Genomic DNA, 53828 nt, shown 5'->3' on the forward strand with positions numbered 1-53828 from the left:
GATTGCGCAGTTGATCATGCTCGGCGAACTGGCGGTGAATCGGGTGCTGGATAATCTGGAGTTGCCGCAGTAGCGGGCCTTTGATGATCGTTCCCACGCTCTGCGTGGGAATGCCTCAAGGGACGCTCCGCGTTCCAGCTCTGGGGGACGCAGAGCGTCCCGGGCTGCATTCCCACGCGGAGCGTGGGAACGATCAACGCGTAAGCATTGAAGATTCCTGTGGGAGCGAGCCTGCTCGCGAATGCGGTGGGTCAGTCACTGAAGTTTCGACTGGCGGATTGCTTTCGCGAGCAGGCTCACTCCTACACGGGCCGGGTTAAGGCTGGAACCATTCGTGGCGTTCGTTGAAGGTTTGCTGGATGAGGTCGGTGAGGGCCTGGATTTCGGGGGATTTTTGCGAGTCGGTGTTGACGGCGAGCCAAGCATGGAGCTGCATCGGTTCGGCGAATAATCCGGGCAGTGCGATGAGGCCACGGTCGAAGCGGCTCATGTATGCCGGCAGTAAGCCAATGCAAGCGCTGCACCGGATCATCTCCAGCATCAATTCATAAGATTGCATCTGCACTACGCCAGCCAAGCGCTGCTCGACCAATTCATTCCACGGGCGAAAACTCTGAATCTGTCGATCATGCTGCCACTGCACCAGCATGAAGTCCGCCAGATCATCCGGCGTTTCCGGTCGCGCTGTCACCCGCGAATAGCGCTTGGCGATGTGCGGCAGATATTCAATTCGCGCGAGGTGTTGCGGTTCGCTGGTAGCGAAGGTGGGAACAAGGTTTGGAGCATCGCCAGGAGCGAGCCAGAGGACAATGTCGGCGCTGACCGCACGCAAGGCCAGTTCGCTATCCAGAGCAATAATTTCCAGACGCAGGCTGGCGTTGCGCCGCAGCAATGCGATGAGGTCGCGGCCGAGGATGTCGTGGAGGATGGATTCGGCGATGTTCAGACGAATCAGCGGTTGTTCGATGACCGGGAGTTTGCGTTGGTGGGCCAGGGTGCTGAGTCGGGCCTGCAACTGTTGGCCTTCGCGGGTCAGGCTGAGGGCGCTGCCCTGGAAGCTGAACAGGCTGTGTTGCAGTTGTTGTTCGAGTTGCGCGAGTTGTTTGCGCAGCAGCGTCGAGCGCACATTCAGGCTGCGCGCGGCTTGCATGAAGCAGCCGCAGCGGGCGCTGACGAGGAAATATTGGACGACTTCGCTGTCGATGGTCGCGGCCTGGTTGAGCCAGGGTTCGGAGTTGTCTCGCGGCGAAAGGTAAACGCTGGCGGCGTCGCGTCCTGCGGGTTCGGTGAATGACATTGATGACTCCCTGTCGATCTAATGTGGTTGCTCTGAATACACCGGATCTCATTGTGGGGGCGAGCCTGCTCGCGAAAGCGTTAGCACATTCAACATCTTCGCTGACTGACCCGCCGCATTCGCGAGCAGGCTCGCTCCCACTGGGGTGAATGGTGTTCTGGCTGACGTCAGTGTTTTTCCTCGAGGATTTTGTTCAGTTCGGCGCCGTCGATGCTGAGGGTGGCGGTGTTGAGCATGCCGTCCAGATAAGCCTGGGCGATCTGTTCCTGGCGTTGTGCGCGCAGGGCCTGGGTCAGTTGGTCGCGCAGTTCCTCCAGCGTCGCGGTGCGAGCCGGTTGCTGTTCGGTGAGTTTGATCACGTGGAAACCGGCGGCGCTTTGCACCGGATCAGACACGGCGCCCACCTTGAGGCGCGCCACGGCGCCCCGTACTTCCGGCACCAGTTGTTGCAACGGTTGCAGGCCGGTATCACCGCCCCGCTCTGCCGTCACTCGATCCTGCGAATATTGCGTAGCCAACGCGGCAAAGTCGCCCGGCGCTGACTGGGCTTTCTTGCTCAACTCAACTGCTTGCTTGCGCACTGTTTCCGCATTAGAAGCATCACTGACAGAGAGAAAAATCTGACTGACCCGATACAGCGCCGGCGTCTGCCAATTGGCCTTCCCCGCGTCGTACGCCTGCTGCAACTCGGCCGCGCTCGGATAATCCGCCGGCACCTGGCTCACCGAGCGCAGGTAATCACGGAAGACAATTTGCTCAGTCGCTGCGCGAGTCTGCCGGGCGACGTCCGGCCGCTGCGCCCAACCCTGTGCGTCAGCCTGCTCCAGCACGGCTTTTTCGGCCAGTCGCGTACGAATCCAGCGTTCCAGCGCCTCACGGTTGCCGCGCAGCTGTTCGCGGGTTTGCGCCGGGACGGTGGCCAGCAGCGCCTGCAATTCCTCTGGCGAAACCTGCTGATTGCCCAACCGCGCGACCGCTGGCCCGGCTGCAACCGCCATCACCGGCGAGGGCTGCTGAGCGGCGACCGGATCACTGCCCGGCCGCAGCACCAGCGCCACGGCCACCACCAACAACGCCAGCGCTCCGGCGCCGATCACCATGGCAGGCTTTTTCACAACGCGACTTCCTCTTGTTCGGCGATAGCTGATTTGGCGGTTTGCACACCGGTGGCCTGACTGAAGTCGCGCAGGTAAACGATGAATTCCTGCAACAGGCGATCCCACAACTCCAGATTGCCGCGCAGGTGCTCGTTGCTCACGCCTGCGGCCACGACCACGTCCATCTCCATGACCAGAAACTCACCCTGCAACGACAACCGTGCAAAACGTCGAGTAGCATTCCACTGCTCTGCGACTCCCTCAGGCAACTCACCCTGCACGCGCAGCGCACAGCTGAAGGTGAAATCAACAAAGCTGCCCTGCTCCACCGCCGGGTTGCCGAACCGCACGGCGTAGCCGATGCCCTGACTGGCGCTGAGCAACTGGACGATGCCGTTCTGTTCACTCTGGTTGACGCGGTAACCGGCGGCTTGCAGGACGTCGGTCAGCGATTGCGGGGAAACGTGGGTGATCAATTGAGTCATGGCTTTCTTCCTTGTCATCAGTGAGCGATCGCGGCTTGCGGCGCGTCGAATTGGGTTTTGTACAGCTCGTCGCCAAAGCCTTGGGCCAGCTCATCGAACTTGACCCGGGCGCTGCCGGCGAAGGGCTGGCGGATCTTCATCACCTCGGCGACGTCGATGTTTTCGTAGGCCGTGAGGATCTGTTTGGCGACGCCGTACATTTGCTGATTCTTGGCTGAACATTGCTGCACTTGTGTGTCACGTTCCGCCAGCTGCGCTTGCAGCTTTGAGCGTTCGGCTTCTTTGCCACGGGCGAGAACCAGTAACTCGTCATAGGCCTTTTTGAACTTGCCGGTCTGCTCGGCACTGGCTGCGACTTGCGCCTGCGCCTGGCTGTGCAGGCTCTGTTGCTGCCCGGCCAGTTGCTCGGCGAGGCCTTTGGCTTTGGCCAGTTCGGCAGTCAGCTGCTTGATCTGCGCTTGCGCTGCCATGGCTTCGTTCTGCGCCGCCAGTTGCGCGGCGCTGGCCTGGGCCTGTTGGCTTTGCAGGGCCTGCAATTGTTGGGTGGTGCTGCGCAGTTGCGTGCGCAAGCGTTCTTCCATGCCTTCGCCGTTCGCCCCGGTGGCAATCAACAAACCCAGGCCCAGCGCGAGAAAACGCGTGTTCATAAAGCTCTCCCGGCGCCTTAGAAGCGCGTGTTGATCTCAAGCTGCAAGACGTCGATGTCGAACGGCGCGCCGTACACCGCTTCGGTGCTCATCCAGCGACCCGTGGCGGAAACGTTCTTCGCCAGGCCGTAATTGCCGCCCATGAAATAGCCCTTGGCGTTGGTGCCGCCGAGGTGGAACGACGAGTCGTTGAAGCCGTCCGGCAAGGCGTCCGGCTGGATGTACTTGTAGCCGGCGAACAGGTTCCAGTCGCCCTTGCGCTTGAGGTCCAGCGCGTTGCCGAGGGTGAACTGCACCATCCATGCATTGGCGCCGCTTTCGATCTCGCCGTTGCTGTCGAGGTTGTTGACGATCTGCCCGGCGGAGCGCTTGCGCATGTCGCCTTCGTCGTAGCTGAGGTTGTGGATGTAATTGCCCTGGCTGCGCAGTTTGAAGTCCTGCGGCAGGTCGGCGTCCCACACGACGTTGAGATCGAGCAGGTTGAACTCGGACGCAAGCCCGACGAATTGCGGCTGCGGCGTGGCGCTCGGGTTGAGCGGGTTCGGCGTGATGTCACGCAGCAGGAACACGCTGTTGCCCTTCTGCATGAACGCCGCACGAGTACCGTCGCTGTCGCAGCCCGGCGCGCCGGCCCACGGTTCGCAGGGGCTGGAGCGCTGACCCTGTATGTCGTCGAAGCGGTAATAGGCCAGCGCACCTTTGAGGCGGTTGTTGCTGTTGATCGCCCATTTCGCGCCGAGCTGCGCGCCGTACAGCCATTTGTTGTCGCTCTCTTCCTTGTCGAAACCGTTACTGCTGGAAGTGTCGTTGGTGTAGTCCACCGGGAACGCGCCGACGGTGCCGAACACGCCCCAATCGCGGTTGAGCTTGTGATCGAAAATCGCCGCCACACCATCGAAATTCAGGTCGTTGGAATAGAGCATGTCGGTGGACATGAACGGATTGGCGAAGCGCCCGCCGGTCAGGGTCAATTCGTCCATTGGCTTCCAGGTCAGGTAGCCCTGATCGAGCCAGATGTCCTTCTTGGCAAAGCCGCCGCCGAGGTTCTGCGTGGTCGATACCGGGTTGTTGTCCGAACCGGTGCCGATGCGAATGCCGGCGGTCCATTCCTCCGAAATCACTGCTTTCATGCCCAGACGTGCGCGCAGGCGAAAAAGGTTTTCGCGGTCTTCGCGGGTGTTGAGCAACGGCGGCAGGCTGGTGCTGCTGTTGGGATTCACGTCGTACGGGCCATTGTTGTTGAGCTTGGCGAAGTCGACGATTTCGTTGCTGTTGTTGCCCGAGTAGTACCGCGATTCGTCACGCAGACGAATGTCGCCGTCGAAGCTGATGCGCGAGGCCCAGTCCGGAAAGGTATTCGGCGCTGCCCAGTTTTCCTGTTTGGCGGTGGCCATGACCTCGGCTTTGACCTGATCGCGGATCTGGTCGCGCACCGCTGCCGGCACGTACTGCACACGCACATCGCCCGGCGCGGCGACCGGTCCGGCCGCGACTGCGGTGGACGCGGCAGCCTGTTTGGCCTGCGCCGCTTCGTTCTGCGCCTGGGCGATGAGCGCGTCGGCCTTGTCCTGTTTGAGAATGCCCTGCTCGACCAGCAAGCGGATCAGATTGATCGTGGCGTTCTCCGACGGCGCAGGCGCTGCCACGGCCTGGCCGACCAGGGTCGCAATGACCATGCCGACCGCCAGGGACAATCGATTCACGTTGGAAATCATCTGCACACAACTCCTTTTGCCGAAGCTTGAATAAGTGAATTAACCCGGACGCCGCCCTTGCAGGGACAGGCGCACGGGCAAAGTGATGGAGGCCGGAGGCCGTTCGCTGAGGGCTGGCGCACCGCGTAAAGCGGCCAGCACCTGGGTATCGATTTGCGGTTTGCCGCTGGACTTGATCAGCTCGACGCGGGTGATCTCGCCGACGCTGCTCAGCCAGACGTCGGCCTGCAGCGAGAATGCGAGGTTGCGCAGCTCGGGGTTCTCGCGCAGCAAACGCTGGAAAGTGAACGCGAGAAACTGGCTGTACGTGCCCGTGCCCAAACGCCCGCCGCCAGCACCGGCCATGCCGCCGCCCTTGCCCGCGCCGATGTTGAAAGCGTCGCTGCCGGCCTGCGCGTCGCCGTCCATTTGCATCGGGTTGGCCAGATCGTCCGCCGGCGATGGCGGCGCCTCTTCTTCAGGCTTGACCTCCTCCGGCTCCGGCGTTGGCTTGGGCTCGACGACTTTTTCTTCCACCGGCGTTTGCGGCTCTGGCGGTTTTTCCGGCGGCGGTGGTGGCGGTGGCGGCAACGGAATGATCGTCGGCACTTTCGGCGCTTCGCGGCGCACGCCGGCCATGTCGTTGGCCCACTGCCAGAAGAACCACGCGGCGAGCGCGGCGACCAGTAGTCCGGCGCCCCACTTCACATAGCGTAACGGCGACTTTTTCACGGGCGGCGGTTCGATCGGGAGTTGTGCGGTCATGACTCAGCCCTGACTCGGTTTGCCGGTGACGAGACCGACCTGGGACAATTCGAGCCGACGCAGCAGGTCCAGCACTTCGATGACTTTCTGGTACTGCACCGTCGCATCGCCGCGCACGATCACCGGGAAATCCGGGCTCTGCGCTTTCTCGATGCGCAGGCGTTCTTCCAGCTCGGCCAGGGTCACCGGATAGGCATCGAGGAACACCTGGCCGCCGTCGTTGACCGAGATCGCCTTGGTCTTGGCTTCCGACAGCGACACCGACGCGCTGGCCTTGGGCAGGTTGATCTGAATCCCGGAGACCTGCGCGGTGGCGGTGAGGATGAACATCACCAGCACCACCATCAGCACATCGACCAGCGGAGTGATGTTGATGCTGTCGACGGCGGCATCGTCATCATCGTCGTGGGAGGCATTTACGGACGCCATGGCAGTGCTCCTCAGGCCGGTACGGAGTGGTTGGCGTGATGGCCGCGCTGGTGCGACGCCTCACTGAACTGGCTCTCGCCATGCATCTCCGCCAGACGAGTGATGAACTCGTCGACGAACACACGCATGTCGGCGCTGACTTCCTTGTTGCGGGTGATCAGGCGGTTGTAGCCGAACAGCGCCGGGATCGCGACGAACAGGCCCATCGCCGTGGCCAACAGCGCGGCGGCCATACCCGGCGCGATGGCGTTGATGTTGACGTCGCCGGCCATTGCCGTGCCGAGGAACACCACCATGATCCCCAGCACCGTGCCGAGCAGGCCGATATACGGACCGCCGGCGATGGCGTTGGACAGGGTCGAAAGTTTCGAACTCAGCTGCTGGTTCTCGCGGGTGCGCACGCCATCCATCGAGCAGCGGATGGCTTCGATGGTCGCCGCTGAAACCGAGGAGGTATCGGCGCCCTGCTCACGACGGGTACGGATCTCTTTGACCGCCACCAGGTACAGGCGCCACAGCGACGAATGCTGCAGACGCTGAGCCAGTTGCGCGTCGTCGGCGAACATCTCCAGACGCGTGCCGACCTTGGCGAATTGCACGCGGAAGTCTTCGTTGGCCGCAGTCACGCGGCTGAGGCTGCGGTTCTTGCGCAACATGATGATCCACGACTGGAACATCATCAGCACCAGCACGGCGATAATCACCCAGGCGTCGATCGGCACCGCGTTGAGCAAGAAGCCAAGGCTGCCGAAACCGAAGCCGGACTGCTCTTCATCGACGCCGTAAGCGACCAGTTTCGACTCGGCGCCTTGCGAGGTGGCATCGGCCAGCAACAGCGCGGCCGGACGGGCGACTTTCGACAGGCGCAGCTCATCAATAGCGCCAGCGAATGGCTGGAACGCGCCTTCCTGCAGATCGGCACCGATGGCCATGACCGAGTTGAACGCCGGCATCGCCTGAGCCAACGCAGCGCTTTCGCGACCGTTGATGTACAGGGTGACTTTCGAACCCTCGGCGGTCAGCGCAACGTGTTGCCATTGCGCCGGAGCCAGAGCTTGCGTGGCGGCGGCGCGCTGGCCGTCGATTTCCACGAACGGCAGGCCTTGGCTGACGCCGATCAGCAGACTTTGCGTGCCTTCGCGACGCGCCAGTATCACTTGTTCGCCGCTGGCCTGATCCAGACGCAGCCAGGCACTGAAGGTGAACGCGCTGCCGGCATTGTGTTGCAGCGACGGACTGGCCGGCAGCAACAACGGCTGGCCGCTGAACTGCAAGGCGCGCCCGACGACGCCATCGATCGCTGTGCCGGTCGCGCTTTGCGCGGTGTTGCCGTACGCCGTGGTGTCTTTCGCCGGAGTGCCGGTGGCGCCTTCGAAGTGATACAGCGCGGTGTAATTCGGATCGAAAGTGAGTTGGCCGTTGCCAGTGGCCGGGGCTTTCTGGTTGCCGTAATACATCCAGATGTCCTGACGCTGGCCACCCTCTACATTCGGCACATCAACCCAGATCAGCGCCATGCCCATCAGCGCGTCGAAACTTTCGATCTGGTGGTTGAGCACGGTTTTGTCATCCGCCGCGACGAAGCGCAGATCGGAGCCGTCCTCTTTCACGCCGTCGAAGGTGAAGTTGCCGGTGTGCAGGCGCACCAGCAGCGCGGTGCGGCCGAGGGCCTGATTGATCGCCGCGCCTTGTGGCGTGGTGTCGACGGCGATCTGTTTGCGGTAATGCCAGTCGTCCTGCCACCAGGCCTGAGCCGTGGCCGGGAGCACGAAGCCCAGGCAGATCAACAACGAAAGGAAGAGGCGTTGCATGGACGTGCTCCGTTAGAAAGTGGCTTGAAGGTTGAAGTGCAGGCGCGATTCCTGCTTTGAGGTGTTCGGCCCTTCGAGTAGCGGGTAGCCCCAGTCGAGGCTGCCGGACAGCCATTTACTGAGGCTGGCGCGGGTGCCGAGGCCGACGCTGGCCAGGGCGTAATTGGCGTCCTGATCCGGCAGTTCATCGCGCAGGTAAAGTTGCGCACCCTCGGCGAAGGCGTAGAAGCGCCAGTCCTGCATCCACGTGCCGGCAAATTTAGCCAGCGACGGTGTGCGCAATTCCTGGCTGAGCAGGTAACCGTCATCGGCGGTACGTTCAGCCGCGAGATAGCCGCGCACGGAGGTGGCGCCACCGGCGGAGAATTGTTCGTTGGAAACCAGCGGCCCCGAGGCGAGTTGGAATGCGGCTTTGCTTGCGCTCTGCCAGTCGCTGTCGAAGGTCCAGGTGTAGTTGGTGTCGCCCTTGAGCACGGCGAAACTCGGTTTGGCGCGATAACGTTTGTAGTCGAAGTCTTCGTCGTCGCTGCCGTAGCCGAACACGCTGCGGGTGGCGGCAACCAGACTCAGGCCGAGGCCGAGCTGGCTCTTTTCGCTGAAGCGAAAGCCGTTGTAGGCGAAGGTGAACGGCGCGTATTTCAGCGGTACCTTGTCGCTTTCGCCGGACAGGCTCAGGCGCTCGTCGAAGTCCTTGAAGTCGATGCCGGCCGACAGCGAGTTCGACCAGTTACCGCTCGAGGGAAGCGTGTAAATCGCCGCGACGCCGTAAGAATGACCCTTGCCGAGCACGTTGCTGCCGCCGATGGTGGCGACGTTGCTGTCGGACTGGTAACCGGAGAACTGCACGCTCCAGCGCTCGCTCAGCGGCGCGGTGTAGGACCCGGACCAGACCTTGGCGTTGTCGGTTTCCTGCGGCGCGGTGAAGAACGTCAGGTTGACGCTGTGGCCGAGCTGCCAGAGGTTGTTGTAACCGAGACTGGTGACGCTGCGCAGCTTTTCGGTGTCGGCGCTGTAGTCGTTATTGAGGCCGACGCTGGCAGTCCACGGGTTCTGGTCTTCGACCTGCAAGTCGACATCCATGGTGCCGGGGCGTTGACCCTCGCGCACCAGCGGCATGACCTGGCGACCGGGGGTCTTGTTGAGCTGCGCGAGTTCGCCCTGGACCTTGGCAAAGTCCGGCACCTCGCCTTCTTTCAGCGCCGGTACGTTGTCGCGAATGTCCAGCGGCGAATAGTGTTTGGCGCCGACCACGCGCACCCGGCCGACCTTGGTTTCGCTGACTTGCAGATAGACGATGCCATCGGCCACGGCCTGCTCGGGCAGCTCGACAAACACCGATTGATAGCCGCGCTCCTGATAGGCCTTCTGCAACGCATCGCGGGCGCCTTCGATGTCGCTCAAGGCTTTCTGCGGGCCGAGAAACGGGTACACCGCTTCTTCGATCGCCCGCGCATCGAGCACGGTATTGCCGCGCACGAAGTATTCGTTGACGTCGACCAGCCGCTGCGCGGCGGGCGCTTCTGTGCCCTCCTCGGCCAGCGCCGGCTGCGCGCCAGCCGTCACCAGCAGCCAGCCCCACAGCGCCAGCCGCGACGTGAAAATCCGTTCCACATTACCCCCTGAAATTCGCGATGACCTGTGGGCGTTAGCGCCCGGTGTGCTGCGTCAATTGCTGATCGTTGTGGCGCAGGCGTGCTTGCCCAGCCAGGTGTGCAACAGCGCAAAGTTCAGCGAGAACTCGGGCATTTGCAGCAAGGCACCGCAGAACACTTCGCCGATGACTTTCTGAATCAGCAGCACCGCGCGCGGCTCGTTGAGCAGCGTGGCGATGTCACGGCTGAGGGCGGTGAAACTCCAGACTTTCTGGTTCAGGCCAAGGCCGACAAACCAGCGGAACAGCAGGTTGTAGTTCAGCTGTTCATAGAGCTGCTGTTCGCTGGGCACCGAATACAGCAATTGCAGGAGCAGGATGTGCATCACCGTCTGCGCGGGAATGAGCATGCCGGGTGCGGCGTTGAGGTCGTGCAGCAGGTCCTGGTGGGCGTCGAGCAGATCGTCGATCTGCGGGCGCAGCAACACCAGCGAATGGCCCGGCGGAATGTAGCTGGACACTTCTTTCAGAGCGCCCTGCCAGTCCTCCTGCGAGACGATCCAGACCCACGGCGCGCCGTAGCGATACACCGAAACCGGCTTCTTGCGCGCCGCTTCGACGATCTTCGACAGGCGTTGATCGAGCTCCTGCATGCCCACTTTCGAATAGCGTTCCATAGTCCCCATTGCCTCACTCCCGGCGTCCCGCCCCGACTCGCAAAGTGCGCCCCGAAAGGCTCCTCAAGCGCGTTACACAGGCATGACCGGACTGGCAAAGGGCTACCGAACTTTTGTCATAAAAGCTTCATTACCGAAGACAGACTGACTGATTTAAAAGATCGACCGTGGGAGCGAGCCTGCTCGCGAAAGCGCTGTGTCAGGACATGAGGATGTTGGATGTGCCGCCGCCTTCGCGAGCAGGCTCGCTCCCACAGGGTGGACTGTGGTTGCACCGTTGCGTGACATTCGCGTGACATTCACGGGGTTAAATCCCGGCCCGTTCAGGCGTATAACCTTCACAAGACTTTCAATCGGTACGCCGACTTCAACACAGGGTAGTGACATGACCACAGCAAACATCCTTGGCAACCTGTTCCCTTCGGTCAGCGACATCCCGGAAAAATATCGCCTCGACGCTCAGGTCGAGCAGCGCGAATACCTGGTCGATGGCCAATTGCGCCGCTGGGACGGCCCGCTCGCGCAGGTGCGCAGTCCGGTTTATCTGAAAAGCGAAAACGGCGAAGAACAGGTGATCCTCGGCAGCACGCCGCTGCTGGATGCCGACACCGCGCTCACCGCTCTCGACGCTGCCGTTCGCGCTTACGATCGCGGCCAAGGCCTGTGGCCGACCATGCGCGTGGCCGAGCGCATCCAGCACGTCGAAGCATTCCTCGGCCGAATGCGCGAGCAGCGCGAGGCCGTGGTCAAGCTGCTGATGTGGGAGATCGGCAAGAACCTCAAGGACTCGGAAAAAGAGTTCGATCGCACCTGCGATTACATCGTCGACACCATCAATGCCCTTAAAGAACTCGACCGCCGTTCCAGCCGCTTTGAGCTGGAGCAGGACACCCTCGGTCAGATTCGCCGCGTGCCGCTCGGCGTCGCCTTGTGCATGGGGCCTTACAACTACCCGCTGAACGAAACCTTCACCACGCTGATTCCGGCACTGATCATGGGCAACACCGTGGTGTTCAAACCGGCCAAGCTCGGCGTGCTGCTGATTCGGCCGTTGCTCGAAGCCTTCCGCGACAGCTTCCCGAGCGGCGTGATCAACGTCATCTACGGCAGCGGCCGCGAGACCGTCAGCGCTTTGATGGCCAGCGGCAAGATCGACATCTTTGCCTTCATCGGCACCAACAAGGCTGCCAGTGACCTGAAAAAGCTGCACCCGAAACCACACCGTTTGCGCGCGGCTCTGGGTCTGGACGCCAAGAACCCGGGTATCGTCCTGCCCGAAGTCGATCTCGACAACGCCGTCAGCGAAGCGGTCACCGGTTCGCTGTCGTTCAACGGTCAGCGCTGCACCGCACTGAAAATTCTTTTCGTGCATGAAGACGTGGTCGACAGCTTCATCGAGAAATTCAACGCCAGACTGGCCACGCTGAAACCGGGCATGCCGTGGGACAGCGGCGTGGCGCTGACGCCGCTGCCGGAGTCGGGCAAGGTCGATTATCTGCACGGTCTGGTCGCGGATGCGCAAAGCAAAGGCGCCCAGGTGGTCAACCCGAATGGTGGCGAGTCCCACGCCTCGTTCTTCTACCCGGCAGTGCTCTATCCGGTGAACCCGCAGATGCGCGTGTATCAGGAAGAACAGTTCGGCCCGGTCGTGCCCATCGTGCCGTACCGCCACCTCGATACCGTGATCGACTACGTACTGGAATCCGATTTCGGCCAGCAGTTGAGCATCTTCGGCACCAACCCGGTGGCGGTCGGCCGGCTGGTCGACACTTTCGCCAACCAGGTCGGGCGGATCAACCTCAACGCCCAGTGCCAGCGCGGCCCGGACACTTACCCGTTCAACGGTCGCAAAAACTCCGCCGAAGGCACGCTGTCGGTTCACGATGCATTGCGAGTGTTTTCGATCCGCACCCTGGTGGCGACCAAATTCCAGGAGAGCAACAAGGACCTGATCAGCGAGATCATTCGCGGGCGTGATTCGAGTTTCCTGACCACCGATTACATCTTTTGACGGGTGATCGGCAGGATTGAATGATCCTGCCGATCCGTCAGCCCCCCGGCGATTCAGTGACTACACTCAGCCCAGCATTGCTGGATGCCCGGGAGGCTGACCATGCTCGATTACTTCGCATTGGGTCTGTTGGTTTTTGTCGGTCTCGTGCTGTTTTACGGGATCATCGTGCTGCATGACATTCCGTACGAAATCGCCGTTCATCGCAACCACCCGCACCAGGACGCGATCCATGCCACGGGCTGGGTCAGTCTGTTCACCTTGCATGCACTCTGGCCGTTTCTGTGGATTTGGGCGATGGCTTATCGCGAGGATCGCGGTTGGGGTTTCGGCGATGGCAAACCCATCCAGAATCACGTCAATCAACTGGAGCAGCAGGTCGTCGAGCTGCAAGCTCGGATCGAGCGGCTCGAAGCGCAGTCGCCGGTTGCGCCTCACTCTGACAGCCGGGGGATCTGAGCATGGATCTGTTGCTCATCCTCACGTACGCCGCACTCTGCGTCGCCATCTTCAAGATCTTCCGCATTCCGCTGAACAAATGGACGGTGCCCACCGCTGTCCTGGGTGGCGTGCTGATCATCGGCGCGCTGATTTTCACCATGAACTACAACCATCCCTATTCCGAGGTGGCGCGCTCCTACTTTGTCTCGGTGCCGGTCATTCCGATCATCAGTGGCCAGGTGATCGACGTACCGGTAAAGGGCAACGAACCCCTGGAAAAAGGCGACGTGCTGTTCCGCATCGATCCCACGCCTTTCCAGAACCGCCTGAAATCGCTCAGGGCGCAACTGGTTGCAGCGAAGGGCGACCGCTATCGCATCACCGAACTGATCCGCCGCAACTTCGGCACCCAGCGTGAACTGGACGCGGCCATTGCCCGCACCGACGATCTGCAGGCGCAACTGGACAACGCTCAATTTGAACTGGACAACACTGTGGTTCGAGCGCCGAGCAAAGGCTTCGTCACCCACGTTTCCCTGCGACCGGGAATGATGGCGAGCAAGCTGCCGCTGCGCCCGTCAATGGTGTTTATTCCGCAGGAAGGTCAGTACTTCGCCGCCTGGATGCGTCAGAACAGCCTGCTGCGTCTGACCGTGGGCGACGAGGCCGAAGTCGCCTTCGATGGCATACCCGGCAAAGTCTTCGCGGGGCGAGTGAAAAGCGTGATCGGGGTGATCGCCGAGGGCCAGGTGCAACCTTCCGGCACGCTGATCAGTTACACCGGCTCGCCACCGGCCGGACGGGTGCCGGTGATCATTGAAATCACTGACCCGGCGTTCGCCGAATACAGCGCGCTCATGCCGGGCGGCGCCTACGGGCAAGCGGCGCTTTACAGTCAGCACTTTCATCACATCGGCGCGATGCGCAAAATCCTGCTGCGCATGTCCGCCTGGATGAATTACATTTTCCCCTTCCATTGATTTGATTGACGTACGAGGTTCGCACTGACTACTTACAGCACCCACCGCCTGCCACCGCTGTTGCGCCGTATCCTGCGTCCGTTACTGGACCCGTATCGGCGCTACCGTCACGCCCGCCTGATCCATTCCGTGCGGGTGGCGCTGGGGTTGCTGGCGACGATTCTGCTGACCACTGGCATCAATCTGCCCCACGGCGAATGGGCATCGGTGACCATGCTGGTGGTGATCGGCGGTTTGCAGCATCACGGCAACATTGGCAAAAAAGCCGCCGAGCGCGCCATCGGCACCCTGATCGGTGCAGGGGTCGGATTGGCCTTGGTGGCGCAGCACGCCTGGCTGGGCATGCCGTGGCTGACCTACTTTTCCATGGCTGTGGTGTGCGGTTTTTTCTCGTATCACGCGATTGGCAAGGGCGGCTACACCGCTCTGCTCTCGGCGATCACGGTGTTCATCGTCGCCGGGCATGGCGACAACCCGATCACCGATGGACTGTGGCGCGGCGTCGACATCCTGATCGGCATCGCCCTCGCCCTGGCGTTTTCCTTCGCCCTGCCGCTCTACGCGGTCTACTCGTGGCGTTACAACCTCGCCGATGCCTTGCGCGATTGCGCCACGGTGTACGGGCGCATCATCAACGGTGAAGCGGTCAGCGCCGACGAGCACGTGCGGCTGATGAGCAAGGTGGGTGCGGTGATGGTGCAGCTGCGCTCGCTGATGCCATCAGTGTCCAAGGAAGTGAAGATTTCCATGACCGAGCTCGACGCGATTCAGCGCAACCTGCGCATGTGCATCAGCACGCTGGAGATCCTCGGCAATATCCGTCCCAATGCCAGCGACCCGCAGGCCACAGCCCATTTGCAAGCGGCACTGAAGGCTGAGCACCGGCAGATTCGTGTGCAGCTGATCGGCATGGCTCGCGCGTTGAAAACCGGAGCCTCGCAACGGCTGGAGCGACCGATGGAGCTGCCAGCAGCGGACCTTGATGCGCCAGTCGCCAATACGCTCGACGGCTATCGGATGCTGACCCGCCAACTGGCGGCCAATATCAGCGAGATGCGCCAGCGCCTGGCAGCGACCGCACCGCGCTGGAACATCTGATCCTTACTGCGCCGCCAGCCGCCGGGCTTTCCAGCCCCAACCTTGTTGCATGCCGGCGGCGGCCAGCAGGATCGCTGCGACGCCTATCCACTGCAGCAATTCGAGGCGATGGCCGAAGGCGAACCAGTCAACAAAGATTGCCGCGATGGGATAGATAAAGGACAGCGCGCCGGTCAATGCCGTTGGCAATTTTTGAATCGCTCCGTACAGCAAAACGTACATCAGACCGGTGTGCACGATCCCGAGAGTCAGCAGACTCGCCCAGGCATCGACGCCTTGCGGCAACGCATCGAAATGCGCGAACGGCGCGAGCAACAACACGCCGGTGCAGACTTGAATCAGCGCGATCAGGTGCGGCGGCGTGCCGGTCAGGCGCTTGATGATCAGTGCCGCGATCGCATACAGAAACGCCGCGCCCAACGCCAGGGCAATTCCCATCAAGTAATCGTTACCCCCCTCGCCTTGCGTGCCATGGGCGCTGACGATCGCCAGCATGCCCATGAACGAAATCGCCAGCCAGAACAGCTTCTGCAGGGTAATTTTCTCGCCGAGAAAGAGTGCCGCCAGACCGACCAGCATGAATGGCTGCACGTTATAGACTGCGGTGCCGATCGCAATCGAGGCGCGGGAATAGGACGCGAACAGCAGCACCCAATTGCCGACAATCGCCATGCCACTGAGCACCGCCAGCAGAAACGTTGTGCGGGTCAGCATTCCCGGGCGCAGGAAGCCGAACGCGGCGCAGACCAACAGCAACGTACCGGCGCCGAACACGCAGCGCCAGAACACCACGTCGAGCACCGGTTGCCCGGACACCAGCACAAACCAGCCGATCGTCCCGGATATGAGCATGGCGGCGGTCATTTCCAGCGAGCCGCGGCGAATTGTGTTGTCCATTATTGTTCTCCTGAGGCTGTGAGCGAAGCATGGCGAAAGTATGCCAAGCGCACCTCGGGCTGCTCCAGCGCATAAAGCAGGCTAAACTTGGTTTTCGCCTTTTTTATCGAGGGTGATTTGCGCCCTTTGCCTAATTCGGAGTTTGCCTGTGACTGACGATATCGATCAGATCCTTATCAGCGCGCTGATGGAAGACTCGCGGCGCTCGCTCAAAGCGCTGGCGCAGATCAGTGGCTTGTCATCGCCCAGCGTGGCCGAGCGGTTGCGGCGGCTGGAAGAACGTGGCGTGCTCAAGGGCTACACGGTAGAGATCGATCCGAAATGCTTCGGCTATCAGTTGCAGGCGATCGTTCGCGTACGGCCGCTGCCAGGGCAACTGCAGGAGGTTGAGCGGCAGATCATGGCGATTCCGGAGTTCACCGAGTGCGACAAGGTCACCGGTGACGACTGCTTCATCGCCCGCCTGCACGTGCGCTCGATGGAACAGCTCGATACCCTGCTCGACCGACTGAATACGTTGGCTGAAACCAACACCGCGATCGTCAAGAAGACCCCGGTCAAGCGACGCCTGCCACCGATGGCGTAGGTGTCTTTTACCAATGATCAGGGTAGATTGGGATTTTTCGCGGCTAAGGAATGGCGCTATGAAAATTCAGGCAATACTGCTCGCGGCCCTGCTGCTCGGCGGTTGTGGCACGATTCAGACGGTGGCGCGCGACGGCCAGGCTGCCATTGACGGGCTCAAGCAGCAGAAAAGTTATTGCGGCGCGGTACCGAGAATCTACAGCGGCCTCGCTTATGACTTCTGCACGCTGAACGCTCCGCTGGCCTCAGGCATCGATCCCGATGATCACCGCAACGCGGCCATTCCGGTGGTGCTGGTGGACGCCGTGGTCTCCGGCGCGCTGGACACCTTGCTGCTGCCCTACACGATCTACCGTCAGCAAGTGGACGGCAGCATCGTGATCAACTGAGCAGACACTTTTCTCCAGACGATAAAAAACCCGCCGAAGCGGGTTTTTTATTGCAGCCATTACGATCAGTCGTCGCGGCTCATGATGCCGAACAGTTGCAGCAGGCTGACGAACAGGTTGTAGATCGATACATACAGGCTGATGGTCGCCATGATGTAGTTGCGCTCGCCGCCGTGGATGATCGCGCTGGTCTGGAACAGAATGCACACCGACGAGAACAGCACGAAGCCGGCGCTGATCGCCAGTTGCAGGCCGCTGATCTGGAAGAAGAAGCTCGCCAGCGTAGCGCCCAGCAGGACAAAGAAACCGGCGGTGATGAAACCACCGAGGAAGCTCATGTCCTTGCGGGTGATCAGCACGTAGGCCGACAGACCACCGAACACCAGTGCGGTCATGGCGAAAGCCGAGCTGACCACTTCAGCGCCGCCCTGCATGCCCAGGTAACGGTTGAGGATCGGGCCGAGCAGGAAACCCATGAAACCGGTCAACGCGAAGGCGGAAACCAGGCCCCACGCGGAATCACGGAGTTTGTTGGTGAGGAAGAACAGCCCGTAGAAGCCGATCAGCACCACGAAAATGTTCGGGTAGCCGACACGCATCTGCTGGGCTACGAAGGCCATCACACCGCTGAATGCGAGGGTCAGAGCCAAGAGACCATAAGTGTTGCGCAGGACGCGGCTAACCTCTAGCTGCTCAGCCTGCACGCTGTTATTAACTGCGTAATCCTGTTCGCGCATGGCGACACTCCTGTTGGTTTGAAACGTTCAGTCGCAAAGATCATAACAGACGCTCTGTAACAAGCCATGCAGAGAGTTTGACAGTGTGTTTCATTCAGGTATTATGGCGCCCGCAACGCAAACGGAGGTGTGGCCGAGTGGTTTAAGGCAACGGTCTTGAAAACCGTCGACTGTAACAGGTCCATGAGTTCGAATCCCATCGCCTCCGCCATCTTTATACGACAAAGCCCTGATTATTCAGGGCTTTGTCGTTTCTGGGGTTTAAGATTTCCGCCGCACTAGCTGAAGCGTTACAAAACTTTTTGGCCCGCGTTACAAAACTTTCTGCTTTTTCTCCCTTCTCCGGCGTCCTGCCAAACGCAAAAAATTCTTCATGTAACACGGTGCTACGCTTGGCTTTTTCACGGAGGAACGCCTAGCGCCAAATTCAGACCTGATCCCTTCTCTGCTTTACAAAATCAATGAAAACCAACTCGCCCTCGAAGCCGCCATCATGGAATTGTCAAACTGGGTCGAGCAGCGCGGATCTGCCGACGTCGCCGAGAACGTCCGCGGTGCCCTTTGGGCAATCGACAAGAACGAAGAATTCATCAAGATGACGCTCGCGGTATTTATGGCCCCCGAATGACTGAAGTCTGTTAAGACCGTCGCACTCGTCCCAAGCACCCCATGCTTGGGACTGTAGCGATACAAACAATTGTTTTATAGGGATAAATTATTTTCTAGGCTGGCAAAAAATCCGTTTTCTTGTGCTTATGCAGGCGATAAACCGTGGTCTGTAGCGGAGGTTTTGCGCACTCCATATCACATTGAAACTCTCAACCGGCGGCCACCAATTTTGTATTTGCTTCCTTGTAATTGAAAGTCCAATTACCATTCGGTCGCTGCTCATAACACATGGTCTTCCATGGCTTGTGACAGGCATTCTTCTAGAGCGATGCAGGCAATGAAAAGTAAAACTGTTCAAGTACCCACATGGATGTTCTGGCTCGCGACGTTTGCACTTTTGTCCCTAGTGGTCGGATTTGTTGCGAAAGCTACTGGCGGATGGCCGAGGTTGGAGAACTTTCTCCAAAACTATGCGCCAGCTTGGATCCAGGCGGTCGGAAGCATTGCTGCAATTCTAGCGGCCTCCGGTATCGCCACTAAGCAAGCCAGTCATGCTCGGGATATAGAAAATGAACAACGTATTCGCAACGAAGTGCAAAAGCTCGAGGTCGTCAAAGCATTGATGATTAGGTCCATGACCATGTCGCGCGAAGTAATTCAGGCATTAGAGAGTAGGAAATTGGAGGATTTTTCGGTGGTTACTCCATCAATGATGCGTGATGCTCATCAAACACTACTTCTGCTACCTATTTTTGAGATTCCGAATGCGATGCTATCGCTTGATGTATTGACTGTCGGTAGAGTCTTGGAGTGTCTGAGTGAGACATGGGAAGCCTATGTCGCCGAGGTGGAGAAAATGGAGGCACTGGACACTCCAATGGTAGGCCCTCTCCACACGTTAGCAGGTGAGCTTTCGCAGATCAGCGAGGCAGCTTTTGAAGACTGTTTAAAAGAATTGCGTCAAAGGAGAGTGTTGATAAATGTTTTATAACCACCACCATGTCAAGGTGACCCCAAAACCCACGCACCATACTGATATCAAATGAAACATAGCATTTATAATTAGGTACACAACCACTTTATTTTCATATAAGAATCAATAAGTTAGCGTTGTATACTCCCACAGTAGCACCTCTACTCCCGGCGTCACGCCAGCCTTGAATCCCTTTAAAATTTTCCTCATGCCCTGTCCTCCTCACGTAGAAAACGTGATGCCTAACCCAGACCTGCTCCCTCTCCGCTATCCAAGATCAACTAGAATGAGCTTGTCTTGGAAGAGTTGACCCATACTGATGTAATTTAAAGAATTTAATTTTCTATGGAAGAGAATTCGATGCTCTCACTGGTTCAGATAGACGATTACATAGACTCTCTATCAAACAATGCCGGATCCTTGATTAAGGAGGCCGAAATCCTGTACGACAATCAGCACTATGCGCGAGCCTTTACCTTGTCTCATATCGCGAGGGAGGAAATCGCGAAGTGCCTAATGCTGCAAGCCGCAGGGGTTAAGGTCTTGGCAGGGCATGGGGTAGATTTTAAGAAGCTTTTCAAAAGGCTCAGAAACCATGAGCAAAAGCTCATTTCAGAAGGACTGCAGAACTCTTTATTCGCGTTGGGTACTGGCGATTCAGAATTCGGTCGCCTGCTGCTGAAAACTGTCACAGCAGCAAGCGAGCATAGAAACAATCGAAAAAATGAGTCTTTATACGTAGGCTTCGCCGAAGGCCGCATTTCGAATCCGGCGGAGGGGTTTAGCGAAAAACAGGCAGATCGCAACATCAAGCTCGCCCAATACGCGCTGAGGGATCAGAAGCACAACGCTGTCTTGATGGGTAAATTTTCCCTTCGTGAGCCAATTGAAATGCCCGAAATCACTCCGGGTGATTTAAAAGATCAGGATTTGGACTCGTTAATGAAGGACTTAGCACAGGCGCTCCTTCGGATTCGAGAGGCCAAAAATTACGAAGAAGATTCAGACGACCGCCAATGATGCAGCAGTATGGGCTGGAACAGTACATAAGCCACGCGCTACGTGGCTTTCGGCATTTTTCTGTCTAAAACTCTACTGTCATTTGCTTGCGTTTCCCCCTAGTAAAACCGGGATGGGGTGAGCTAGTGTTAGACAGGTTTATGACATCGAAAGGATTCCAAAAAATGCAGATCGACCGCGAGCTGTACAAGCAGATAAAAGACGTCATCGAAAATTTTCCTCCTTACCCAGACCTGGATGCCTTGATCGCTAATGGTGACCTCAAAAAGGTGCGCGGAGGCTACAATGTGCTCTCCGAAGCAGGTATGGAGGCAATACAAAAATACCTCGTTTCTGTCACCGCCCCTCATAACGGAAAGCCTGCAATTTTTAAGCTGTCGCGCAAGCGTAAATCCAGCACTTTTTAATTTCTTCAATTATTCATTGCAGGAAAACTACATGCTCTCCGGAAAAATCAAAGCTACGTTTGAAATCCCAGACGAAGAAGCAGCCAAAGACGGCATGCGGCCATTTATCGTGCTCGACACAATCGATTTGGTAGATGCGGCTCTAGACTGCGGGCTGAGTAATAACTCGCCGCTTCTAAAAGCGATTCATGAGGCGGGAGATTATTTAGACATTCAAGTGCTGCTTGAAGAGCATGTCATGGAGTTTGTCCCAGAAAGCCGATCCGCAGCGGCATATGAAGTTGCAGAGTGGCTTGAAGACCTGGCGAGGCTATTTAGAAGAGGGGGGGAAAATCTCAAAATGGAGCTAAAACCACGCTATTCATACCCGAGAAACTGATTAGCATCTAGCAGTATCACTAATAGCTCATACAGCATAAGGCGTCATCAAAGTTTCCATCATCAAACAGGTGCAAGTATGATGCGTATTTTCCAGCAGTCTGAAAACGTCTATAACGCAGCTGATTGCGTCGTAGCTCACGGTTATGCTGCTGTCTCAGGAACCTTATCTTCTGCACTTCCTTATTGTGACCGGATCCTGAAAGTGCTCTCTGCTTACGACGAGATATCACCCGTGAAGTCTTACCTAAATGTCAAAAAACAGGGTTATCTGTACTTTGTTTATGACACCAACAGATTCACTCTCGACGAGGTTGCTCCCTTTATCAAAGCCGTTGACCAAAGTAGTTCTCTATAAAACATGTGACCACACCATCACTCGATGATTACTACTCCTAACAATTTTACTTAACTTAGGAATACTCTTTTGGTACCGATTCCGAGAAACATCGCGATGGGCAACGGCTTCAGAGATGTCGTGACTGCGCTTCGTGACGAATCTGATAGGGGAACAATAGTGCTGGCAGCATCTTGGCTAGACGAATCATTGACCAATATTATAAAAAAACTACTCAAGCCGTCTGAAAAAGAAGACCTGCTGAGCCCCGGAAAAGCTTTAGGCGACTTTGGAACAAAAATCATGCTTGCCGACAGACTAAAAGTAATAAATCTTCATTTAGTTAAGTCTTTAACAATCTGTAGAAAATTGAGAAATGATTTCGCTCACTTATCAAGCGAGCTTTCCTTCTCCACGCCTAGTGTTAAAGATAGAGTAGAAAACCTGTTTACTCTTAATGAATCGATTATATCAACCATGGGTGAAGTTTTACTCTCTTCCGGAGCGGCAATTCTAGAGAATAATGAAAAGCTTTCTACAAAGCTTATGCATGAAACATTTGGCACCAAGCTATTGTTTCACTACACCTGCGGTTTCATCAACGGGGGGCTCGCTGCAATCTTGGTGGACACTGAAGAAATTAACCCGTCGTTTTCCAATTAATTCATCGGCTCAGCGAATTAACATAGTCCTGGCATTCCTGCAGCGCGATCAGCGCCCGGTCGCCGGTGTCGGTGATGGCGATAATTCGTTGAGCATGCGCCGGGTCAAGTCGGGCGCGTACGGTTGCATGATCCACGCGGCCGGCGCCGGTGGCTTTTGGCACTTGACAGCCACCGGCTGAATCCGCGGCGATGAGAACTGACAGCCGGAGATCAGCAGTGGCAAGGCGATCAGACAAGCGTTGCTGAGCTTTTTGCGCATCGGAAAGTTTCCTGTAGTGTCTTTCATCGTTTTCTTTCAAACGCCCTTCCAGAGCTAGGCGCTTGTCCTGCTCAATCACTAGCGCGCCCACCATCGCCTCGGCGGCGACCTTGGCCACGTCGGCGGACTGGCGAGCCTGCTCAGCTAGCGCGTTACCGTAACGCCAGTCCTGAATCACCCAACTGCCGGCAGCTCCGGCCCCGGCGATCGACAGCAGTACCAGGGCGATCGCCCACGGCCGCACTGGCGCCGGAATCAAATCGAGGACTGACATAACACCGCCTTGGCCTTAGCCCACAGTGCGCGCCGATCGGCTTGGCCGGTGTCGCCCGCATTGATTTTTCGGCTGATGCCGTCGAACAGGCCCGCGTCGGCCAGATCGTTAAGCCCTCGATCCCACCAGTACCAAGCCGCCGATAGCGCGGCGTATTCCGGCTGTTCCAGCAGCTCGGGCCGATCGAGCAACGGCAAGTCGAGCGCCTTGCCGCACAGACGGTAATTGTCGCGGCCGGTGAACAGCATCAGTTCGCGCTGTTCATCATCACCGTTGGCAGCACGATCAGCCGCGCGCACCTCACGCACGGTCGGGTTACGCAGGTTCAACGTATCGACGTCGACGCTATTGGCTTGGCTTGGCCGGGTCAGCGTTACAACAGCGCCGAGCGCACTGAGCGACAGCCAGGCCGGCAGGTTTTTAGCGATTACTTGAGTCATCTGGATCTATTCCTTACATGCCGAGTGCTTGGCGCACTTCGAGCAGTTGGTCTTTGCCGTCGATCACCTGAATGCCGGCGACCATGTCGATTTCGTACATCAGGCGCCCGTCAATTTCGAGCTTGTAGTACGTGACCGAAACGGCGTGTTTGATCTCGGCAGCATCACCGGCTTGCCTCTACCGGCGAGCAGACAGGCCCGAAAGCCTGCCAACGACAGGAACAACCTGGACGGCTGCTCGATGGTGAAACGCCTTAACCGAGTGAATGACCCGGCAAGCAATGCGCTCCGCGAATCCCAGCGGGAGAAGTGAGAGACAAAGAATGAATTAGCGCTCCGAGCCTCGGCTATGAGGAGCGCCGGACCTCATACAGTGAGCCTACTCAAACAGGCTCCAACAGCTGTACGCCGCATGTTGTATTAGCCAACGACCATCCAATAATGCTGATCGAACTGGGTTAGCAGGAAGACTCGCTGTCAACTGCAAGACGAGCCGAGCTATCAATCGGTAGATAATCACTCGCTATGAAAGCCTGGCGTTTGGGGTCCTGCAGGAGGGACTGAATGTCAAGCTCGCTGACGGCACCTGGGATTTAGAAAGAAGTCCACGTGAGTGAACTTGAAAGGAGAAGGAGCGACGTTAAGTATTCAGATACGATTTGCGTCTTGAGGCTCCAATTAACGTGAAAGTCTAAAAATGCATCCAACGACGGGAACCCTCAAGGAGAAAATTTATATTCGTTAATAAGGGTTTTGCTGAAGTGATTGAGGCCTTTCGGTAAAGACCGAAACCGCCCTCTCAGCAACTGAGAGGGCTAAGCTATTTATGCATTACCGGTTACAGAATATGTTGTGTACTGTTCAATAAAATGGTGAAGCATTTCCTTTTCCGTCATTTGCCCTCCGTCCGATACGCCCATGCGAACTGTAACGTAAGAGATTTTACTTTTCTCTAATGTAATAAATCCTGGTGTACTGCTCATTATTTCGAGGACGCTGTTTTGAAAACCTGGCTGACCGGAAGTATCAATGGTTTTCAGAAGAAAACCGCCAACCACTTGTTTTTTTGCAAGGTTGGAATTGTCAACTACCGTAACGGAGTATAGGTTTGGTAGTAAGTTGTAATGATTCGGATCAATATCTTCATTTCTCGTGTGATGAATTTTTTCTCCGCCAGAACTGAAACTGCAGGTGAAAAGAGTGATCGGTTGTACATAGTGATGTGAAGCCACCACTACTTTTTCTAGTACACCTGCGTGCTGCAGAGTATTTCCTGAGTAGCCCATCAGGCATCGAGCCTCATCCAGGCCGAGAACGATGACCTTGGCGTCGCCACTGTTTGTGAATCGTAAGGTGACGTGAAGCTCGCGGCCGACGGATACCCCAAGGATCTCACCCACGACAGAGTCAAGGCCAGGCATTTCAACTTCGGCTTGTGTCAGCCGTCCTTCTTTCGACTGAAAGAGGTCTTCTGCGGCTGTGTTAATGGCTATAGAGTCAAGCGGATTAAGGTGTTGAGAAAGCACTGCGATAAGCCGGGCACATGCGTCTATGCTCCAGCTTGTAAGGACGGTATCGCCGTTGTCAAACCTTAGCTTATGAATTAGCGCGGCAAAATCCCCTTTGAATGTAGTGCACCCAACAGCCGTGCTTGTTAAACGCAAATCCATTTTTCATCCTCGATGCAGTCGTGATTGGTAATTATCCTTTGTCGGCAGTGAAGTGTGACTCTTTAGAAAATTTTCAATTGAGAGCGTGTCACGGGCTCATACCACCTCAATGTAGATCGCACAGAACTCACCGACCACCCTCAACTCTATAGCGGAAACTCCTAATTCTTCTTTGGACATATCAAAAACCACTTCGTATTCAACGCAATATTTTACATCTCCACGCTAGCCATACCGCCACCAAGGGATTCTATGCGGTGCTACGAAGCAGCGTTGAATAAGTCTGAATTGCCGAATTGCTTTTCCATGCTCATGCCCTTCAAAGGGAATAAACGCAACCCACCACCGAGGGATCAGCCATGCAAATGCACCCACTGATGCAACAGCGCCGGGAAGTTCTCAACGCCTTGTTTGTTCGCTCCCACGCAGCCCGTGGAGAGTTCGCCCGGCTTGCTGGACTGGTGGCGCCGGATAAGAAAGTGCGCTTCCAGGTGAAGACGGTCGGCAACGCCTATCACATCGTTGACTTGGTTATCGGCAAGACAAAGGCCTTCCGCTTCAACTATCAGGTTGCGCTGAACATGGCAATCGCATTCGAGAAGCAGGCCAATCGCCTGGCGGAAGGTGTGCATTGATCGGTGCACCAATACCAAACCCACGAGACCAGTTGCTCGACAACCTGAACCAGCAACTTGATCAGTTCTTCGGTTCCGGCGGTAAGGCTCAGCAAATCCCCAGTGGCGTCACTGGCGATCCAAAGCTGGCATCCACACCGCACCACGACCGTCTGCGCGTCGAGCGCAACAAGATCGCCCCGAAGGTGCGCGAACTGGCCGAAGCCGGCAAGACCATCAACGAGACGGCCAAGACACTGCACATGCACGTCAAGCGGGTTGCACTGATCGCCAGCGAGAACGGATTCAAGTTCAACTCATGAAACGCATCAGTAACCGAGCGACGACACGCCGCCGACAAACCTGGCTGGACTCGCCGGCCAGCGGAATTGAAGAGGTAGGCCATGGCCAAGAGCAATGCGCAATTGCAGAAGGACAAGCGAGCCAAGGAGAAGGCACTGCTCGATCGGATCGGCGCCGAGAAGCGATCGCTGATTGTTTCGAAAGCGCTCGATGGTGCCCTGCTGATCCTCGGCGAGCGCCACGGCTTCGAGGAATGGCAGGAGACGGTGTCGACCATGATCTTGAATTTAGCTGCAGCACCGCCCGAAGAGTCGGCACGCTTCGCCAGCATGTCGCGACCTGAATTAGTTGTTAAGGAAAAGTGGTCGCGTCAGCTTGATGAGTTCGCCGCGAGTGGCATTGAGCGGTGAAGCGCCCCTAGTCCGAAAAGGGATCATCGTTTTCAGGATATCCATTGATAGCCCAGCGCTTTTCCATTTCTCTCCGTTCCTTTTCGTAAGGTGCAAGGTGCTTGAGGTGAGAGTGAAGATCGACGTGCGAGACACCTTTTTTTGATTCGCTGACACGCAGCAAATTCTTAATCTCGTAATCCTCGGGGTTGAACCGGTTCGCATCTACCAGGGTTCTGACAGCAGACCTGACCTCATCGACATCAGGCGTATCCTTGGCGCTCGTGTCGAGGAAATCACGAACAAACCGCATTAGAACGTCGATCGCGTCATCCACTTCTTGATCCGTAACTTGCCGCATTTCCACCCCCTTCGACTCAATCAGTAAGTCGTAACACCCCATTCCAAACCAAATTGCCACCACCGGTCGATAATGATTTCTTGATCTATCCGTCACTCCCTTATTGCGGCTGTTGACGAATGAGCTTCTCCACAAAAACAAATGGGTTACTTGCGGGCACAGCGTATGTAAATTCCTCGGTAATGCGTCTTCCATCCCCGCGCAGGTAAGTTATAGCGCAACGCCCTGATCTATCTTCTTCGGTCATAGGGAAAACAAAGTCGATGCTTCTACTAAGAACACCTTTTTGTAGTTTTCCAAGATGGTTGAGATCAACCCCTCCAAGCGGGGGATCAAACTCGACAACAACCTCACGAGCCTCCTCACCTAAATTTTGAATTTGGATGGATGTTCGAACATCTGATCCAACTGGACCGCCCTGCCTCGACCCGGTGACTGAGTTCAGAATCGGTGAAATAGAGCGGGCTATCTCCTGCTCTTGCAATATAAGAGCTGCCTTCTGCGCATCGATTTGTTGAAGCGCGGCAGCAGCCATTATTGATTGTTGTTCTACCGAATTTTTAAGCTCTTGCGCTTGAAGCTGAAGGGCATCGGTACTCAACTTTAGCTCGCGACCTTGCTGTAGAAATCCAAGCACTAACCAGAGGAAAGCAATTGGGCCAAAGGCGCCAGCGAGAAAATCTCCAAGCGCGTTCAACTCTAGATTGATAAAGCTTTCAAATTTGAAGGCAACAGTAGTCGCTATAACTATCAAGTAGATGATCGTTCCCAGGGTTCCCCAGAACTCTAATTTTTTTGACACAGCTCACTCCTTGATCCGGCTCCATGCCGGGCCGAACACAAATACCGCAACGATCGGCAATACGCCAGCTCAGACAAAGCTCGGCGACTCAACGACTCGATGCGCCGACTCCTTGTAGCTGGCCAGGTCGATCACCCCGCGAAGGAACACGACCACCTCCAGCTTCACCGCGTCATCCGGCAGCCCTATCCGTTTCAGCATCGCTTTAGCATCCTCTTCGATCGCTGCTAGTGCATCGACATCGCTCTGTAACCTCATGTCGGCCTCCTGCCAGTGTGAGTTGAGTCATAGATACACCACCTGGTAACGAGCCGGCCAGCGGAATTAAAGAGGTAGGCCATGGCCGAGAGCAATGCGCAATTGCAGAAGGACAAGCGCCCCAAGGAGAAGGCCCTGCTCAAGCGGATAGGCGCCGAGAAGCGTTCGCTAATTGTGTCAAACTCACTCGATAACGCCATGCTGGTTCTCGGCGAGCGCCACTGCTCCGAGGAATGGTAGGAGACGGTCTCGACGCTCATCATCAACTTGGCAGCGGCGACAGCCGAAAAGACAGCTCGCTTCGCCAATATGCTGCTACTTGAATTCGGAATCACAGAAAAGCAGTTGCGACAGCTCAACCAGTGTCCCAAAACCGGAATCGACTTCAACCTTGATTAGCCCAGATATTGAAACCATCTTAAATTAAGCACCATTACTTTCCATAATAATCCTCAACGATTTTTGATGCGTAGCATCTAGAAACAATTCCAGAAACCCCCCAAGCCTTTATAAGACCACGCCATGTTTTCTTGTTAGAGAATGCGTAATTTACGAACATCACTCTTTCCGAAGGATACATCGAATCCTTCAATAGCGCAGCGTAGGATTTACGCCAAGTTATTGGTAAATTTGAATTATTGATAAACCTTATAACGCGCGCAGCCCGTGCATAAAACCCGTAACACATATCACCCTGAGCCACCAATTTAATATGAGCTTTCACTGCCTTCAATTGGGCTTTAGCTGGCAACTTATCAAAATTCGCCCTTTTCGAATAAATAGAAGACGACAGAACGCTCGCCACAGTCTTATTCGACCCTGGCTTATTAACCCTCAAATGCCGCTCACAGTAACTCTCCAACCGATCAAGCAGCTGAAAGAACGTGCCTTCGAATTTTTCTCTTTCGAGTATGTCGTGCTGCTTACCCATAAAAGATGTTGTTTTACGCGCCTCATCTGTTTGAATTAAAGTCGTCCTAAGCAATACCAGCAATGCCAAAAAACTTAATAGCGGATTTGTAAGGCCGCCTATAAAATCACCAACCTGCCCTAAATTATTTGAAATTGAAAATTCGTCACTTACAGAGTAGAAATAAGTCGCAACCACCGTCACAACAAACAACACAACTACAACGCCCAACACAAACGTATTTAACGGCTTTATTTCTTCAGGTTTATCTGGGCTTCTTAATAAAAGGTAAAGATATCCAGATATGGCAGTCACGCCTAAAAGCCCAGCCAACAGTATGATTATCAGAAAATTTTGCATCTATTTCGATCCCTGAATTTTGCGAGATAATATATAGCCTGAATGCCATTTTTCCAAAAAAAGATCCATCTTACTGTCGCATCCGATCACGGAAGGCGGCACCGAGAACATGAGCGCCGCCGACGCGCCAGCGCCAATCATCACCAAGGATCAGCTGGGCCTGATCACCTTCACGATCAAGGGAACACCCTACGTGATCGTCGACATCTGCCTGCGGATGATGCAACCGGCCGAGCTTTACAAGGCTCAGGGGTTTCCCGCCGACTAAATCATCGACAGGGGCGCCGATGGCCGAAAGTTTACCAAAACCCAACAGGTTTACATGTGCGGGAACAGCGTCAGTCCGCCGCAAATGGCGCGCGGGCAAGGGCGAACGCCCCATGGCGGTCGTCTGTTAAAATCTATTGTTGCTTAAGCCTATTCGGTGCGCAGGCGCTGCGTAATTTAGTTCAACAAATCTTTATCCCTTGCCTTGCTAACCTACCTCTAGGTACGACCTTTTCGCGTACTATATCACTTATCATTTCATGTCCAGCCAATTCAGCCGCCCGAGAAGTCATGATTATAACTTTTGACCGCATATATAAAAAAGTCTCGACGAAGCCGTCTAGCTTCGACCCACCAACATACAAATGGTACTTCATGCCAAGCAACTCAAAAAAGTAAGCATGACGACCAAACATCTTTCTTGAAACGGGCGTAGTGATCAGGCCATTTATAGAGCGATGTGTGTTCACTGTGACAATCAAGTAAACTCGTTTCACATCACTTTCGCCTAACAAAAATTTTCGAATTTTTTCTTCATAGCTCCCTAGTTCTACCCTCTTTTCTCCGCACTCATTACGCGACCAAATATGTGCTCGCCAAATCATACTCAAAGCAAAATAGTATATACCCCGCTGTAATTCATCTGAAAATGATTGACTATGAAAAATCTCAGCGCCATCTTCTGAGCTAACTAACTGCGACTTTTTAATTAAATCGCGAAACGGGAAGTCTTTATTGGTTGCCCAGAGTTTAGAAACAACATTTTCGCCGAGCTTTGAAAACAATTGTTCACAGGAAAAGCAAAGTAATTTTTTTGTAATCTGATTGTCCGTGTAGAACGCATCCCCCTTCCGAACATCCACATGGATAGGTGAGTCTTGAACCGCACCTCTTCCTCTGACGTGCTTGAAAGCCGACTTGGGGAAAAAGTGACTTTCCATCAGTGAACCGGCCATTTGGCACAATGCGCAGACCTCAACTCGATTTTTGCCGCCTGACTCTCGTTTTTGCATGGTGCGTTTCTCAAAGAGGCCGATTTCAAGGATAACTCATAAGTTTCAAAAACTGACCGGAGACAGGTGGATAGGCAGCACCACAAAGACGTAGCCAATAGACCAACTAACCTGACAGGAGTACATCTGCCCCCCCCGCAAAACTACTCCCTACCCCTTCAAAGTCAGCCGCTATAGCGGCGAGGACGAAGTCATGTCTGAAGAAATCAGATTGATCCAGCCAGCACCGGTCGTGCGCGACGAAATGGGTTCGTTCCAGCATCCAGATTTGCCCGACTTCGACGAGGGTGACGGCGACAAATGCAAAGCCTGGGTAGCGGAGCAGGGCTTGACCGTTACCCAAGCGCGCCTCGAATACGCCGAAGAGGCAATTGCTGATCGGTACTTCGAAGCCGGCGACCCGGATTTCAGTTATTGGGAGCCGGAGCCCCCGGGTGGCGAAGGCTGGTTCTGCCTAGCGATTAACGACACTGACGATGGACCGGTCTGCTGGTGGGCGCGACGCGAGGTGACGCCATGATCCTCGCCCCGCTCTACATGGCCTACCTCATCTACAAGGGGCCGTGGCGATGAACATCAGGAAGAAGCAGCGCGTCCTAACGCGCGCCGCCGTCGATTTCGCGGGTCACGGCAACGCTGTCGCCACGGCAGAACCGGCTCACTGCTGTTTGTCACGGTAAAGCACGAATATGTTCAGGAGGGGCGTGAAGTGCTGGTCGAGGAGCAGGATATCGTCTACCGCGAGCCATCCCCGCCCAAGCTCGCCGGCACCGAGGCAGCCCCTGAAGGCGCTTGGCAGGAAGCAGTCATTCCCGATGCGACGCTGCTGTTCCGCTATTCGGCAGTCACCTTCAATGGCCATCGGATCCACTACGATTGGCCATATGTCACTGAGGCTGAAGGCTATCCAGGGTTGGTGGTACATGGCCCACTGATCGCGACGCTCAGCCTGCGCGCGTTCCAGCGGGCCAACCCGGCTGCCATAGTTCATAGCTTCAATTTCCGCGGCTTGCGCCCGCTGATTTCACCCCAGGCATTCGAGGTGGGTGGCCGGCTGACGGACGCCGGCAAGGCGCAGATCTGGGCAACCGAAGAGGCCGGTATGGCGCAATCCGGCGAAGTTGAGTTCACTACAGGAGATGCATTATGAGCCAGTCAGTCGTCCGCAGTGCCCTGTTCGTGCCTGCCAGCCGGCCGGAACGCATCCCCAAAGCGCTGGCAAGTGGTGCAGATAGGGTGATAGTCGATCTTGAGGACGCAGTCGAGGAGAGCGCCAAGGAGCAGGCCCGGCACAACCTCGATACCTTCCTGGCGGAGCACCCGCAGGCCCAAGTGCTGGTCCGTGTCAACGCACCTGAGCACTGGGCACATGAGGCTGATCTAGAACTATGTAAGTGTCATCCGGGAGTGCGCGGCATTCTGTTGCCTAAGGCCGAGACAGTCGAGCAGGTTCGCTTGGCATACTCGACGGGCAAGCCTGTGTGGCCGATTATCGAAAGCGCGCGTGGGCTCGCGGCATTGCCCCAACTGGCGACGAGCGCCGGCGTTGAACGATTGTCTTTCGGCAGCCTTGACCTTGGGCTCGATCTGAATCTGCGCAGCGGCAGTGACGCCGCAGAGCAGGTGCTGGCGCACGCGCGCTACGCCATCTTGCTGCACACACGAGTAGCGAATCTTGCTGCACCATTGGACGGAGTGTACCCCTCCATCCACGACACCGACGGCTTGTGCCGGCACACCGAGTTCGTACGCGACATGGGATTTGGCGGCGCACTGTGCATCCATCCCAGCCAGGTCAGGTTAATTCACCAGGCGTTGCAGCCTTCGTCAGCCGAGGTGCACTGGGCACGCCGAGTCATAGCGGGCGCCGAAGGTGGTGCCGGGGTGTTCACCCTTGACGGGCAAATGGTCGATGCGCCCGTAATACTGCGTGCTCGTGCGACGCTTGCGCGCATCACGCAAGACGACTGAGCAGAGCGGTTTGTCGCAGGTAGGCTACTTCTGCGGATGCGAGAAACCCGGCAGCCTGAAAGGCTATTCCTAGTTTGGAGGTAAATAATGAAAAAGAGCCCTTCACGTAACCGCTGCCGCCGCGCTGTCTGCTGGTTACTGCGTGCCCTTTCCAGATTGCCAGCCTATGCCTGAAGGCGCGCGCACGCAGAATTGCCCGGACTTCCTGTTGGAGGCGGCTCGTGAACTAATGGCCGAGCAGGGCTACGGCGCTATGAGCATGCGCCAACTAGTAGCCGCTCGTGTTGGCCTGCAACCCGGCAGCCTCTACCACCATATCGCGAGCAAAGAGGACCTGCTGCTTGATGTTCTGCTGAACACCCTTGCTCATCGGCTGGAGGCTTGGAAAAGTGGCCCATATACACGTGACCTGCGGGGCTATCTGAGCTTTCTCCTGGCGCGTCAACGCTCTCATCCCTGCGAAGAGCTACTGCTGCGCCATGAGTCTCGACATGTCAAAGCAAGCCACCGCATCTGGTTAGCGCAGGCGCTTGATAGGTTGCAGGCGCCGTTGCATCAGGCGATAGAACAAGGGCTAAGGTCCGGGCATTTCAACGTGCAGGATATCCCCAGCGCAATCGCGGCGATTTACGCATTGATTGACACTACCGATGGCATGCGCAACCGACCGATGCCGGTCGATGAAGCATGGATAGAGGCTTGGATCGTACGGATGAGCATCGCACTGTTGTCGTGCCCCAACACTTCGGAACGCAACGCGCTGTGATGTCAACGATTCCAGGCAATACTCACTTGTTGATCAGAATGCGTGGTCCAGGTGCGTCGCCACATGCTGCGCGACTTGCGCCAGGCAACCTTTAAAAAAGTGATTGCCACCTGGAAACACCACCACGGCCCGACGCTCCGGCCTCGCCCAGTCAAATAGGTTTGCCAAGGGGGCCATTTCGTCCTGTTCTCCATGCAGCAGGAGACACTCGGCAGGCAATGCCAGCGGTTCGTACAGCCTTCCACCAGGTACAAGTCCAACCGGCAACCCCAAGAGAGCTACCGCGTGCAGTCTGTTATTGAGCGCACACGCCACCCGTGCATACACATGGGCGCCAAATGAAAATCCGACCAGGGCGATGGGCAGCTGTGGGTATAGGCGCTGAAGGTGATTGACGACGATGATGCTATCTTCGCTTTCACCGATGCCTTCGTCATGCGCACCGGTGGATTTACCTACACCACGAAAGCTCGGGCGGACCACTCGCCATCCCTCTGCATTGAGTTTGCGTGCCAGCGTTAATGGCACCAGATGATGCGGGCTACCGCCCAGCAGCGGTTGGGGATGACTCACGAGTACGATTCCCTTCGGGGGGCAGCTCGGCTCATCGATTATGAGTTCGATCAGACCCGCTGGACCTTCAATCAGATGCTCGCTTCGTTTTTCATCGGCCATCGTGACTTTCCTCTGCTTCTGATTTATCCGCCGCGCGAGAACGTTGCAAAAACCTTAATATCAGCCCCACCAGAACCACGTTTATCACGGCCAGACTACACAGCGTGACGAGGACACCCGTCGCTCCGAAATGCTGCATCAAGTAGCCTCCGGCCAAGGGGGTCAACGCCTGGCCGATCAACGAAGGGCGCGACATCTTGCCCATCAGCGCCACGTACTGCGATGCTGGCATCAATACCAGCGGCAGCATTCCTCGGACGATCGCACGCAATCCGTTGCCAAGACCGTACAACACTAAACCGACGGCCGTTGCGCCCGGCGCGAAGGCAACCAGTACTACCCCGAGTGCAACCAGCATCGCCGACACCAGCGCCGTCCAGATTGGATGACGCTTGCCTGCAATCATTTGTAGAACACGTGAAGCCACCTGGCTCGGGCCGAGCAGAGACGACAGTGCGATCGCGGCTGTCAATGAGTAGCCAAGCCCCTGGAGCACGGTTACTAATTGCACCGAGATCGCGGTCATAATTATCGCGCCCAACGCGAAGATCCAAATCAACAGCAGGTATAAGCGCTTGTCTACCGGTGGGTTGTTTTGCTCGCTGGTGCCCCTGATCCGGCGCAACTTGCCACCGCCTGGCAATACGATCAAATACAAGGGGGTCGAGAGCAAAAGTAGCACTGCGTATCCAACGCATGTCCCTCGCCAGCCCACGTGCTCGATGGCCGATGCAACTAGCGGCCAAGTCAGGGTAGTGGCGAACCCGGAGATCAGCGTGATACCGGTGATCGCCCTGCCAGCTCGCTCGGCATACAGCGCCCCGAGTGTGGAAAACAGCGCTTCGTAAAGCCCCGCGGCCATGCCGATACCAATAACGGCCCAGGCCAGCAGGAACACCGGCAAGGTATGACAGGCAGCGGCGATCAACAGTCCTAGCGCGACTAACAGGCCACTGCAGGCTAACTGCAAACGGCCACCGAAACGCGCCACCAGGCGACTGGAGAGAGGCGCTAACAGCGCTGAGATCATAAGGCTCAATGACAATGCGCCATACACCCACTGGCTGCCCCAGCCAGTGTCGCGAATAATCGGCTCCCCCATAACAGCGAGCAGAAAGAACGACCCCCCCCAAACCAGAATCTGCAGCATGCCCAGGCAAAAAACGCCGCGGCTCCCGGGAAGACGAACTTCAGCGTCCACGATAAACCTTCATTAAATCATTCGGATCGAATCGCAAGCAGGGCCGACGACGGGATGCAGCACGGATGGGTGTTCATGACGGGAGGCTATCTTAAAGTGCTTGCTCGGCAGGTGCTAAACAATATGGGCATATCAGGTATCCGTTGCTCGATCGCTGCCTATCCAACTTCGGACAGTGCTCCAAGCCGGTTTCGGTCGCAATGTCCCTGGCTGCCTCGACCATTTCCTTAAGAAGTGTTGTAGCTCGGTGATCGACCGATGTGCGCGGCGAAGGCGCTTTTGGACATGTATGTGATTCCGGTCAAGAGCCCTCCTTTTCAGCGGCTTTTGAATGAATCCTTTCAAGATTTCAGTGATTGAAATTTAAGTAAGCTGGCGGGCCTCCCACTAACGCGATCCCGCGGCTTTCCGACCCCGTACTATTTCGAAAGTCTCAGGGTCCCCCGCCGGTTTTCTATCAATACTCAGACAAGCTCCAATGATGCAGCTCTCATCTACCATGTGACTCGAGCCGAATGAATTCTTTTCAGTGGAAACCAACCATGAGCAAAACCAGAGACATCATTCAAGAAATCGGGAATTCCGTCAGAGAAGGCCATCTAGCTCCGCGATGATGGAGCTTCCGGACTCTTGAGCAAGCCTTTCAAAATCACAAGGATCTAGATGGAGAGCTTGTCAGATACTTCCCCGTCGCTTTGATAGCTTGCGTGGAAGGCTATTTTCGGATGGTTATCAAAGATCTGATTGATTCAGGCGAACCATATCTAACCAATGCCGAAAAGCCGGCCTCATCGATCAGGCTAGACTTCTCAGAAAATCCAAACGATGTTTTTGCAGACGTTGCCAGGACGTTCGAGCTGAGACATATCATTTGCCATGAAATCGCCTCAGCCTATGAAATCAAGCTCGAAGAAGTGGCGCGTTGCTTTGAAAGCTGCGTGGCCTTCTTAAGAGCTTCTGATGAGTTCATCTCAGAAACGCTTTATCCGGGAGCCCCACTAACTCAAACAGATATGAATATTGCCGCTGGTGAAACTGAGGCGCTGCTGTCCAGATAGCCAATGCGTACTCGCTCAGCCAAGCGACTCAAAGACAGCCTCCGCACGCTGTTGCACCGGCGCCTGAGGTCTGAGCATTTGCTGCCAGGCGAGCTGCGCCTGGACGTTGGCCACCGAATCGAGCACTTTCTGCGCCCAGCGATCATCCTCGGGATGCACCACGACCACCCGGAAGCCATGATCCTTGCCTTCAATCTGCACGCCCTCCGAATCATCGACATGCAAGTCGATATCGAACGCTGGCGGATACTTGGAAGGCGCATTCGACATTCCGTGCGCCGTCAGGGCACGGTTGTGCAGCACACTGTTGACCACGCCGTCGACGCGGATACCGTACAGCGCCAACCAGCGCCTGATATAGGACGGCGTGCGCCCGGATGAGGTGTAAACCCAGACACTGCAATCCTGGCGACGCAGCTCTCGGATCAGCGATCGTGTGCCCATTCGCAACGGTTCACCCAGCCAACGATGAATACAGGCCGGTAGTCGACTGTTCTCGACTGCGCAGTGATGAAGCTGGCAGGCGAGCGTGTCATCGATATCGAACGAAATCCGTATGCGCTGACGTTCGAACAACTGCGGCAAAGCGCAGCGGATAGCCTGCCCTGCCCGGCCGCCGAAGGTTCTCAATCTGGCAAATGCTGGTGCCCACTTCATCAATGGCCACCTTGAGAGAGAGGCAAAGGCTTGCCTTTGAGAAAGAACTTCATTGGATCGGGCGCCTGTTCTTCCAGGAATGCTGCATATTTTTTCTTGATCTTGGGCAATTCGTACAACGCCTTGACGCCATGCTTGGCGGAGTTGCGGATGACCGAGGACGGGTTGAAATAGCCCTCGGCATTTTCCAGGGTCAACACGAATGGAGGCAGCCCCGCGCGCATGAGCAGGTAGCTGACAATCAGCGAGCCACTGCGGTTATTGCCTTCGATAAACAGCTGCGGCTTGCTCAGAATGCGCACATAGACACCCGCTGCACGCTTCCAGACCGATTCACTGCGGTACGCGCAATACCAGTTGTACAAGTCCTTGATGCCGCCCTCGACGTTGTTGAAGAAATGCGCCTCGGTGGCGGCCAGATGCTGGGCGTATTCCAGCCGGCGCGCCGGATCCCGGCCACAAAGCACTGTGGCATTGATCTCCAGCATCAGGTTCAGTTGCTGCAGATCGAACAGGTCGACGCCGCGGGCAACATATTCGTCAACCAACGCATAGCCTTCAAGCACATTGTGCAGAACTTCGTCAGTGAACGGGTCCCGGGGCTCGGTGAAGTGCCGGCTGAGTTCGGCGAAACGGCTCTGCACTTTCCGCAGTGCGCGTTCAATCGCTGGCAAATCAAGGCGATGCGTGGCAGGCATTGGAGCTCCTTGGAAACGCTTGGTAAATGTCCGCCGGTGCCCGCCAAATCCATTTGGCTTGTGCAGGTAGGCGGCCGTGACCGGTGCTGTGACTTAGCTGAACTTGCCGCTGATGTAATCGCCGGTCATCTGTTCACGCGGGTTGTCGAAGATCTGCGCGGTCGGGCCCATCTCGACCAGATAACCGGTGCGTGTGCCCTGGGAAATATCCACCGAGAAAAACGCCGTGGTGTCAGCAACACGGATGGCTTGCTGCATGTTGTGGGTCACCAGTGCGATGGTGTAGTCCTTCTTCAACTCGACCATCAATTCTTCGACGCGTCGGGTGGCGATCGGGTCCAGTGCTGAACAAGGCTCATCCAGCAGCAGGACTTCCGGCTCAGTGGCGATCGCCCGGGCGATACACAGGCGTTGTTGCTGGCCACCGGAGAGCGACAGGCCGCTGACCTTGAGCTTGTCCTTGACTTCGTCCCACAGCGCGGCGCCTTGCAGCGCATGCTTGACCCGGTCGCCGATATCGCCCTTGTAGCGATTGAGGCGAAGACCAAACGCCACGTTGTCGAAGATGCTCATCGAGAACGGGTTGGGCTGTTGAAACACCATGCCGATGTAGCGGCGCACGACGACCGGGTCGACGCCCTTGCCATAGACATCCTGCCCGAGGAAATGCACATGGCCCTCGAAACGAAAGCCCTTCACCAGATCGTTCATCCGGTTGAGGCTGCGCAGCACGGTACTTTTGCCGCAGCCTGAGGGACCGATGAATCCGGTGATCTTGTTTTTCTCGATGGGCACGTGGCTGTCACGTACTGCCATGAAGTTGCCGTAGAAAATCTTGTCCAGTTTGCAGTCCATGACTACAGGCGCCTGGGTGACAAACGGAGCGGCAATTTGCGCAGTGGATACGTTCAAAATCAGATGCTCCCGTTCTTAATACTTGGGCTTGCCGAAAATCCGGCTGATGATGTTCACGAACAGCACGATCATCACCAGCACCAACGAGGCCGCCCATGCGAGCTCGAGCTGGTTATCGAAAGGCATGCCGGAGAAGTTGTAGATCAGCACCGCCAGCGAGGCAGTCGGGTTCATGACATCGAGATTGCCCTGGTGGTAGATCCAGTAGTTGCTGAACAGCGCGGTGAACAACAGCGGTGCCGTCTCGCCTGCGGCACGCGCCACGGCGAGCATCACACCAGTCAGGATCGCCGGCATGCCGGTCGGCAAGATGATTTTCCAGATGACCTGCGAGCGGGTGCAGCCCATGCCATAAGCAGCATCTTTCATGATCTTGGGCACCATCCGCATCGATTCTTCTGCGGTCAGCACCACGATAGGCAGCATCAGGACGGCGAGTGCCACGCCACCTGCCGGTGCCGAATACGTGCCGGTGGTCATCACTACCAAGGCGTAGGCAAATACACCTGCCAGGATTGATGGCAGGCCCGTAAGCATCTTGGCGGCAAAACGCGCGGCGTTCCCCAGCTTGCTATCCGGCCCCAGTTCAGCCAGAAAAATGGCCGCCATGATTCCGACCGGCACCGCGATTGCTGCCGCGATACCGACCATCACAAAGGTACCCGCCATCGCGTTGCCGAAACCGCCGCCCATCTCGAAGCCGGTCGGCGGCAGTTCGGTGAAGACTTCCAGGTTCAGACGCGCGCCACCACGAGTGATCAGCATGTACAGCACGGAAATCAGCGGTACGCTGGCGAGCAAAGCACCTGCCCAGACCAGGGTGGTCAGGATCAGGCTACGCAGCGCGCGGCCTTCGAACCTGCGTTGCAAACTGGGCATCGCACCGGTTGGCGCCGTCAGGTCTGTTGCTGCGGTCAGATCAGTCATCACTTGTTACCCCGTTGGGCGTACATCATGATCATCGAGCCGAAAATGTTCACGATCAGCGTAATCAACATCAGTACGAGCGCGGCATACATCAACACCTCGATCTCGTTCGGCCCGGCTTCGGGGAAGTTCAGCGCCAGCAGAGCGGCAAGCGTGTTGGCCGGTGCAAACAACGAGAGGGAAATGTTGTTGGCATTGCCGACCAGCATGGCCAGCGCCATCGTTTCACCCAGCGCGCGGCCCAGGCCCAGCACCAGAGAGCCGAAAATGCCGGTGGCGGCCGAAGGCACCATCACTTTGAGAATCGCTTCCCAATGGGTTGTGCCCATGCCGTACGCGGCTTGTTTGGTTTTCATTGGCACAGCCGTCAGCGCGTCCTGCGACACGGCGGCAATGGTCGGCAGAATCATGATGGCGAGCACCAGCGCTGCGGGCAGCAGGCCCGGACCGCTCAGGGACGTGCCGAAAAAAGGTATCCAGCCCAGTTCGCTGTTCAACCAAGTGGTCAGCGGCCGAATCGCCGGAATCACCACATAGATCCCCCACAGGCCATAGACCACGCTGGGAATGGCCGCGAGCAGTTCGACGATGGTGCGAAACAGCGCAGCGAGCTTGGTTGGCAGGAAATCCTGGGTCAGGAAAATCGCCATGCTCACGCCAAAAACACCGGCGATCAGCAACGCGATGAAGGCGCTGTAAAGCGTGCCCCAGATGGCTGGCAGGATGCCGTATTTGCCTTGGTTGACGTCCCACACGCTGCCCAGAAGCACATCGAAGCCGTGCTTTTCCATACCGGGAAGTGCCTTGCGTCCGACTTCGAACACCAGTGCAAATACCAGCGCCAGAATCAGTACCACACCGATGCGTGCGAGCGCGCGGAAGGTGCGATCAACCAGAAAATCCTTCGTCGAGGGTGGCTGGCAGGCAGAGTCGGGATTAACCGGTACGACAAAAGGTTTGTTCATGGGCTAAGTCCGGAACAGGGGGAAAACTCTCCCGGCGTGGCGCAGACGCACACGCCGAGAGAGACCTCACGGCGTTACTGAATATTGGCGGACGCTTTGCGAACCTGTTCGACGACCGATTGCGGCAACGGGATGTAACCCATCGAATCGGCAATCTTCTGCCCCTCGGTCAGGCTGTATTCGACCATTTCACGCATGGCCTTGGCCTTGGCCGGGTTGCCATTGTCCTTGCGGAAAATCATCCAGGTATAAGAGGTGATCGGATAGGACTTGGCACCGTCCGGATCAGGCAGCCAGGCCACCAGGTTTTCCGGCATCTTCACCGCCGCCAGGGCCTCGGCGCCGCTTTCGGCGTTTGGCACGACGTAATTGCCGGCCTTGTTCTGCAACTGGGCAAAGTCGACCTTGGCCAGTTTGGCGAAGCCATATTCGATGTAACCAATCGCACCAGGGGTCTGGCGTACGGTAGCGGTTACGCCATCGTTTTTCGGCGATTTGATGAACTTGTCACTGGCCGGCCAGTTGACGGTGTTGCCCTCACCCAACGCCTGCTTGAACTCGGCGTTGACGGTTGCCAGGTGCTTGGTGAATACCGCGGTCGTACCGCTGGAATCTGCACGCACGACAACGGTGATTGGCGTATCGGAGAGTTTCAGGTCCGGGTTGGCTGCGACGATCTGCGGATCGTTCCAGCGCGTGATCTTGCCCAGGAAAATATTGGAATAGACGTCGCGTGGCAGCTTCAGACCCTTGGGATTGCCCGGCAGGTTATAGGCCAGCACGATTTCCCCGGCGGTCATTGGCAGCAACTGCACGCCTTCGGCGACCTTGGCGATATCTTCGTCTTTCATTGCCGAGTCACTGGCAGCGAAATCCACGGTTTTGTTCAAGAAGTCCTGTACGCCCGCGCCACTGCCCTTGGATTGGTAATCGACAGTGACGCCATCGGATTTCTTGCTGAAATCCTTGAACCAGGTCAGATAGATCGGCGCCGGGAAACTTGCTCCGGACCCCGTCAGGCGAACATTTTCTGCTGCAAAGGAGGCCGAGGTGGCACAAACAGATACCGCAATGGCGAGCGCAGCAGACTTCATCAAACTTTTCATTAAATGACACCTAGTGATTACGGGCTCCCGAACTCTGCAGCAGTTTTGTGACGATTTCATGAAAGCAAGGTGGCAAGCGCTACCCTAATGGTCCGCAGCAGCGCCTATGGATGTAATCGGCTTCCGGGTTTCGAAAAATCGAATCTTCCTGTGCCGGACTTGTCACTACCCCCTGATCCCGAGCAGTCACGTGCCAGGTTCACATTGCAAAAACGCTACTTTTCCCCAGCCTTTATGGCCCTCAACCGGAAATGGCGTTAGCATTTCACTCATTCGGCTGAACAAGCCTGTTTATTCAGATCAGGGTCGCATTGTGGAAAAGCTAAAACGCCTTCAAAGCGGGATCGAAGGGCTCGACGCGCTGCTTCAGGGGGGCTTTGTCGCCGGCGCCTCATACATCATTCAAGGGCGCCCGGGCTCCGGCAAGACCATCCTTGCCAACCAGCTAGGGTTTCACCATGCCCGTAATGGCGGTCGTGTGCTGGTCGCCACGTTGCTGGCCGAGTCCCACGACCGCCTGTTCCAGTTCCTGTCGACCATGAGTTTTTTCGACGCCTCGCGAGTCGGCGCCGAAATTCAGTTTGTCAGCGCATTCGATACGCTGGAAAACGAAGGCCTCGATGAAGTCGTGAAGCTGCTGCGACGCGAAATCACCCGCCAGAAGGCGACCGTCATGGTCGTCGACGGCCTGCTCAATGCACGCTCCAAAGCCGACTCGCCGATCGACACGAAAAAATTCATCTCTGAACTGCAAGGCCATGCCGCATTTGCCGGTTGCACCGTGCTGTTCCTGACCAGCTCGCGCCTGGACGACGGCAGCCCCGAGCACACTATGGTCGACGGCGTCATCGAAATGGGTGAAGAGCTGTTCGGTACCCGTTCGGTGCGCCGCATTCATTTGCGCAAGACTCGCGGCAGCGGCGCGTTGACCGGTCTTCACGAATGTGAAATCACCGATAACGGCCTGGTCGTCTACCCGCGCCTCGAAAGTCTCTACAAGCGCCCTTCCGCCCCTGACAGCGCGGACATGACGCGCATTCCAAGCGGCATTGCGTCGCTCGATGAGATCTTCGGTGGCGGCTTGCACAGCTCCAGCGTGACGCTGGTCATGGGTCCTTCCGGCATCGGCAAAACCACGCTGGGCCTGAAGTTTCTCGCGCAATCTACGGCCGAAGCGCCTGGACTGCATTTCGGTTTTTATGAAAGCCCGCAGCGCCTGCGCCTGAAAGGCCGTTCGCTGGGCATCGATATTGAACACATGGAACACAGCGGCGCATTGAGCATTGCCTGGCAGCCAACAACGGAGGGTTTGCTTGATGGCCTCGGCGCACGCCTGCTGAGCCTGGTCGATGAGAAAGGCATCAAACGCCTGTTCATCGATAGCCTCAGCGGCATGACTCGGGTTTCAACCACACCGGAACGCATCACCGACTTTTTCAGTGCATTGATGAACGAGCTGCGGTCCAGAGGCGTGACGGTCTTTGCCTCTTGGGAAATGCGCGATTTGTTCGGATCCGAGGTCAGCGCACCGAACTCTGACCTGTCCAGTATTGTCGACAACCTGATCCTCATGCGTTTCTTTGAGAATCACGCTGAACTTCGCAGGACGCTTTCCATTCTTAAGGTACGCGATAGCTCCTACAACCCGTCGCGGTTCGAGGTGGTTGTACGCGATCAAGATGTGTTCCTGGAAAAGGCTTTGAAAAATGAACCTTCAGTCGCAGCTGAGTCATTGCCTGGTTCAATTTCGTAAGTCTTCAAGCGGGTTGAAATAACATGACCACCATTCTGGTAGTCGACGACGAGTATCTGATTGCTGACATTCTTGGCTTTGCGCTTGAGGATGAGGGCTTCATGACCGTGACCGCGAGCAACGGCAAGAAAGCGCTCGAGGTGCTGGAAAGAGAACGCCCGGCGCTGGTTATTACCGACTTCATGATGCCAGTCATGGACGGCCTCGAATTCGCCGAAGCCGTGCGTGCCCAGCCGTCCGTCAAACACTTGCCAATCATTCTCATGAGTGGCGCGCAAGCGCACATCGGCATGCAGCGTTCGGATCTGTTTGATGTGGTGGTGCCCAAGCCGTTTGATATTGCGGTGATTGTGGCTGAGGTAAAGAGGCTGTTGGCGACGGAGTAGTCCGTCGCTGACGCCAGTCTTTTACAGCCAGCTTTCAGTTTTCCACGGATGCTCACGCCACTTGTTCTGAAAAAACTCGATGAACACTCGTATCCGTGGACTCAAATGCTTGCGATCCGAATAAAGCAGGTAGATCGGCTCGACCACACCCGTTTTGAAATCCTCAAGCAACGGCACCAGCGTTCCCGCTTTTACATCAAGCCCGATATGAAAGTCCGCAAGCTTCACCACGCCAGCGCCTGACAGCGCCATGTCGCGCAACAGATCGCCTTGAGTAAAAGACGCGCTGGCGGTCACCGGTACCGAGACGCCGTCTCCATCCTGCAAAAATGACCATTTGTTCCACGGGCTGACGAAGCTGAAATTGAAGCAACGATGATTCAGCAAATCTGCGGGTGTGGTTGGTGTGCCGTGTTCAGCCAGGTACTGCGGCGAGGCACAGATCAGCCATTCACATTCGCCGATGCGTCTGGCAATGCGTGATGAGCTGGGCAATACGCCGCTGTGGATGGCGATATCCAGCCCTTGCTCGAAGTGATCGACGAATTGCGCACCGAGTTGAATCTCAACGTCCAGTGAGGGATACAAATCCAGAAATTCGGGCAGCCACGGCACGATCTGGTGTTTGGCGAAAGAGGTCATGGTGTGAATGCGCAGGGTGCCACTGACTCTGGAGGGCAACGCCTCGGCCAGCGAGTCCGCCTCGTTCATGGCTTCGACGACGGCTTTGGCGCTGCGCAGGTAAGCGGCGCCCTCCTCGGTCAGCGTCAGCACGCGCGAGCCGCGCTGGAACAGCCGGACCTGCAAGCGATCTTCCAGGCGGGTGATCAGTTTGCTGACCGCTGATGGCGTCAGGTGATGGGCGCGCGCGGCAGCAGAAAAACTTCCACATTCGGTAGACCAGATAAAAGCGAGTAGCTGCGAATAATTGTCCATGGCCGGTCCTGGCGAAAAGCTTGAAGGCATGATGTCTCAACGCTCATGAAAAAGCGCGCCGAAGCGCGCTTTTTCATGGGGGCCGGGTCAGCGAATGAACTGTTCGATGTAGTCGTCCGGCAAACCCAGCGTCTTGTAATGCGCTCGGGCGGCTTCAAGCTTGGTAAACACATCTTCGTAACCCACGGCAACGCCCTGCGGATCGACGTAAGTGTAGCCACCCTGCACGTGGAACCAGGTGATCATTTCACTCACATCCTCGGGGACGAACAGGGTATGCGTTTCACCGGGCGGCTCATAGGCAAAAGACCTCTCCTCCGCGACCCAGTCATGCTCCAGGTAGTACCAGCGACCCTTGAGCACGATCGCATGCACGCCGCCGGTATGGCGGTGACGCGACAGCACGCCGGCCTGACGCACCCGCAACAGGTTGATGTAATAGCCGCCGCTGGTGTTGAGCAGCAATGGCTTGAAGGAGACAGATTTCGTTACCGGCACCCACAGCGCATCGTCTTCAAGCCACTGCGTCATGACGCCCGGATGCACCATGTCGGGCGTCATGAATGGAACTTGCGGCAACTGGTACGCAATGGCGAGCTCATCAGGTTTAACAGGAGTATTCATAGTCAGGCCTCTAGGTTTTCTTGACGAACTCACAGCACTTGATTGCGCCAGGATTTCGCTTGAGGGAAAGGTTATGGCGTCGCTGTACGGGAGAAAACAGCTACTTGGTCATACCTGTTGTGACGCAGGATCACAGCATCGCGGGCGGCTTCGCGCAGCCTCTGATCAACCGCGCACCCAGGCTGTCAGCCGCCGCCAATCCTTCCACCAGGCGCTGGTAGGTCAAGGGCGGTTGCATGTTTCTGGCGTATGCCGCCGATAAGGTCGCGTCCACGAGGATAGTGATCTGCGCCGTCGTCAATGGCGTGCGCTGACCCAGCTCAGCGAACGTCACAGGCAGCTTCACCGCGTGCAACAGACGCGCGACCTGTTCAATCTCTTCGACCGGTCGCGCCTCCACCGCCATCTGCACCAGCGTGCCGAACGCTACCAGTTCGCCGTGCAGCATCGACGCCATCGCCGGTATCGCGGTCAGCCCCCGAACCAGGGCATGGGACAGTGACAAACCACCGCTCTCGAAACCGACACCGCTAATCAGCACGGTGCCTTCGATGATCCGCTCGACATCATCGGTGAGTTCATGGCGACACACCGCCTGATAAGCCGGGACGCCGTACTGCATCAGCGTGTCGAAAACCAGGTTGGTGAGCATCAATGCCGTGTGCAGCGGCGGTGTGCCGAAAGAGTTGTGGCCGCCGGCGGCGTAGCACTGTCGGGCTTCGAATTTCTTGCTGATGGCATCGCCGATCCCGGCCGCGAAGAACCGTGCCGGCGCCTGAACGATGACCTCTGTATCGACAATCACCGCAGCGGGATTCATCTTCAGGAACTCCACGCCCACCACTTTGTGCTCTTCGTCATAAAGCACGATCAGCCGACTCGTTGGCGCGTCACTTGAAGCGATCGTGGGGCAGACAATGATCGGTACGTCGAGATTGGCCGCCAGCCCCTTCGCCGTATCGATGGTCTTGCCACCGCCCAGCGCAATGATCGTGTCGGGGGCGTGCAGCAATGCCTGCTCGGATAACTGCGCAATCGCAGCGCGCGTGCACTCGCCGGGAAACTCGATGTGCAATGGCTCCCATCCCTGGTCCTGCAACGCGGCGCCAACCTGCGGCCATAGATGCCGGGCGACAAACTCATCGCAAAGCACCAGCGGCCGTGATCGGCCCATGTCGTTCAGCACTCTGCCCAATTGTTGCAATGCATTCGGACCCTGCTCGTAGCGCCCGGGAAATCCCATCGTTTTAACCATGACAAACGTCCTCGCAAGAAGTCATCAGCGCATCAACCAGCCGCCCGCGACATCAACCACCTGGCCGGTAATGAAGTCGCTTTCGCTTGACGTGAGAAAACACGCCGCCCTTGCCACCTCAAGCGGTGTGCCCAGCCTGCGCAGCGGTGTCTCGTCGACCACGGCTTGATTGGCCTGGGCTGATACGGTCTTGAGCAATAGCGTTTCGATTCGTCCCGGTGCCAGCGCATTGGCGGTGATACCGAACGGCCCGAGTTCGCCGGCCAGGTGGCGGGTAAAGCCGATGATTGCGGCTTTAGTCGCACTGTAGTGCGCTGCGACAATCGGCAAGAACGCGCTGCCCGCCACCGAAGACATATTGACGATGCGCCCGAACCGGCGCTCGACCATGCCGGGCGCGAGCACTCGCACCAGGTTGAAGGAGCCATTGAGGTTGATATCGACCACCCGCAGCCACTCATCCGGCGCCATGGTCCAGATCGGCGCGGGTGCGCCGTGGTGTTTGGGCGAAATGCCGGCGTTGTTGATCAGGGTATCGATGGGGCCAAGCTCACCTTGCACGCGCTCGCAGGCAGCAGCGCAGTCTTGAAAACTCGCGACATCAGCCTGCGCCCACGCGACCGCAAAACCGGCATCACGCAACGCCACGCCCTGCTGTTGCACCTTGTCGGCATCAGCATCGAGCAGCGCCACGGCTGCACCTTCTTCGCAATACAACCGCGCGATCGCCGCACCGATGCCGCCCCCGGCGCCGGTGACCAATACGGTGCGCCCGGCGTGTCTGGAATGAGTCATGACCTTCTCTCGCTTGCAGATGAATGGACTGGGTCAGAGCCCCAGATAAGCACGCTTGACGTGCGGGTTCTCCAGCAGTTCCTGGCCGGTGCCGCTGAGCACCACCTCGCCGTTCTCCAGCACGTAACCGCGATGAGCAATGCGCAGCGTATGAACGATGTTCTGCTCGACGATCAACACGGTGGTGCCCAACTGGAGAATCCTGTCGATGATCTCGAAGACCTGCGATACCAGCAGCGGCGACAGGCCCAGCGACGGCTCATCAAACATCAACAATTTCGGCTCGGCCATCAGGCCCCGGGCGATGGCAACCATTTGTTGTTCGCCGCCCGACAGTGTCCCGGCGTTCTGATCAAGGCGTTCGCGCACCCTCGGAAACAGATCGAGAATATTGTCCAGACGCTGCCTGTAGCCTGCTCGTGCACTGCGTTTGTAGGCGCCCATCAAGAGGTTGTCGCGCACGCTGATGAAGGGAAACAACTGGCGCCCCTCCGGTATCAGTGTCAGGCCCGCGTCGACAATCTGATCGGGGCGATTGCCATCGATGCGCTGGCCTTCGAATTCGATCGTGCCTTGGGACGGTGTGACGATGCCGCACAAGCTGCGCAGGGTCGTGGTTTTGCCGGCGCCGTTGGCGCCGACGATGGTCACCACCTCACCGGCATTGACCTCGAACGACACGCCACGAAGAATCTCCGTACCGCCATAGCCGCTGTGGACGTTGTCGAGTTTAAGCATGGCTGTACTCCTTGCCGAGGTAGGCTTCGATCACCTGAGGATCGTTGATCACATCATGAGGCGCGCCCTGCATCAGCAGCGTGCCGGAACTGATCACGACGATGCGGTCAGAAAGGCTCATGGTGGCTTGCATCAAGTGCTCGATCATCAACACGCTGACACCCGAATCACGCACCCGGCGAATGACTGCGACGGCCTTGGCAACATCCGTCGGGTTGAGGCCGGCCATGACCTCGTCGAGCAGCAGGATGCGCGGGCGCGTCGCCAGGGCGCGGGCCATTTCCAGGCGCTTCATGCCGCCGACCGTCAAGTTGCGCGCCCGGGTGTCGAGCAGCGCGGTGAGTTCGGTCAGCTCGGCGACTTGCTCGGCGATCGCCCTCGCCTCCTTCGCGTCGGCGGTGTGCATGAATGCACCGAGCATGATGTTTTCGCAGACACTCAAATCAGCGAATGGCTGGACGATCTGAAAGGTCCGGCCAATGCCTGCCCTGGCGAACTCGGCCGGGCTGCTCGGGGTGACCCAGTCGCCATTGAGCAGGCGCACTTTCACTTGGCCTTTGGACGGCAGGAGAAATCCGGAGAGCTGGTTGAACACCGTAGTTTTGCCGGCGCCATTCGGGCCGATCACACCCACGATTTCGCCTTCGGCCAAGCTCAGCGAAACATCGTTGGTGGCGTGCAGTCCGCCAAAGAACTTGTGCAGGTTTTCTGCGACCAGAACCGGCTCACCGTGCGTGGCCGAGTGGGCTTGCGCCAAGGTCGGCCCGATCGGTGCTTCTGTATTTGCCATCGGACGACGGCCGCCGGGCAATGAGTCGATCCAGGCAAATATCCGGGCCCCAAAACGCCCCACCACGCCTTGCGGAATAGTCAACACCACCGCGACCAGCACGATGCCATAGACCAGACCGTGCACCCCGCTGCCCAGATCGCCCAACCAGCCGCGTGCCAGTTCAGCCAGCGGCAGCACCAGCAAAGTGCCGATCAGCGGTCCCGATACCGTGCCCAGTCCACCAATCAACGCGAACATGGCGATCTGAATCGACATCTCCAGAGAAAACATCGAGCCGGGTTCGATGAAGGTCAGGTACATCGCGTGAAAGCTGCCGACCAGGCTGGTGATAAATGCGGACAACACCACGGCGATCAGCTTGACCTTGACCGAGTTCACGCCCACCGCATGGGCGGCGTCTTCACGTTCACGCACGGCGATCAGGTAATAACCCAGTCGGGAATTCTTGATCTTCCACGACACTGCCAATGTGATGACCAGAAACGCGAAGGCGATCAGCAGGTACGGCCAGCGCGGGCGGAACAACATCCACTCGAAACCGAGCTTCAGCGGTACGCCCAGCCCTGCCGCACCACCGGTCACGTCATGCTGATTGATCGCCACCAGACGCACGACCTCCAGCACCGCAATGGTCGCCAAGGCAAAAAACGGCCCGCGCAATCTGAAGCATGGCCAACTGATCAGCACCGCGACAATCGACGACAAGATTGCGCCAGCGAACATGCCGATCCATGGACTGATGCCCAGTTTCATCATCAACAGCGTCGTCGTGTAAGCGCCCACTCCATAGAACACGGCATGCCCCAACGACAGCTGGCCGGCAAACCCGCCGACGATGTTCCAGGCACTGGCCAGTGCCGCATAACTGCATATGAGGATGAACAGGTGATAAACGAACGGCGAGCCTACGCTCAATGGAATGATCAGTAACAGCGCCAGGGCCAGTGCACTGACATAGACACGCGGGTGCAAAATATTCATGACCATTTTCCTCACTCAGACCCGCGACCGGCGCCGAAAAGACCTGTCGGACGAAACACCAGGATGCCCAGGAAAATCGTGAAATAGACGACCTCCTTGAGGTCTGGCGCGATGTAGTAACCGGCGAGACTGTCGACGATGCCGATCAGCATTGAACCGATCAGTGCGCCGGACAGGCTGCCCAGACCGCCCAGCACCACAATCACAAACGCCGTCAGCACGAAGAAAGTGCCAACGGTTGGAAAGACCGGATATTGCGGAGCGATCAGTCCCGAGGCGACGCCCAGGCAGGCGCAACCCAGGCCGAAGGCAAACACATAGATGTTCTTGACGTTGACACCCATCAGTTGCGCCGCGTTGCGATGCTGTGCAGTAGCGCGGACGGCCCGGCCGAGAAAGGTGTTCTGCAAAAACCAGTGCAGCCCCGCGACCAGTGCGAGCGACGCGACAAAAGTGATCAACTGACCGCTGCTGACGCGAAAGGCGCCAAAGCTGACGGTTGTGGTACCGACGTTGATGTTCTTCACCGTCATGACGTCGGCACCGAAGATCAGCAACGCGCCGTTCATCAGGGCAATCGAGACGCCCACGGTGGCGAAAATCTGGATATGTCCCTCAGCGCCAAGCAACGGCTGAATGATGAAACGCTGCATTGCCGCACCAGCGGCAAACAACAGGATCGTCGCAGGAATGATCGCCATATACGGGTGGATGCCGAAGTGCGAATTCAGCAAGTACACGGCATACAGGCCGATCATCAGAAACTCGCCATGGGCGAAGTTGACCACTCGCACGATGCCGAAAATCAGAGTCAGGCCGATGCTGATGATGGCCAACGTGCCACCGAGCAATAAGCCGTTCAACAGGAGCTGGATGAAAATTTCCACGGTTGGCGCCCTCTTTGCGAGCGAACGAACCCGTGAAGCTCAATGATCAAGCTTCAGCAGATTGCGGGGTTCAGGTATCAGGGTTGGTCGGAAAAACGCGCTTGGGCAACGGCGGCTGCCTGGGGGTAAACGGTTTTCAGCAGTCCGTTCTGCCACTGCATGATTGCCGTATTGGCGCGCTGGTTCTGGCCGTTCTTGCCAAACCTGGCACCGATGCCGGCAGCCGTACCGCCGAGAGGAATATCGATGGTTGCCACCGAGGCACGGATCGCATCGGCGTCCAGCGAAGTACTGTTTTCCATGGCATCGAGGAATATCTTCGCCCCGACATAGTTGATCAGGCTGTGGCCCGAGCGCGGTTCGCTGCCGTAGCGATCCTTGTATGCCTTGGCGAACGCCCCGATACCGGGAGCGCCGTTTTCATTGGTCTGGAACTGTGGGAAATCGACATCAAGCACGCCTTCCATATTGGCTGCGCCGACGACCTTGACCGTGTCCTGCATGGAATAGCCGCCGCCGGCGCCGATAACGGCTTTGGGCCTGAAACCGGCTTCGCGGATCTGGCGGAAAAACAGCGTCGTGTCGTTCTGATAACTGGTCTGCAATACCACATCCGCCTGGGCGCCTTTCAAACGCAGGATCAGCGATGAGAGATCGACCGCTTTGGCCGAATACGGTAGTACCTCGACCACATTCAGACCTTGCTCCTGAGCGATTTTTTTCTGAAACCCGGCGATGGTTGTACCGTACAGCGCATCCTCGTGGATGATCGCGACCTTCAATTGTTTCGGATCGACCTTGAGCGACGGGCTGACAATGTCCGTGATGGCGGTGATGGTGCCTTCGGCGAAATTCCTGGCGGTCGGGTTGCTGCGCATCACGTAGCTCAGATCACGCTCAGTGATGTGGTCGGACACCGCACCCAATTCGAAAAACGGCACCCCCGCCATCTCCGTCACCTGCGTGGCCGCAAATGACAGCGCCGAGGAATAGCTGCCAAATACAGCAGTGACGTTCTCAACAGAGGTGAGCCGGCGCGCGGCACCGACCGCTTGTCCCGCATCGACTGCGTCGGCCTTGAGCAACTTGATCGGCTCGCCCTTCAAACCGCCCGAGGCATTTCGTTCGGCGACGGCCAGTTCGAGGCCACGGAAGCTCTCGTCGCCCAGTAACGCCAGGGATCCACTCAGGGGATAAAGCGCGCCGATCCTGATGTCCGCGAGCGCGGCGACCGGGGTGGACAGGCAAAGCAGGATGCCGGCAGCTTTCAGCCAGCTTTTCGCGGTAGCCGCCACGGCCACGGCTTCCTCTTGAGCGAGTCTCATTGGATTCATCTCCCGCAGATATTGTTTTTATTGTTCCTTCAAATGATCCGTGCCGAGCACAGACATCGTCGGATTACAGTGGCGATGACACGCAAGTTTCTGCGCCACTGTTTGCAAGAGTACGGCTCGCCAAGATTGGCTGGATATAGCTGAAAAAGCACACCTGCTGTGAATTTGCGGCACAGCTCCTATGGGGGCTGATCAGTCCCAAGGCGCCGGTGACCACGCTTCCACCAGCCTGTCGATGAACAGGCGAATCTTCGGCGACAGGTGTCGCTTGCTCGGGTAAATCACCCGGATCGGCTCGGCAGCCTCGGCGTGCTCTGCGAGCAACTGCACGAGCTTGCCACTGCGCAAGTCATCGTTGACCACATAGGATGGCAACGTCGCGATACCGAGGCCTGCGGCAGTCGCCTGATGCAAGGCTTCAGCGCTGTCCATCTGCAGCCGTCCAGCATGAATGACCGGCACAGGCTGACCATTGACGCGAAAATTCCACGCCAGCAATCGGCCGCCGCTGACGAAGTGCAGGCACGCATGCCCGGCCAGATCTTCGGGTGTCTGCGGTGCCGGATGTTCATTCAGATAATCGGGCGCGGCACAGGTGATCATTTGCTGGTAAGCCACCGTGCGCGTGAGTAGCCCGGAGTCTTCCTTGGGCGGACCGATGCGAATCGCCAGATCGAAACCCTCGTCGATCAGGTCGACCAGCCGATCGGAAAACGTCGCGTCGATGGCGAGCGACGGCCAGTCTCTCAGACAGCGCTCGATGTGCTGCACAACGTGCAGCCGGCCCAGTGCTACCGGCAGGCTCATGCGCAAGCGGCCGCTGGGCGTCGAACGGCGGAACGCCAAAGCCTCTTCGACCTCGTCCAGATCCTGCAAGATGCCCACACATCGCTCATACAGCACCCGACCATCGTCGGTCAGGCTCAGGCTGCGGGTGGTGCGGTTGAGCAGGCGGACCTGCAAACGCGATTCAAGCCGCACGATCGATTTACCAACGGCCGAGCGGGTCAGCCCGAGTTGCCTGGCAGCCGCCGTAAAACTTCCGGTATCCACCGAGGCGACGAAGGCGGCGATGTCGTTCAGGTTATGCAGTTCCATGAGGCCTCCGGGTTTGGCATTCAAGCGGCTTGGCACCGGTTATGGGGAACCCTATTCCCCAATCATGAGCATACCATCTCGATTAGTTAAGCCATCACTAACGTCTGATCGAGGTCATATGAACACTGAAGTAAAAGCAGCTGTACAAACCTGGGCCAACAGCCTCAGCGATCTGGTGCCCGTGCTGAAGGGTATCGATACCACCACTAAGATGAGCGACATCCGCGATGCCTACGCAAAAATGCTCGGGCAGAATCAACCACCGGCTGGCGTGAGATTTGAAGCAGTCGACATGGGCGGCGTGCCCGCTACGCTGGTGACTCCGGATGAACTCAAGACCGACGCGGTGCTGATGTACATCCACGGCGGCGCCTACATCGTCGGTCGACCTGACGGCTACCACGGCATCGGCGGCAACTACGCAAAAATGCTTGGCGCGCGGGTGTACATGCCGGATTACCGCCTCGCACCCGAGCATCAGTTCCCCGCCCCCATCGATGACACTTTGCGCGCCTATGAGTGGTTGCTTGAGCAGAACATCGCCGCCAGCAAGATTGCCTTCGCAGGCGAGTCGGCGGGTGGCGCGATGGTGGTCAGCGTGATGGTCGCGGCAAAATCCAAAGGCTTGCCCTTGCCCGCAGTGGGTTCGTCCATCTCGCCATGGGCCAACCTCGAACACACCGGCGCCTCCATGAGCAATCGTGAAGGCCTTGACCCGCTAAACTCCAAGCCCGTGCTGGATATCCTCGCGCGAGCCTTTCTCGGCGACACCTTGGCCAACCATCCGCTGGCGTCGCCGGTGTTCGCCGACGTCACCGGACTGCCACCGATTCTGGTACAGATCGGCGAAAACGAACTGATGCTCAGTGACGCCATGCGTCTGGCCAATCACCTGGCGGACAACCGCGTCCGGGTCAATCTCGAAGTGTGGCCCGGCATGTTTCACGCCTGGCATTTCTACGCAGGCATGCTGGCCGAGGGGCAGCAGGCGCTGGAGAGTTCGGTGCGGTTTATCGAGGCGGGGTTGATTGGGGCGGCTTGCTGATCAGACAGCATTCGCTGCTGATCGGCGACACTTCTGGCTGTATAGCTCGGCGCCTTGGCGGTATGGTGGTTTGCCGACCGCCGAGGAACCCTGAATGCCGAAAAAACCACCACCCCCTGACAGCAACCCCAGCGCAGCCGACATCGAACGCGCCATTCTGGCCTTGAACAAAATGGCCGAACGCCTGTGGGGCGACGGGCGTGAGGCCGAGGCCAAGGCGCTGCTCGATGCACTGGATGCGTTGAACCGCGCCCTCGACCGGATCCGCATCGGGGAAAGTCGCAGGGCCGTCACCCTGCACTGAATCAGACCTGGTAAAACTCG

General features: G+C 57.3%; 63 protein-coding genes, 1 tRNA gene and 4 pseudogenes (1 of these 68 running past the window's edge). 29 read left to right on the top strand and 39 right to left on the bottom strand.

Translation table 11 applies throughout. The features are described 5' to 3' along the window. Positions 1-73, top strand: a pseudogene (locus V8J63_RS27705) (DUF6124 family protein); the annotation flags it as partial. A 243-nt stretch (positions 74-316) separates the two neighbouring features. On the opposite strand, the gene V8J63_RS03125 reads toward V8J63_RS27705, so the two are convergent. From V8J63_RS03125 to V8J63_RS03170, 10 genes are all read right to left on the bottom strand, one after another. Then, on the bottom strand, positions 317-1297 hold the full coding sequence (locus tag V8J63_RS03125) for a LysR family transcriptional regulator (protein ID WP_336463546.1): 981 nt from the start codon (positions 1295-1297) through the stop codon (positions 317-319). Between the two features lie 167 nt (positions 1298-1464). Beyond that, the gene (locus tag V8J63_RS03130; RefSeq protein WP_336463547.1) at positions 1465-2412 is read right to left on the bottom strand and encodes a peptidylprolyl isomerase; all 948 of its coding nucleotides are present in this window, start codon (positions 2410-2412) and stop codon (positions 1465-1467) included. Beyond that, complete coding sequence (locus V8J63_RS03135; protein ID WP_323167395.1) at positions 2409-2879, bottom strand: YbjN domain-containing protein; 471 nt, start codon at positions 2877-2879, stop codon at positions 2409-2411. Before V8J63_RS03135 ends, V8J63_RS03130 begins: the two co-directional genes overlap by 4 nt. A 17-nt stretch (positions 2880-2896) precedes the next feature. Continuing rightward, positions 2897-3526, bottom strand: a complete 630-nt coding sequence (locus V8J63_RS03140; RefSeq protein ID WP_336463548.1) for a DNA repair protein — start codon at positions 3524-3526, stop codon at positions 2897-2899. Positions 3527-3543: 17 nt separating this feature from the next. After that, positions 3544-5241 carry a putative porin gene (locus V8J63_RS03145; RefSeq protein ID WP_024012852.1) on the bottom strand — a complete coding sequence of 566 codons (1698 nt, stop codon included), beginning with the start codon at positions 5239-5241 and terminating at the stop codon, positions 3544-3546. A gap of 39 nt (positions 5242-5280) precedes the next feature. Then, on the bottom strand, positions 5281-5985 hold the full coding sequence (locus V8J63_RS03150) for an energy transducer TonB family protein (protein WP_130926548.1): 705 nt from the start codon (positions 5983-5985) through the stop codon (positions 5281-5283). A 3-nt stretch (positions 5986-5988) separates the two neighbouring features. After that, positions 5989-6414, bottom strand: coding sequence for an ExbD/TolR family protein (locus V8J63_RS03155; protein WP_003201710.1), 426 nt, complete (start codon positions 6412-6414; stop codon positions 5989-5991). A gap of 11 nt (positions 6415-6425) precedes the next feature. After that, a complete protein-coding gene (locus V8J63_RS03160) occupies positions 6426-8225 on the bottom strand; it encodes a DUF2341 domain-containing protein (RefSeq protein WP_336463549.1) in 1800 nt (599 codons plus the stop codon). Between the two features lie 12 nt (positions 8226-8237). Then, a complete protein-coding gene (locus tag V8J63_RS03165) occupies positions 8238-9836 on the bottom strand; it encodes a ShlB/FhaC/HecB family hemolysin secretion/activation protein (RefSeq protein ID WP_130888111.1) in 1599 nt (532 codons plus the stop codon). A 54-nt stretch (positions 9837-9890) separates the two neighbouring features. Beyond that, positions 9891-10502, bottom strand: coding sequence for a transposase (locus V8J63_RS03170; protein ID WP_130888110.1), 612 nt, complete (start codon positions 10500-10502; stop codon positions 9891-9893). Between the two features lie 376 nt (positions 10503-10878). Here V8J63_RS03170 and V8J63_RS03175 point away from each other — a divergent pair, with 376 nt between their 5' ends. The 4 genes from V8J63_RS03175 (at position 10879) to V8J63_RS03190 (ending at position 15023) form a co-directional block, all read left to right on the top strand. Next, on the top strand, positions 10879-12504 hold the full coding sequence (locus tag V8J63_RS03175) for an NADP-dependent glyceraldehyde-3-phosphate dehydrogenase (RefSeq protein ID WP_016774600.1): 1626 nt from the start codon (positions 10879-10881) through the stop codon (positions 12502-12504). A gap of 102 nt (positions 12505-12606) precedes the next feature. Continuing rightward, entirely contained in the window at positions 12607-12963 is a 357-nt protein-coding gene (locus V8J63_RS03180; RefSeq protein ID WP_110599509.1) for a DUF3302 domain-containing protein, read from the top strand. 2 nt (positions 12964-12965) lie between these two features. Beyond that, positions 12966-13925 carry an HlyD family secretion protein gene (locus V8J63_RS03185; RefSeq protein WP_336463550.1) on the top strand — a complete coding sequence of 320 codons (960 nt, stop codon included), beginning with the start codon at positions 12966-12968 and terminating at the stop codon, positions 13923-13925. Positions 13926-13982: 57 nt separating this feature from the next. Continuing rightward, positions 13983-15023 carry an FUSC family protein gene (locus V8J63_RS03190; protein WP_051600445.1) on the top strand — a complete coding sequence of 347 codons (1041 nt, stop codon included), beginning with the start codon at positions 13983-13985 and terminating at the stop codon, positions 15021-15023. Between the two features lie 3 nt (positions 15024-15026). On the opposite strand, the gene V8J63_RS03195 is transcribed toward V8J63_RS03190, so the two are convergent. Then, positions 15027-15920: a DMT family transporter gene (locus tag V8J63_RS03195; RefSeq protein WP_130926552.1), complete on the bottom strand. Its 894-nt coding sequence runs from the start codon at positions 15918-15920 to the stop codon at positions 15027-15029. A 148-nt stretch (positions 15921-16068) separates the two neighbouring features. On the opposite strand from V8J63_RS03195, the gene V8J63_RS03200 reads away from it, so the two are divergent. Further along, positions 16069-16506 (top strand): Lrp/AsnC family transcriptional regulator, encoded by a 438-nt coding sequence (locus V8J63_RS03200; protein WP_024012843.1) that lies wholly within the window; start codon positions 16069-16071, stop codon positions 16504-16506. A gap of 58 nt (positions 16507-16564) precedes the next feature. Continuing rightward, positions 16565-16894 (top strand): YceK/YidQ family lipoprotein, encoded by a 330-nt coding sequence (locus V8J63_RS03205; RefSeq protein WP_016774594.1) that lies wholly within the window; start codon positions 16565-16567, stop codon positions 16892-16894. A 65-nt stretch (positions 16895-16959) separates the two neighbouring features. Here the strand turns inward: V8J63_RS03205 and V8J63_RS03210 are convergent, their stop codons facing one another. Beyond that, positions 16960-17631, bottom strand: a complete 672-nt coding sequence (locus V8J63_RS03210; protein WP_008006561.1) for a Bax inhibitor-1/YccA family protein — start codon at positions 17629-17631, stop codon at positions 16960-16962. Positions 17632-17754: 123 nt separating this feature from the next. Here V8J63_RS03210 and V8J63_RS03215 point away from each other — a divergent pair. From V8J63_RS03215 to V8J63_RS03250, 8 genes are all read left to right on the top strand, one after another. Beyond that, a tRNA-Ser gene (locus V8J63_RS03215) sits at positions 17755-17842 on the top strand. A gap of 222 nt (positions 17843-18064) precedes the next feature. Next, positions 18065-18259, top strand: coding sequence for a hypothetical protein (locus V8J63_RS03220; protein WP_336463709.1), 195 nt, complete (start codon positions 18065-18067; stop codon positions 18257-18259). Positions 18260-18577: 318 nt separating this feature from the next. Next, the gene (locus tag V8J63_RS03225) at positions 18578-19231 is read left to right on the top strand and encodes a hypothetical protein (protein ID WP_336463551.1); all 654 of its coding nucleotides are present in this window, start codon (positions 18578-18580) and stop codon (positions 19229-19231) included. Positions 19232-19558: 327 nt separating this feature from the next. After that, a complete protein-coding gene (locus V8J63_RS03230) occupies positions 19559-20233 on the top strand; it encodes an AbiV family abortive infection protein (protein ID WP_336463552.1) in 675 nt (224 codons plus the stop codon). 164 nt (positions 20234-20397) lie between these two features. Beyond that, a complete protein-coding gene (locus V8J63_RS03235) occupies positions 20398-20640 on the top strand; it encodes a hypothetical protein (protein ID WP_336463553.1) in 243 nt (80 codons plus the stop codon). Positions 20641-20671: 31 nt separating this feature from the next. After that, the gene (locus tag V8J63_RS03240) at positions 20672-21019 is read left to right on the top strand and encodes a hypothetical protein (RefSeq protein ID WP_336463554.1); all 348 of its coding nucleotides are present in this window, start codon (positions 20672-20674) and stop codon (positions 21017-21019) included. A 78-nt stretch (positions 21020-21097) separates the two neighbouring features. Further along, positions 21098-21376 (top strand): hypothetical protein, encoded by a 279-nt coding sequence (locus V8J63_RS03245; RefSeq protein WP_336463555.1) that lies wholly within the window; start codon positions 21098-21100, stop codon positions 21374-21376. Between the two features lie 96 nt (positions 21377-21472). Beyond that, positions 21473-22018: a hypothetical protein gene (locus V8J63_RS03250; RefSeq protein WP_336463556.1), complete on the top strand. Its 546-nt coding sequence runs from the start codon at positions 21473-21475 to the stop codon at positions 22016-22018. Position 22019: 1 nt separating this feature from the next. Here the strand turns inward: V8J63_RS03250 and V8J63_RS03255 are convergent, their stop codons facing one another. The 4 genes and pseudogenes from V8J63_RS03255 to V8J63_RS03270 all read right to left on the bottom strand — a co-directional run bounded on the left by V8J63_RS03255 (position 22020) and on the right by V8J63_RS03270 (position 24663). Continuing rightward, entirely contained in the window at positions 22020-22553 is a 534-nt protein-coding gene (locus tag V8J63_RS03255) for a lysis system i-spanin subunit Rz (RefSeq protein ID WP_336463557.1), read from the bottom strand. Next, complete coding sequence (locus tag V8J63_RS03260; RefSeq protein ID WP_336463558.1) at positions 22535-22993, bottom strand: phage tail assembly protein; 459 nt, start codon at positions 22991-22993, stop codon at positions 22535-22537. The genes V8J63_RS03255 and V8J63_RS03260 overlap by 19 nt, the downstream gene beginning before the upstream one ends. 13 nt (positions 22994-23006) lie before the next feature. Then, positions 23007-23162, bottom strand: a pseudogene (locus tag V8J63_RS03265) (phage major tail tube protein); the annotation flags it as partial. Between the two features lie 655 nt (positions 23163-23817). Then, positions 23818-24663 (bottom strand): hypothetical protein, encoded by an 846-nt coding sequence (locus tag V8J63_RS03270; RefSeq protein WP_336463559.1) that lies wholly within the window; start codon positions 24661-24663, stop codon positions 23818-23820. Positions 24664-25022: 359 nt separating this feature from the next. Here V8J63_RS03270 and V8J63_RS03275 point away from each other — a divergent pair, with 359 nt between their 5' ends. The 3 genes from V8J63_RS03275 (at position 25023) to V8J63_RS03285 (ending at position 25990) form a co-directional block, all read left to right on the top strand. Beyond that, on the top strand, positions 25023-25298 hold the full coding sequence (locus tag V8J63_RS03275) for a hypothetical protein (RefSeq protein ID WP_336463560.1): 276 nt from the start codon (positions 25023-25025) through the stop codon (positions 25296-25298). A 32-nt stretch (positions 25299-25330) separates the two neighbouring features. After that, positions 25331-25600, top strand: a complete 270-nt coding sequence (locus V8J63_RS03280; RefSeq protein ID WP_336463561.1) for a hypothetical protein — start codon at positions 25331-25333, stop codon at positions 25598-25600. 81 nt (positions 25601-25681) lie between these two features. Then, entirely contained in the window at positions 25682-25990 is a 309-nt protein-coding gene (locus tag V8J63_RS03285; RefSeq protein ID WP_336463562.1) for a hypothetical protein, read from the top strand. A gap of 7 nt (positions 25991-25997) precedes the next feature. Here the strand turns inward: V8J63_RS03285 and V8J63_RS03290 are convergent, their stop codons facing one another. From V8J63_RS03290 to V8J63_RS03300, 3 genes are all read right to left on the bottom strand, one after another. Further along, positions 25998-26330 (bottom strand): hypothetical protein, encoded by a 333-nt coding sequence (locus V8J63_RS03290; protein WP_336463563.1) that lies wholly within the window; start codon positions 26328-26330, stop codon positions 25998-26000. A 100-nt stretch (positions 26331-26430) separates the two neighbouring features. Then, positions 26431-27132: a hypothetical protein gene (locus V8J63_RS03295; RefSeq protein WP_336463564.1), complete on the bottom strand. Its 702-nt coding sequence runs from the start codon at positions 27130-27132 to the stop codon at positions 26431-26433. Between the two features lie 69 nt (positions 27133-27201). Beyond that, positions 27202-27390, bottom strand: a complete 189-nt coding sequence (locus V8J63_RS03300) for a hypothetical protein (RefSeq protein ID WP_252885955.1) — start codon at positions 27388-27390, stop codon at positions 27202-27204. A gap of 81 nt (positions 27391-27471) precedes the next feature. On the opposite strand from V8J63_RS03300, the gene V8J63_RS03305 reads away from it, so the two are divergent. Beyond that, a complete protein-coding gene (locus V8J63_RS03305) occupies positions 27472-27630 on the top strand; it encodes a hypothetical protein (protein ID WP_336463565.1) in 159 nt (52 codons plus the stop codon). 193 nt (positions 27631-27823) lie between these two features. Here V8J63_RS03305 and V8J63_RS03310 read toward each other — a convergent pair whose 3' ends face one another. Next, the gene (locus V8J63_RS03310) at positions 27824-28660 is read right to left on the bottom strand and encodes a hypothetical protein (protein ID WP_336463566.1); all 837 of its coding nucleotides are present in this window, start codon (positions 28658-28660) and stop codon (positions 27824-27826) included. A 97-nt stretch (positions 28661-28757) separates the two neighbouring features. On the opposite strand from V8J63_RS03310, the pseudogene V8J63_RS03315 reads away from it, so the two are divergent. Then, positions 28758-29050 (top strand): annotated as a pseudogene (locus V8J63_RS03315) (DNA cytosine methyltransferase); the annotation flags it as partial. 59 nt (positions 29051-29109) lie between these two features. On the opposite strand, the gene V8J63_RS03320 reads toward V8J63_RS03315, so the two are convergent. Next, positions 29110-29940: a hypothetical protein gene (locus V8J63_RS03320; protein ID WP_336463567.1), complete on the bottom strand. Its 831-nt coding sequence runs from the start codon at positions 29938-29940 to the stop codon at positions 29110-29112. Positions 29941-30133: 193 nt separating this feature from the next. Here V8J63_RS03320 and V8J63_RS03325 point away from each other — a divergent pair, with 193 nt between their 5' ends. From V8J63_RS03325 to V8J63_RS03340, 4 genes and pseudogenes are all read left to right on the top strand, one after another. Continuing rightward, a complete protein-coding gene (locus V8J63_RS03325) occupies positions 30134-30460 on the top strand; it encodes a hypothetical protein (RefSeq protein ID WP_336463568.1) in 327 nt (108 codons plus the stop codon). 120 nt (positions 30461-30580) lie between these two features. Continuing rightward, positions 30581-31090 (top strand): annotated as a pseudogene (locus tag V8J63_RS03330) (FAS1-like dehydratase domain-containing protein); the annotation flags it as partial. Then, positions 31087-31911 carry an HpcH/HpaI aldolase/citrate lyase family protein gene (locus V8J63_RS03335; protein ID WP_336463569.1) on the top strand — a complete coding sequence of 275 codons (825 nt, stop codon included), beginning with the start codon at positions 31087-31089 and terminating at the stop codon, positions 31909-31911. The pseudogene V8J63_RS03330 and the gene V8J63_RS03335, both read left to right, overlap by 4 nt. Positions 31912-32077: 166 nt before the next feature. Further along, a complete protein-coding gene (locus V8J63_RS03340) occupies positions 32078-32677 on the top strand; it encodes a TetR/AcrR family transcriptional regulator (RefSeq protein WP_336463570.1) in 600 nt (199 codons plus the stop codon). Between the two features lie 33 nt (positions 32678-32710). Here V8J63_RS03340 and V8J63_RS03345 read toward each other — a convergent pair whose 3' ends face one another. Further along, positions 32711-33352, bottom strand: coding sequence for an alpha/beta hydrolase (locus V8J63_RS03345; protein WP_336463571.1), 642 nt, complete (start codon positions 33350-33352; stop codon positions 32711-32713). Then, positions 33342-34502, bottom strand: a complete 1161-nt coding sequence (locus V8J63_RS03350) for an MFS transporter (protein WP_336463710.1) — start codon at positions 34500-34502, stop codon at positions 33342-33344. Before V8J63_RS03350 ends, V8J63_RS03345 begins: the two co-directional genes overlap by 11 nt. A 776-nt stretch (positions 34503-35278) precedes the next feature. On the opposite strand from V8J63_RS03350, the gene V8J63_RS03355 reads away from it, so the two are divergent. Then, positions 35279-35611, top strand: a complete 333-nt coding sequence (locus V8J63_RS03355) for a hypothetical protein (RefSeq protein ID WP_336463572.1) — start codon at positions 35279-35281, stop codon at positions 35609-35611. A 15-nt stretch (positions 35612-35626) separates the two neighbouring features. On the opposite strand, the gene V8J63_RS03360 is transcribed toward V8J63_RS03355, so the two are convergent. The 6 genes from V8J63_RS03360 to pstS all read right to left on the bottom strand — a co-directional run bounded on the left by V8J63_RS03360 (position 35627) and on the right by pstS (position 40879). Then, a complete protein-coding gene (locus V8J63_RS03360; protein ID WP_336463573.1) occupies positions 35627-36268 on the bottom strand; it encodes a hypothetical protein in 642 nt (213 codons plus the stop codon). After that, complete coding sequence (locus tag V8J63_RS03365) at positions 36268-36966, bottom strand: hypothetical protein (protein WP_076563142.1); 699 nt, start codon at positions 36964-36966, stop codon at positions 36268-36270. The genes V8J63_RS03360 and V8J63_RS03365 overlap by 1 nt, the downstream gene beginning before the upstream one ends. Positions 36967-37059: 93 nt before the next feature. Then, positions 37060-37821 carry a phosphate ABC transporter ATP-binding protein PstB gene (gene pstB, locus V8J63_RS03370; protein ID WP_016774591.1) on the bottom strand — a complete coding sequence of 254 codons (762 nt, stop codon included), beginning with the start codon at positions 37819-37821 and terminating at the stop codon, positions 37060-37062. Positions 37822-37896: 75 nt separating this feature from the next. Further along, entirely contained in the window at positions 37897-38808 is a 912-nt protein-coding gene (gene pstA, locus V8J63_RS03375; protein ID WP_016774590.1) for a phosphate ABC transporter permease PstA, read from the bottom strand. After that, a complete protein-coding gene (pstC, locus tag V8J63_RS03380) occupies positions 38808-39773 on the bottom strand; it encodes a phosphate ABC transporter permease subunit PstC (protein ID WP_024012838.1) in 966 nt (321 codons plus the stop codon). The genes pstA and pstC overlap by 1 nt, the downstream gene beginning before the upstream one ends. Before the next feature lie 74 nt (positions 39774-39847). Next, entirely contained in the window at positions 39848-40879 is a 1032-nt protein-coding gene (gene pstS / locus V8J63_RS03385) for a phosphate ABC transporter substrate-binding protein PstS (RefSeq protein ID WP_122610441.1), read from the bottom strand. A 313-nt stretch (positions 40880-41192) separates the two neighbouring features. On the opposite strand from pstS, the gene V8J63_RS03390 reads away from it, so the two are divergent. Together V8J63_RS03390 and V8J63_RS03395 are read left to right on the top strand one after the other, a co-directional pair. Next, positions 41193-42632, top strand: a complete 1440-nt coding sequence (locus V8J63_RS03390) for an ATPase domain-containing protein (RefSeq protein WP_016774586.1) — start codon at positions 41193-41195, stop codon at positions 42630-42632. A gap of 23 nt (positions 42633-42655) precedes the next feature. Further along, positions 42656-43018, top strand: coding sequence for a response regulator (locus V8J63_RS03395; RefSeq protein ID WP_122746352.1), 363 nt, complete (start codon positions 42656-42658; stop codon positions 43016-43018). A 21-nt stretch (positions 43019-43039) separates the two neighbouring features. Here the strand turns inward: V8J63_RS03395 and V8J63_RS03400 are convergent, their stop codons facing one another. From V8J63_RS03400 to V8J63_RS03440, 9 genes are all read right to left on the bottom strand, one after another. Continuing rightward, positions 43040-43954, bottom strand: coding sequence for a LysR family transcriptional regulator (locus tag V8J63_RS03400; RefSeq protein WP_071172325.1), 915 nt, complete (start codon positions 43952-43954; stop codon positions 43040-43042). Between the two features lie 87 nt (positions 43955-44041). Next, positions 44042-44578, bottom strand: a complete 537-nt coding sequence (locus tag V8J63_RS03405) for a 2,4'-dihydroxyacetophenone dioxygenase family protein (RefSeq protein ID WP_336463574.1) — start codon at positions 44576-44578, stop codon at positions 44042-44044. Between the two features lie 130 nt (positions 44579-44708). After that, positions 44709-45833, bottom strand: a complete 1125-nt coding sequence (locus V8J63_RS03410; protein ID WP_336463575.1) for a glycerol dehydrogenase — start codon at positions 45831-45833, stop codon at positions 44709-44711. 24 nt (positions 45834-45857) lie between these two features. Next, complete coding sequence (locus V8J63_RS03415; RefSeq protein ID WP_197890108.1) at positions 45858-46628, bottom strand: SDR family oxidoreductase; 771 nt, start codon at positions 46626-46628, stop codon at positions 45858-45860. A gap of 33 nt (positions 46629-46661) precedes the next feature. Next, positions 46662-47366, bottom strand: a complete 705-nt coding sequence (locus V8J63_RS03420; RefSeq protein WP_016774571.1) for an ABC transporter ATP-binding protein — start codon at positions 47364-47366, stop codon at positions 46662-46664. Then, positions 47359-49140, bottom strand: coding sequence for a branched-chain amino acid ABC transporter ATP-binding protein/permease (locus V8J63_RS03425; RefSeq protein WP_336463576.1), 1782 nt, complete (start codon positions 49138-49140; stop codon positions 47359-47361). Before V8J63_RS03425 ends, V8J63_RS03420 begins: the two co-directional genes overlap by 8 nt. An 11-nt stretch (positions 49141-49151) precedes the next feature. Further along, the gene (locus V8J63_RS03430) at positions 49152-50027 is read right to left on the bottom strand and encodes a branched-chain amino acid ABC transporter permease (protein WP_016774569.1); all 876 of its coding nucleotides are present in this window, start codon (positions 50025-50027) and stop codon (positions 49152-49154) included. Positions 50028-50104: 77 nt separating this feature from the next. Next, the gene (locus V8J63_RS03435) at positions 50105-51352 is read right to left on the bottom strand and encodes an ABC transporter substrate-binding protein (protein ID WP_016774568.1); all 1248 of its coding nucleotides are present in this window, start codon (positions 51350-51352) and stop codon (positions 50105-50107) included. A 201-nt stretch (positions 51353-51553) separates the two neighbouring features. Continuing rightward, a complete protein-coding gene (locus V8J63_RS03440) occupies positions 51554-52459 on the bottom strand; it encodes a LysR family transcriptional regulator (RefSeq protein WP_336463577.1) in 906 nt (301 codons plus the stop codon). Positions 52460-52577: 118 nt separating this feature from the next. Here V8J63_RS03440 and V8J63_RS03445 point away from each other — a divergent pair, with 118 nt between their 5' ends. Further along, positions 52578-53504: an alpha/beta hydrolase gene (locus tag V8J63_RS03445; RefSeq protein WP_177434140.1), complete on the top strand. Its 927-nt coding sequence runs from the start codon at positions 52578-52580 to the stop codon at positions 53502-53504. 94 nt (positions 53505-53598) lie between these two features. After that, positions 53599-53808, top strand: a complete 210-nt coding sequence (locus tag V8J63_RS03450) for a hypothetical protein (RefSeq protein ID WP_071172316.1) — start codon at positions 53599-53601, stop codon at positions 53806-53808. A 1-nt stretch (position 53809) separates the two neighbouring features. Here the strand turns inward: V8J63_RS03450 and V8J63_RS03455 are convergent, their stop codons facing one another. After that, positions 53810-53828 carry the final stretch of an NAD-dependent epimerase gene (locus V8J63_RS03455; protein ID WP_122704519.1) on the bottom strand. 956 nt of this gene lie beyond the right edge of the window, so 19 of the gene's 975 nt are visible here — the last part of the coding sequence; its start codon lies beyond the right edge, outside the window; it ends in the stop codon at positions 53810-53812.

It is taken from the genome of Pseudomonas sp. CCNWLW23 (assembly GCF_037095675.1).
Classification (GTDB): domain Bacteria; phylum Pseudomonadota; class Gammaproteobacteria; order Pseudomonadales; family Pseudomonadaceae; genus Aquipseudomonas; species Aquipseudomonas atacamensis.

Excerpts from the sequence above, each read along its gene's own strand:
- V8J63_RS03160 (WP_336463549.1), bottom strand. The coding sequence starts at position 8,225 with ATGCAACGCCTCTTCCTTTCGTTGTTGATCTGCCTGGGCTTCGTGCTC.
- V8J63_RS03445 (WP_177434140.1), top strand. The coding sequence starts at position 52,578 with ATGAACACTGAAGTAAAAGCAGCTGTACAAACCTGGGCCAACAGCCTC.
- V8J63_RS03145 (WP_024012852.1), bottom strand. The coding sequence starts at position 5,241 with ATGATTTCCAACGTGAATCGATTGTCCCTGGCGGTCGGCATGGTCATT.
- V8J63_RS03360 (WP_336463573.1), bottom strand. The coding sequence starts at position 36,268 with ATGAAGTGGGCACCAGCATTTGCCAGATTGAGAACCTTCGGCGGCCGG.
- V8J63_RS03410 (WP_336463575.1), bottom strand. The coding sequence starts at position 45,833 with ATGGTTAAAACGATGGGATTTCCCGGGCGCTACGAGCAGGGTCCGAAT.
- V8J63_RS03420 (WP_016774571.1), bottom strand. The coding sequence starts at position 47,366 with ATGCTTAAACTCGACAACGTCCACAGCGGCTATGGCGGTACGGAGATT.
- V8J63_RS03140 (WP_336463548.1), bottom strand. The coding sequence starts at position 3,526 with ATGAACACGCGTTTTCTCGCGCTGGGCCTGGGTTTGTTGATTGCCACC.
- pstS (WP_122610441.1), bottom strand. The coding sequence starts at position 40,879 with ATGAAAAGTTTGATGAAGTCTGCTGCGCTCGCCATTGCGGTATCTGTT.
- V8J63_RS03300 (WP_252885955.1), bottom strand. The coding sequence starts at position 27,390 with ATGAGGTTACAGAGCGATGTCGATGCACTAGCAGCGATCGAAGAGGAT.
- V8J63_RS03435 (WP_016774568.1), bottom strand. The coding sequence starts at position 51,352 with ATGAGACTCGCTCAAGAGGAAGCCGTGGCCGTGGCGGCTACCGCGAAA.
- V8J63_RS03175 (WP_016774600.1), top strand. The coding sequence starts at position 10,879 with ATGACCACAGCAAACATCCTTGGCAACCTGTTCCCTTCGGTCAGCGAC.
- V8J63_RS03365 (WP_076563142.1), bottom strand. The coding sequence starts at position 36,966 with ATGCCTGCCACGCATCGCCTTGATTTGCCAGCGATTGAACGCGCACTG.
- V8J63_RS03450 (WP_071172316.1), top strand. The coding sequence starts at position 53,599 with ATGCCGAAAAAACCACCACCCCCTGACAGCAACCCCAGCGCAGCCGAC.
- pstC (WP_024012838.1), bottom strand. The coding sequence starts at position 39,773 with ATGAACAAACCTTTTGTCGTACCGGTTAATCCCGACTCTGCCTGCCAG.
- V8J63_RS03440 (WP_336463577.1), bottom strand. The coding sequence starts at position 52,459 with ATGGAACTGCATAACCTGAACGACATCGCCGCCTTCGTCGCCTCGGTG.
- V8J63_RS03355 (WP_336463572.1), top strand. The coding sequence starts at position 35,279 with ATGGTTATCAAAGATCTGATTGATTCAGGCGAACCATATCTAACCAAT.
- pstB (WP_016774591.1), bottom strand. The coding sequence starts at position 37,821 with ATGGACTGCAAACTGGACAAGATTTTCTACGGCAACTTCATGGCAGTA.
- V8J63_RS03235 (WP_336463553.1), top strand. The coding sequence starts at position 20,398 with ATGCAGATCGACCGCGAGCTGTACAAGCAGATAAAAGACGTCATCGAA.
- V8J63_RS03310 (WP_336463566.1), bottom strand. The coding sequence starts at position 28,660 with ATGCAAAATTTTCTGATAATCATACTGTTGGCTGGGCTTTTAGGCGTG.
- V8J63_RS03225 (WP_336463551.1), top strand. The coding sequence starts at position 18,578 with ATGAAAAGTAAAACTGTTCAAGTACCCACATGGATGTTCTGGCTCGCG.
- V8J63_RS03340 (WP_336463570.1), top strand. The coding sequence starts at position 32,078 with ATGCCTGAAGGCGCGCGCACGCAGAATTGCCCGGACTTCCTGTTGGAG.
- V8J63_RS03205 (WP_016774594.1), top strand. The coding sequence starts at position 16,565 with ATGAAAATTCAGGCAATACTGCTCGCGGCCCTGCTGCTCGGCGGTTGT.
- V8J63_RS03255 (WP_336463557.1), bottom strand. The coding sequence starts at position 22,553 with ATGTCAGTCCTCGATTTGATTCCGGCGCCAGTGCGGCCGTGGGCGATC.
- V8J63_RS03240 (WP_336463554.1), top strand. The coding sequence starts at position 20,672 with ATGCTCTCCGGAAAAATCAAAGCTACGTTTGAAATCCCAGACGAAGAA.
- V8J63_RS03320 (WP_336463567.1), bottom strand. The coding sequence starts at position 29,940 with ATGCAAAAACGAGAGTCAGGCGGCAAAAATCGAGTTGAGGTCTGCGCA.
- V8J63_RS03335 (WP_336463569.1), top strand. The coding sequence starts at position 31,087 with ATGAGCCAGTCAGTCGTCCGCAGTGCCCTGTTCGTGCCTGCCAGCCGG.
- V8J63_RS03210 (WP_008006561.1), bottom strand. The coding sequence starts at position 17,631 with ATGCGCGAACAGGATTACGCAGTTAATAACAGCGTGCAGGCTGAGCAG.
- V8J63_RS03135 (WP_323167395.1), bottom strand. The coding sequence starts at position 2,879 with ATGACTCAATTGATCACCCACGTTTCCCCGCAATCGCTGACCGACGTC.
- V8J63_RS03325 (WP_336463568.1), top strand. The coding sequence starts at position 30,134 with ATGTCTGAAGAAATCAGATTGATCCAGCCAGCACCGGTCGTGCGCGAC.
- V8J63_RS03425 (WP_336463576.1), bottom strand. The coding sequence starts at position 49,140 with ATGAATATTTTGCACCCGCGTGTCTATGTCAGTGCACTGGCCCTGGCG.
- V8J63_RS03275 (WP_336463560.1), top strand. The coding sequence starts at position 25,023 with ATGCAAATGCACCCACTGATGCAACAGCGCCGGGAAGTTCTCAACGCC.
- V8J63_RS03195 (WP_130926552.1), bottom strand. The coding sequence starts at position 15,920 with ATGGACAACACAATTCGCCGCGGCTCGCTGGAAATGACCGCCGCCATG.
- V8J63_RS03245 (WP_336463555.1), top strand. The coding sequence starts at position 21,098 with ATGATGCGTATTTTCCAGCAGTCTGAAAACGTCTATAACGCAGCTGAT.
- pstA (WP_016774590.1), bottom strand. The coding sequence starts at position 38,808 with ATGACTGATCTGACCGCAGCAACAGACCTGACGGCGCCAACCGGTGCG.
- V8J63_RS03305 (WP_336463565.1), top strand. The coding sequence starts at position 27,472 with ATGGCCGAGAGCAATGCGCAATTGCAGAAGGACAAGCGCCCCAAGGAG.
- V8J63_RS03400 (WP_071172325.1), bottom strand. The coding sequence starts at position 43,954 with ATGGACAATTATTCGCAGCTACTCGCTTTTATCTGGTCTACCGAATGT.
- V8J63_RS03230 (WP_336463552.1), top strand. The coding sequence starts at position 19,559 with ATGGAAGAGAATTCGATGCTCTCACTGGTTCAGATAGACGATTACATA.
- V8J63_RS03155 (WP_003201710.1), bottom strand. The coding sequence starts at position 6,414 with ATGGCGTCCGTAAATGCCTCCCACGACGATGATGACGATGCCGCCGTC.
- V8J63_RS03405 (WP_336463574.1), bottom strand. The coding sequence starts at position 44,578 with ATGAATACTCCTGTTAAACCTGATGAGCTCGCCATTGCGTACCAGTTG.
- V8J63_RS03395 (WP_122746352.1), top strand. The coding sequence starts at position 42,656 with ATGACCACCATTCTGGTAGTCGACGACGAGTATCTGATTGCTGACATT.
- V8J63_RS03170 (WP_130888110.1), bottom strand. The coding sequence starts at position 10,502 with ATGGGGACTATGGAACGCTATTCGAAAGTGGGCATGCAGGAGCTCGAT.
- V8J63_RS03415 (WP_197890108.1), bottom strand. The coding sequence starts at position 46,628 with ATGACTCATTCCAGACACGCCGGGCGCACCGTATTGGTCACCGGCGCC.
- V8J63_RS03350 (WP_336463710.1), bottom strand. The coding sequence starts at position 34,502 with ATGCTGCAGATTCTGGTTTGGGGGGGGTCGTTCTTTCTGCTCGCTGTT.
- V8J63_RS03150 (WP_130926548.1), bottom strand. The coding sequence starts at position 5,985 with ATGACCGCACAACTCCCGATCGAACCGCCGCCCGTGAAAAAGTCGCCG.
- V8J63_RS03260 (WP_336463558.1), bottom strand. The coding sequence starts at position 22,993 with ATGACTCAAGTAATCGCTAAAAACCTGCCGGCCTGGCTGTCGCTCAGT.
- V8J63_RS03270 (WP_336463559.1), bottom strand. The coding sequence starts at position 24,663 with ATGGATTTGCGTTTAACAAGCACGGCTGTTGGGTGCACTACATTCAAA.
- V8J63_RS03180 (WP_110599509.1), top strand. The coding sequence starts at position 12,607 with ATGCTCGATTACTTCGCATTGGGTCTGTTGGTTTTTGTCGGTCTCGTG.
- V8J63_RS03290 (WP_336463563.1), bottom strand. The coding sequence starts at position 26,330 with ATGCGGCAAGTTACGGATCAAGAAGTGGATGACGCGATCGACGTTCTA.
- V8J63_RS03185 (WP_336463550.1), top strand. The coding sequence starts at position 12,966 with ATGGATCTGTTGCTCATCCTCACGTACGCCGCACTCTGCGTCGCCATC.
- V8J63_RS03250 (WP_336463556.1), top strand. The coding sequence starts at position 21,473 with ATGGGCAACGGCTTCAGAGATGTCGTGACTGCGCTTCGTGACGAATCT.
- V8J63_RS03285 (WP_336463562.1), top strand. The coding sequence starts at position 25,682 with ATGGCCAAGAGCAATGCGCAATTGCAGAAGGACAAGCGAGCCAAGGAG.
- V8J63_RS03345 (WP_336463571.1), bottom strand. The coding sequence starts at position 33,352 with ATGGCCGATGAAAAACGAAGCGAGCATCTGATTGAAGGTCCAGCGGGT.
- V8J63_RS03125 (WP_336463546.1), bottom strand. The coding sequence starts at position 1,297 with ATGTCATTCACCGAACCCGCAGGACGCGACGCCGCCAGCGTTTACCTT.